Annotated in this window: 53 protein-coding genes (1 of these 53 running past the window's edge); 16 read left to right on the top strand and 37 right to left on the bottom strand. The window is 39.9% G+C overall.

The window, feature by feature from the left end; genetic code table 11:
• The 5 genes from LPA49_RS16335 to LPA49_RS16315 all read right to left on the bottom strand — a co-directional run.
• A protein-coding gene (locus tag LPA49_RS16335; RefSeq protein ID WP_230237270.1) for an alkyl/aryl-sulfatase crosses the window boundary here: on the bottom strand, window positions 1-161 show its start. It extends 1873 nt beyond the left edge of the window; only the first 161 of its 2034 coding nucleotides appear in the window; its start codon is at window positions 159-161; its stop codon lies beyond the left edge, outside the window.
• A 125-nt stretch (window positions 162-286) separates the two neighbouring features.
• Entirely contained in the window at window positions 287-1294 is a 1008-nt protein-coding gene (locus tag LPA49_RS16330; RefSeq protein WP_230237267.1) for an AraC family transcriptional regulator, read from the bottom strand.
• A gap of 146 nt (window positions 1295-1440) precedes the next feature.
• Window positions 1441-2970 carry an IS66 family transposase gene (locus LPA49_RS16325; protein ID WP_230237264.1) on the bottom strand — a complete coding sequence of 510 codons (1530 nt, stop codon included), beginning with the start codon at window positions 2968-2970 and terminating at the stop codon, window positions 1441-1443.
• Between the two features lie 64 nt (window positions 2971-3034).
• The gene (tnpB, locus tag LPA49_RS16320) at window positions 3035-3382 is read right to left on the bottom strand and encodes an IS66 family insertion sequence element accessory protein TnpB (RefSeq protein ID WP_230237261.1); all 348 of its coding nucleotides are present in this window, start codon (window positions 3380-3382) and stop codon (window positions 3035-3037) included.
• Window positions 3379-3696: a hypothetical protein gene (locus LPA49_RS16315; protein WP_230237259.1), complete on the bottom strand. Its 318-nt coding sequence runs from the start codon at window positions 3694-3696 to the stop codon at window positions 3379-3381. The genes tnpB and LPA49_RS16315 overlap by 4 nt, the downstream gene beginning before the upstream one ends.
• Window positions 3697-3860: 164 nt before the next feature.
• Here LPA49_RS16315 and LPA49_RS16310 point away from each other — a divergent pair, with 164 nt between their 5' ends.
• Window positions 3861-4163 (top strand): hypothetical protein, encoded by a 303-nt coding sequence (locus LPA49_RS16310; RefSeq protein WP_036973954.1) that lies wholly within the window; start codon window positions 3861-3863, stop codon window positions 4161-4163.
• A gap of 198 nt (window positions 4164-4361) precedes the next feature.
• Here the strand turns inward: LPA49_RS16310 and LPA49_RS16305 are convergent, their stop codons facing one another.
• Window positions 4362-5426: a YeiH family protein gene (locus LPA49_RS16305; RefSeq protein WP_138557673.1), complete on the bottom strand. Its 1065-nt coding sequence runs from the start codon at window positions 5424-5426 to the stop codon at window positions 4362-4364.
• A gap of 106 nt (window positions 5427-5532) precedes the next feature.
• On the opposite strand from LPA49_RS16305, the gene LPA49_RS16300 reads away from it, so the two are divergent.
• Window positions 5533-6414, top strand: coding sequence for a LysR substrate-binding domain-containing protein (locus tag LPA49_RS16300; protein WP_138557674.1), 882 nt, complete (start codon window positions 5533-5535; stop codon window positions 6412-6414).
• 600 nt (window positions 6415-7014) lie between these two features.
• On the opposite strand, the gene LPA49_RS16295 is transcribed toward LPA49_RS16300, so the two are convergent.
• From LPA49_RS16295 to radC, 4 genes are read right to left on the bottom strand one after another with little or no spacing between them, the layout of a single operon-like run.
• Complete coding sequence (locus LPA49_RS16295; protein ID WP_230237257.1) at window positions 7015-7254, bottom strand: hypothetical protein; 240 nt, start codon at window positions 7252-7254, stop codon at window positions 7015-7017.
• A 53-nt stretch (window positions 7255-7307) separates the two neighbouring features.
• A complete protein-coding gene (locus LPA49_RS16290; protein WP_036973950.1) occupies window positions 7308-7868 on the bottom strand; it encodes a tyrosine-type recombinase/integrase in 561 nt (186 codons plus the stop codon).
• 12 nt (window positions 7869-7880) lie between these two features.
• Complete coding sequence (locus tag LPA49_RS16285; RefSeq protein WP_138557676.1) at window positions 7881-8300, bottom strand: DUF2787 domain-containing protein; 420 nt, start codon at window positions 8298-8300, stop codon at window positions 7881-7883.
• A 12-nt stretch (window positions 8301-8312) separates the two neighbouring features.
• The gene (gene radC, locus LPA49_RS16280; RefSeq protein WP_138557677.1) at window positions 8313-8786 is read right to left on the bottom strand and encodes a DNA repair protein RadC; all 474 of its coding nucleotides are present in this window, start codon (window positions 8784-8786) and stop codon (window positions 8313-8315) included.
• 125 nt (window positions 8787-8911) lie between these two features.
• Between radC and LPA49_RS16275 the strand changes: the two genes are divergently transcribed.
• The 5 genes from LPA49_RS16275 (at window position 8912) to LPA49_RS16255 (ending at window position 16273) form a co-directional block, all read left to right on the top strand.
• Window positions 8912-9088 carry an AlpA family transcriptional regulator gene (locus LPA49_RS16275; RefSeq protein WP_138557678.1) on the top strand — a complete coding sequence of 59 codons (177 nt, stop codon included), beginning with the start codon at window positions 8912-8914 and terminating at the stop codon, window positions 9086-9088.
• Window positions 9089-9248: 160 nt separating this feature from the next.
• Window positions 9249-10853: a type I restriction-modification system subunit M gene (locus LPA49_RS16270; RefSeq protein ID WP_138557679.1), complete on the top strand. Its 1605-nt coding sequence runs from the start codon at window positions 9249-9251 to the stop codon at window positions 10851-10853.
• On the top strand, window positions 10850-12070 hold the full coding sequence (locus LPA49_RS16265; RefSeq protein WP_138557680.1) for a restriction endonuclease subunit S: 1221 nt from the start codon (window positions 10850-10852) through the stop codon (window positions 12068-12070). Before LPA49_RS16270 ends, LPA49_RS16265 begins: the two co-directional genes overlap by 4 nt.
• A complete protein-coding gene (locus LPA49_RS16260) occupies window positions 12070-13071 on the top strand; it encodes a Fic family protein (RefSeq protein ID WP_138557681.1) in 1002 nt (333 codons plus the stop codon). Before LPA49_RS16265 ends, LPA49_RS16260 begins: the two co-directional genes overlap by 1 nt.
• A 67-nt stretch (window positions 13072-13138) precedes the next feature.
• Entirely contained in the window at window positions 13139-16273 is a 3135-nt protein-coding gene (locus LPA49_RS16255) for an HsdR family type I site-specific deoxyribonuclease (RefSeq protein ID WP_230237254.1), read from the top strand.
• Window positions 16274-16535: 262 nt separating this feature from the next.
• Here the strand turns inward: LPA49_RS16255 and LPA49_RS16250 are convergent, their stop codons facing one another.
• The 3 genes from LPA49_RS16250 to LPA49_RS16240 all read right to left on the bottom strand — a co-directional run bounded on the left by LPA49_RS16250 (window position 16536) and on the right by LPA49_RS16240 (window position 18585).
• Window positions 16536-16883, bottom strand: coding sequence for a hypothetical protein (locus LPA49_RS16250; protein WP_230237252.1), 348 nt, complete (start codon window positions 16881-16883; stop codon window positions 16536-16538).
• A 12-nt stretch (window positions 16884-16895) separates the two neighbouring features.
• Window positions 16896-17558: a hypothetical protein gene (locus LPA49_RS16245; protein WP_230237249.1), complete on the bottom strand. Its 663-nt coding sequence runs from the start codon at window positions 17556-17558 to the stop codon at window positions 16896-16898.
• A 160-nt stretch (window positions 17559-17718) separates the two neighbouring features.
• On the bottom strand, window positions 17719-18585 hold the full coding sequence (locus LPA49_RS16240) for a DMT family transporter (RefSeq protein WP_230237247.1): 867 nt from the start codon (window positions 18583-18585) through the stop codon (window positions 17719-17721).
• A gap of 145 nt (window positions 18586-18730) precedes the next feature.
• Here LPA49_RS16240 and LPA49_RS16235 point away from each other — a divergent pair, with 145 nt between their 5' ends.
• Window positions 18731-19636, top strand: coding sequence for a LysR substrate-binding domain-containing protein (locus LPA49_RS16235; RefSeq protein ID WP_230237244.1), 906 nt, complete (start codon window positions 18731-18733; stop codon window positions 19634-19636).
• Window positions 19637-19748: 112 nt separating this feature from the next.
• Here the strand turns inward: LPA49_RS16235 and LPA49_RS16230 are convergent, their stop codons facing one another.
• The 6 genes from LPA49_RS16230 to LPA49_RS16205 are packed head-to-tail and all read right to left on the bottom strand — an operon-like array spanning window position 19749 to window position 24106.
• Window positions 19749-20183, bottom strand: coding sequence for a hypothetical protein (locus LPA49_RS16230; protein WP_055022199.1), 435 nt, complete (start codon window positions 20181-20183; stop codon window positions 19749-19751).
• Between the two features lie 3 nt (window positions 20184-20186).
• Window positions 20187-21575 carry a TraB/VirB10 family protein gene (locus LPA49_RS16225; RefSeq protein WP_230237241.1) on the bottom strand — a complete coding sequence of 463 codons (1389 nt, stop codon included), beginning with the start codon at window positions 21573-21575 and terminating at the stop codon, window positions 20187-20189.
• 11 nt (window positions 21576-21586) lie between these two features.
• A complete protein-coding gene (locus LPA49_RS16220) occupies window positions 21587-22720 on the bottom strand; it encodes a type-F conjugative transfer system secretin TraK (protein WP_230237238.1) in 1134 nt (377 codons plus the stop codon).
• Window positions 22721-23431 carry a type IV conjugative transfer system protein TraE gene (locus tag LPA49_RS16215; RefSeq protein ID WP_230237235.1) on the bottom strand — a complete coding sequence of 237 codons (711 nt, stop codon included), beginning with the start codon at window positions 23429-23431 and terminating at the stop codon, window positions 22721-22723. It lies immediately after the preceding gene.
• Window positions 23432-23440: 9 nt separating this feature from the next.
• Window positions 23441-23737 (bottom strand): type IV conjugative transfer system protein TraL, encoded by a 297-nt coding sequence (locus tag LPA49_RS16210; RefSeq protein WP_036973922.1) that lies wholly within the window; start codon window positions 23735-23737, stop codon window positions 23441-23443.
• A gap of 3 nt (window positions 23738-23740) precedes the next feature.
• Window positions 23741-24106 (bottom strand): hypothetical protein, encoded by a 366-nt coding sequence (locus LPA49_RS16205; protein ID WP_230237232.1) that lies wholly within the window; start codon window positions 24104-24106, stop codon window positions 23741-23743.
• A gap of 671 nt (window positions 24107-24777) precedes the next feature.
• Here LPA49_RS16205 and LPA49_RS16200 point away from each other — a divergent pair.
• The gene (locus LPA49_RS16200; RefSeq protein WP_230237229.1) at window positions 24778-26472 is read left to right on the top strand and encodes a serine hydrolase domain-containing protein; all 1695 of its coding nucleotides are present in this window, start codon (window positions 24778-24780) and stop codon (window positions 26470-26472) included.
• A 50-nt stretch (window positions 26473-26522) separates the two neighbouring features.
• On the opposite strand, the gene LPA49_RS16195 is transcribed toward LPA49_RS16200, so the two are convergent.
• The 8 genes from LPA49_RS16195 to LPA49_RS16160 form a co-directional block, all read right to left on the bottom strand.
• The gene (locus LPA49_RS16195) at window positions 26523-28673 is read right to left on the bottom strand and encodes a hypothetical protein (RefSeq protein WP_230237227.1); all 2151 of its coding nucleotides are present in this window, start codon (window positions 28671-28673) and stop codon (window positions 26523-26525) included.
• A 166-nt stretch (window positions 28674-28839) separates the two neighbouring features.
• Window positions 28840-30066, bottom strand: a complete 1227-nt coding sequence (locus LPA49_RS16190; protein WP_230237225.1) for an MFS transporter — start codon at window positions 30064-30066, stop codon at window positions 28840-28842.
• Between the two features lie 52 nt (window positions 30067-30118).
• The gene (locus LPA49_RS16185; RefSeq protein ID WP_230237222.1) at window positions 30119-31750 is read right to left on the bottom strand and encodes a sulfotransferase; all 1632 of its coding nucleotides are present in this window, start codon (window positions 31748-31750) and stop codon (window positions 30119-30121) included.
• 111 nt (window positions 31751-31861) lie between these two features.
• A complete protein-coding gene (locus tag LPA49_RS16180) occupies window positions 31862-34357 on the bottom strand; it encodes a TonB-dependent receptor (RefSeq protein WP_230237219.1) in 2496 nt (831 codons plus the stop codon).
• A gap of 119 nt (window positions 34358-34476) precedes the next feature.
• Window positions 34477-35340, bottom strand: a complete 864-nt coding sequence (locus tag LPA49_RS16175; RefSeq protein WP_230237218.1) for a carbon-nitrogen hydrolase family protein — start codon at window positions 35338-35340, stop codon at window positions 34477-34479.
• Window positions 35341-35439: 99 nt separating this feature from the next.
• Window positions 35440-37287, bottom strand: coding sequence for a PLP-dependent aminotransferase family protein (locus LPA49_RS16170; protein ID WP_230237215.1), 1848 nt, complete (start codon window positions 37285-37287; stop codon window positions 35440-35442).
• A 31-nt stretch (window positions 37288-37318) separates the two neighbouring features.
• The gene (gabT, locus tag LPA49_RS16165; RefSeq protein WP_230237213.1) at window positions 37319-38602 is read right to left on the bottom strand and encodes a 4-aminobutyrate--2-oxoglutarate transaminase; all 1284 of its coding nucleotides are present in this window, start codon (window positions 38600-38602) and stop codon (window positions 37319-37321) included.
• Window positions 38603-38639: 37 nt separating this feature from the next.
• On the bottom strand, window positions 38640-40091 hold the full coding sequence (locus LPA49_RS16160; RefSeq protein WP_230237301.1) for an NAD-dependent succinate-semialdehyde dehydrogenase: 1452 nt from the start codon (window positions 40089-40091) through the stop codon (window positions 38640-38642).
• Window positions 40092-40219: 128 nt separating this feature from the next.
• Between LPA49_RS16160 and LPA49_RS16155 the strand changes: the two genes are divergently transcribed.
• The 3 genes from LPA49_RS16155 to LPA49_RS16145 all read left to right on the top strand — a co-directional run bounded on the left by LPA49_RS16155 (window position 40220) and on the right by LPA49_RS16145 (window position 41623).
• Complete coding sequence (locus tag LPA49_RS16155) at window positions 40220-41143, top strand: LysR family transcriptional regulator (RefSeq protein ID WP_230237211.1); 924 nt, start codon at window positions 40220-40222, stop codon at window positions 41141-41143.
• A gap of 106 nt (window positions 41144-41249) precedes the next feature.
• The gene (locus LPA49_RS16150) at window positions 41250-41408 is read left to right on the top strand and encodes a hypothetical protein (RefSeq protein WP_230237208.1); all 159 of its coding nucleotides are present in this window, start codon (window positions 41250-41252) and stop codon (window positions 41406-41408) included.
• Window positions 41405-41623, top strand: a complete 219-nt coding sequence (locus LPA49_RS16145; protein ID WP_230237205.1) for a hypothetical protein — start codon at window positions 41405-41407, stop codon at window positions 41621-41623. Before LPA49_RS16150 ends, LPA49_RS16145 begins: the two co-directional genes overlap by 4 nt.
• Before the next feature lie 400 nt (window positions 41624-42023).
• On the opposite strand, the gene LPA49_RS16140 is transcribed toward LPA49_RS16145, so the two are convergent.
• The 8 genes from LPA49_RS16140 to LPA49_RS16105 all read right to left on the bottom strand — a co-directional run bounded on the left by LPA49_RS16140 (window position 42024) and on the right by LPA49_RS16105 (window position 52780).
• A complete protein-coding gene (locus tag LPA49_RS16140) occupies window positions 42024-42710 on the bottom strand; it encodes a DUF4400 domain-containing protein (protein ID WP_118845373.1) in 687 nt (228 codons plus the stop codon).
• A complete protein-coding gene (locus LPA49_RS16135) occupies window positions 42707-43294 on the bottom strand; it encodes a hypothetical protein (RefSeq protein ID WP_230237203.1) in 588 nt (195 codons plus the stop codon). Before LPA49_RS16135 ends, LPA49_RS16140 begins: the two co-directional genes overlap by 4 nt.
• Window positions 43291-45312, bottom strand: coding sequence for a type IV secretion system DNA-binding domain-containing protein (locus LPA49_RS16130; protein WP_230237200.1), 2022 nt, complete (start codon window positions 45310-45312; stop codon window positions 43291-43293). Before LPA49_RS16130 ends, LPA49_RS16135 begins: the two co-directional genes overlap by 4 nt.
• Window positions 45296-47539 (bottom strand): MobH family relaxase, encoded by a 2244-nt coding sequence (gene mobH / locus LPA49_RS16125; protein WP_230237198.1) that lies wholly within the window; start codon window positions 47537-47539, stop codon window positions 45296-45298. The genes LPA49_RS16130 and mobH overlap by 17 nt, the downstream gene beginning before the upstream one ends.
• Window positions 47540-47581: 42 nt before the next feature.
• Window positions 47582-48325 carry a hypothetical protein gene (locus tag LPA49_RS16120; protein WP_175080789.1) on the bottom strand — a complete coding sequence of 248 codons (744 nt, stop codon included), beginning with the start codon at window positions 48323-48325 and terminating at the stop codon, window positions 47582-47584.
• A complete protein-coding gene (gene mobI / locus LPA49_RS16115) occupies window positions 48315-48806 on the bottom strand; it encodes a conjugative transfer protein MobI(A/C) (protein WP_118845363.1) in 492 nt (163 codons plus the stop codon). Before mobI ends, LPA49_RS16120 begins: the two co-directional genes overlap by 11 nt.
• A gap of 2083 nt (window positions 48807-50889) precedes the next feature.
• The gene (locus tag LPA49_RS16110; protein WP_199524914.1) at window positions 50890-51663 is read right to left on the bottom strand and encodes a hypothetical protein; all 774 of its coding nucleotides are present in this window, start codon (window positions 51661-51663) and stop codon (window positions 50890-50892) included.
• A 103-nt stretch (window positions 51664-51766) separates the two neighbouring features.
• A complete protein-coding gene (locus tag LPA49_RS16105; protein ID WP_230237195.1) occupies window positions 51767-52780 on the bottom strand; it encodes a hypothetical protein in 1014 nt (337 codons plus the stop codon).
• 302 nt (window positions 52781-53082) lie between these two features.
• Here LPA49_RS16105 and LPA49_RS16100 point away from each other — a divergent pair, with 302 nt between their 5' ends.
• The 4 genes from LPA49_RS16100 to LPA49_RS16085 are packed head-to-tail and all read left to right on the top strand — an operon-like array spanning window position 53083 to window position 56423.
• Window positions 53083-53415 (top strand): hypothetical protein, encoded by a 333-nt coding sequence (locus tag LPA49_RS16100; protein WP_036973899.1) that lies wholly within the window; start codon window positions 53083-53085, stop codon window positions 53413-53415.
• Window positions 53416-53417: 2 nt separating this feature from the next.
• Complete coding sequence (locus LPA49_RS16095; protein WP_036973897.1) at window positions 53418-54071, top strand: hypothetical protein; 654 nt, start codon at window positions 53418-53420, stop codon at window positions 54069-54071.
• Between the two features lie 10 nt (window positions 54072-54081).
• Entirely contained in the window at window positions 54082-55065 is a 984-nt protein-coding gene (gene traF / locus LPA49_RS16090; RefSeq protein WP_230237192.1) for a conjugal transfer protein TraF, read from the top strand.
• Window positions 55065-56423, top strand: a complete 1359-nt coding sequence (locus tag LPA49_RS16085) for a conjugal transfer protein TraH (RefSeq protein WP_230237189.1) — start codon at window positions 55065-55067, stop codon at window positions 56421-56423. Before traF ends, LPA49_RS16085 begins: the two co-directional genes overlap by 1 nt.
• Window positions 56424-56844: 421 nt before the next feature.
• Here the strand turns inward: LPA49_RS16085 and LPA49_RS16080 are convergent, their stop codons facing one another.
• A complete protein-coding gene (locus tag LPA49_RS16080; protein WP_230237187.1) occupies window positions 56845-57366 on the bottom strand; it encodes an LAGLIDADG family homing endonuclease in 522 nt (173 codons plus the stop codon).
• Window positions 57359-57671, bottom strand: a 313-nt coding sequence (locus tag LPA49_RS16075) for a Tn3 family transposase (RefSeq protein ID WP_230237183.1), incomplete at its 5' end; no start/stop codon positions are given. The genes LPA49_RS16075 and LPA49_RS16080, both read right to left, overlap by 8 nt.

The raw sequence follows: 57671 nt of genomic DNA, 5'->3' as shown, positions 1-57671 counted from the left end.
TTTTCCAACATTGATTTATTGGCCTTTATGGTGGCCGAAGTGGGAGCCGTATGACCTTGACTGTTTGCACCTGCTTCATAGTCAATGGTCTGATTGCAGCCCAATAAGTTGAAGACGAGTAAGCAAATAGAAATAGGTGGATTCAATAATTTTTGTACCATACAAGCCTCATGTTTAATTAATAATGTACTTTAAGTTTCCAGTTTAGCTTTACACAGAACAGTTGCTTATCCTGATAGGACAAAGTTATGTCCTGACTGACCAATCACCTAATTGAATTGAACCCTTAAGGTTTGCGAAAAGTAGTGGGGCAATGTGTAAACCAGCGAGTAAAGGCTCTTGAAAAATTACTGGTATCGTTGAAGCCTGTTTTTAGAGCGATTTGAGTGATACTTAGGTCAGTATTAGTCAGATAGTGCTTAGCCATTTCCATACGGCTTTTCTGTAGAATTTCCCGGAAATTTGTGTCTTCTTCTTTAAGGTGTCTCCTCAAACTTCGTTCACTCAAATTAAGTTGCGCTGCCACTTCAGCAATATTGATTTCGCTATTCTCTAATTGAGCAAGAATAAGTTGTGTGACTCGATTACTGAAAGATTGTCTATTCAAAGAAAGAATATAGTCTTTAACCAGCGTTTCATTATAGGCGGCAATTTTTGTATCACCCATCATAGTCACTCGCTGCAAGGTATCTCTTTTTAGCCAGAGGCAATTTTGGCTTGCTGAAAAAACAATCTCTGCCTGAAAATAATCTTCCCAGGGTTTAGCATTCTTTGGTTTATTTTTAAAAAGTTCTACTTGGTGAACGATATGGTTTTCTGCACCTAATTGTTTTGCAAAATGTACTAATGTGGCGAAAAAACTATCAATGGCCATTGAGTGGATAGGAACAGACAAAATTGGGTCAATGCAAAAGCCGATTAAACTAGGTTTACGCTCAATCCTAATAGTTGCTGAGTTGCTAATTAGCTCGCTATATTTACCCATTTTTAAGAGTGCATTTTCCAGATTGTCGCTTGTCAGCATTAATAAACCCAGCGCCCGAAAATGCATTGGTTGTACAAAGCTAGATACTTTTAAGCCAAATGAAGGGTCGTTGGTTTTGGATTCGACCAGTTCCCAAAATCGGGTCATTTGTCGAATATCTATTCGGCCATCTGGATGATTAATAAAGTCTGAGCGGTTTAATTGAGATTCAATTAATAGTGGGTTGGGGTCAATGCCCTGAGACTCGAGCGCTTTACAAATTGCAAGTGGCCAAGCAGCCAAGGTAGTGTATTCAACTGGGCGATTCATGGTTTATTTTTTTTCGCTTTTAAGTTTGCTTTGTTGTTTTAACAGCTTAGCAGGGAAACGCTTTTTAACGTATTTGTTAGCTTGATGAAAGCGGGAAAAATAATTCTTGAAGAAAATAAGCGTAAGCGTCACGCGAAGCACACCTGTCATCTAACTTCTAAACTAACATTCCAAGGCAATAGAGCTGTCAGGGTGTCATCATCGTTACCCTCGCTCAATACGCTAAGAACCTGATGAAGATAATCGAATGGCACGAGGTTATTCGCTTTTGCTGTTTCAACAATACTGTAAAGCACACTGCTGGCATGGGCACCACTAGTGGTGTTTGAGAAGAGCCAATTTTTTCTGCCTATCACGAAGGGTTTGATTGCTCTTTCTGCACGATTGTTATCGATATTCAGATGGCCATCTTCTAAGTAGCGTGTCAGCTTGGGCCATTGATTTAAACTATATGCGAGTGCTTTGCCCAAGGCCGATTTAGGCGGCACCTGCAGAATCGACTTATCTAGCCAGTCTTTATATTCTTTCAACAAGGGTGTCGCATGTTCGATTCGATACGCCTGTTTTTCACTGGGCGATTTATCCTTTATGGTCGCTTCAATTCGATAAAGCTTTTTGATGTGACTCATCGCCCAAGTTGCTTTTCCAGCTTTAGGTTTGCCTTTGCTTTGCGCTATATCAGCCTCTTTGAATTTGCGCCGTGCATGCGCCCAACATCCTACTAACGTAGCTTGGGTTGATTCATAACCTTGATAACCATCTACCTGCAAATAGCCTGAATGACCTCGTAGGAAATTAATCGCACATTGGCTCGCTCGACTTTCATGGAAGTCATACAGCACGATATTGGGAATGTCTGTGTGATTACTGCCGGGTGAGTCGGTACCGGTGCAATATAACCACATATAGCATTTGGTTTTGTCGGATTCAATTACCTTGAGTGTCGTTTCATCGGCCTGAATTACCCCTTGCAGCAAGAGGGTTTCATGCAGTTTGTCATAAAGCGGTTTGAGTAAGTCTGCACACTTCAGCAACCAACTCGACATCGTTTGTCGGCTAAGCGGGATGCCATATTCTTTAAAAAGGTTCTCTTGACGATAAAGCGGTAAGCCATATTGATATTTACTGGTAATAATTTGGCTTAACAAGCTCGGCGTGGCAAAGCTTTTTGGGATAGGTGAAGCCGGAACAGGTGCTTGTTTAATCGTGACCTTCGTTGCATGTTGTTCGCAATGACGACAGCTGTATTTGGGTCGCACATGCTCAATGACTTTGATCTGGGCAGGAATGAATTCAAGCTGCTCGCTTTTATCTTCACCCATGCGATGTAATTCATGACCACAGTCATCACAGCTTTTGTCTTCGTCTGCCAGGTCGTGAATGATGACATCGCGTGGTAAGTCTTTTGGTAAAGGTTTACGAACAGGCTTCTTACGCTCGTAGGTAATCGACTCTTTTTCGGCTTCAGCAGGCTTTGCTTCAGACTCATCTGCTAATTGCTCAAGCTCATTAAATAATTCACCCTGACCCGGGTAGCCTTCGGTACTTTTACCAAATTGTTTATGCTGAGCTAAGCGAAACTTTTCTTCGAGATAAGCAATCGTTGCGCTTTGTTGTGCAATAATTTTCTTGAGTGCATCAAGGTCATTTGGAAGTGAATTTAGGTCTGTTTTCATGCATGTATTTTAACAAAATACATGCTAACTTGCTGTTTTTATTTACACTATTTTCCTGATTTTATTACATAATATTTTGATAACTAACCGCTTGGTGACCAATGACATCATAGCCTTCCAGCAACCAAGACAACTGCTGTTCATTCAATTCTAAACACGCTTCATCAATACGGCTTGGCCATTTGAATTTATCTTTTTCTAGCCGCTTATACCATAAGGCAAAGCCGGTTTTATCCCAATAGAGTATCTTCAGTTTATCCTTGGCTTTGTTGCAGAAAATGAACAAGGCACCGCTCATGACGGGCAAGTTTATTTCTGACTCAATGATCACAGAAAGACCGTTAATCGATTTTCTGAAATCGACAAACTGCCGGTGAAGATAAATGCGGGAAGGCTGAACAAACATCTTCATGATAAGCCCTTTATCACACTGACTAAAAAATCAGGTGATATCGAATCGGGAAAAGACAGTTCACCGGCTTGGGTGATTAGCGTGATTGTTTTCTTAGAACGTGTAACTTGAGTGACTTGTTCAGATACTTGCCGAACAACTTTGGCTTCGACAAAATTATTGCCTGTCGATCGTTGCTGCTTATTGAGATAGAAGGCAGAGCTGCTGATTTTATGTATAGAGCAGAATTCTGCAACCGTTAAGCCGCTCTCTTTTTGATAAGCGAATATGCTTGGCCAGTCGTGTTTGGCTTTCTTGGTGTTCTTTTTAGTCATGTGCTAGTTCCTTTTGAATTTTGGAGCTAGCGTAGTTAACTGTTAAGTCAGATATTAGGTGTGCTTGGCTAGACGTTTACGTTAAATTTAAACCTTTTTCCCAGAATCAGGCGCGATTTAATGCATATGATAGCTTTGGCAAAAATATATGAGCTGGAGTAACTATGGATTTATGTTCAATTTCTGCGGAAGACGGTGATAAAGCTGTTTTCTTCAATGGGGTTTTGATTGCATACTATAATGCAGCAACTGATGAGCCAAACGTGTTATCTTTTGTTGAAAGTGTTGCTGATAATTTGAGTAGCGCTTCTGGTGCCAATATTAAAAAGGCGAAAATAGACAAAGCTCCTGACTTTGTTCATTGGGAGCAGAGCAAACAAGTAGAGAATATACTTTGGCCCAATGAAACAGCTAAACCTCCTATTTCTGATTTTTTCTCTCCAATTGAGCTGAATTCTCAACCATAAACATTCATAATAGTTTATCGCTTGACCGCTAAATTTTGCCTTCGCAGGTGCGGTCAAGCGCTCCTCTTAAAAAATCATGTAGTAAATTTTTATTACTGTATTTGAGAGAGATTTCACGTCTACTCGCTAACGACTAGGAAGCAAGATCAGACTAATCATATTTTGCACTTTTAACGATTCGCCTGTAGTTGAACCCAACTATAAAAGTGCTTTTACTCCAGTGTTAATTCCGAAACCGCCTAACGTTAAAAATATAAACAAACAACTTCCCAAAAGTAGGGGTCTTATTCCAGCTTGACGAATTGCCCCAATGTGAGTTCGTAGTCCCAATGCCACCATGGCGATAGTGAGTAATATATTATCAAACCACACAATATTGTTTGTTGTACTCTGAGATAGGTTAATTAGTGAATTACATCCACTTACTAAAATGAAGTAAACCGCAAACCAAGGAATTGATAGGTCTGAAGATTTTTCTAAGTTATAGTTTTTCTTTGTATCCTTTCGTTTTTGCCAATATGATAAACCAAACAAAAATGGGGCAAGCATCATTACCCTTAACATTTTTTCAATTACTGCCGTGTCGGCTGCATTTGCACTAATAGCGGTACCCGCAGCAACTACCTGAGCTACTTCATGAATGGTTGAACCAACAAAAATACCGTATTCGTATTCACTCAACCCTATATATTCAAACATTAAGGGGTAAGTAAACATACTTAGGGTTCCAAATACAACGACTGTTGCGACCGCAATAGATACTTTATGTGCTTGTGCTTTAATAACTGGTTCTGTTGCCATTATTGCTGCAGCACCACAAATAGAGCTCCCAGCACCAATAAGAATAGTTGTTTGCTCATCAAGTTTAAATAAACGTTTACCTAACTGAATTGCTAGGATAAATGTACCTAGTAATATGGCTAAATCAATAACTAGCCCTAACCAACCAATTTCTGTTATTTGTGAGAATGTAATTCTAAAGCCAAATAAAATGATGCCAGCTTTAAGTAAGAAGCTTTTTGCGTAGTCTACTCCAATATCAGTATGAGTTGCGATACGGGAAAACAAACTGTTTCCTACTATGATGCCGAGGATAATTCCAATAGTGAGTGAACTAACTTGTGCATTTTGCAAAACGGAAAGTTTACTTAGGGCTATTGATATACTTGCTAATGTAATTACCAACATTAGGCCCAACCACCATCGACTATCTGTGAGTTTTTTTGTTTGGGATTTAAATAGACACCGCGTATAGAACAACATAAACGTCCTTCAATAAATTGCTTTATTTACTTGACTGCATTTTAGAAAGACCCAAAATATAACTCCAATACATTAATTTTATGATTTAATAACTTAAGGTTATCTTATGAACTTGAACGCATTGAGAGTCTTTTATACTGTAGCGAAATTGCAAAGCTTCTCGGGTGCGGCAGAAACTCTTTTCATTAGTCAGCCAGCGGTATCTAAAGCGTTAAAAGAGCTAGAGCATCAATTAAGTCTTAAACTTATCGAACGTGCCACAAAAGGGAGAAAACTCGCATTAACTGAGGGCGGAGTTGCTTTATATGAACATGCTCGTAATATTTTTGCTATTGAAAAGACGGCAATAGACGATATAAAGTCACGTACCGGACTAAAGCGTGGCACAATTGTCATTGGTACTAGCACTACAATTGCAAGTTATTGGTTACCACCTTACTTAGCCAGGTTCTGTAGTGCTTACCCAAATATAAAAGTTGAAGTGAAGGTCGAAAATACGGAAAAGATTGAACATGCGTTGCTTGAGTGCTCAATTGACTTGGCTCTTGTTGAAGGGACACCAACAGAAAAAAAGATAGTACCTACACACTGGCAAGATGATTTGATGAGTGTCGTTACCCCACCTCATTTTAAGCCTAGCCCTAATATAAATGAATGGCTTAACCAACAGTTTTGGTTACTCCGTGAGCCAGGCTCTGGAACACGTGAAATGTCAGTTAAAATGTTAGAAAAACAAGGTATAAAAGTTAGCAATAGTATGCAACTAGGGAGTAATGAAGCTATAGCTCGCTCAGTCGCACAAGGAATGGGAATAGCCATATTGCCAAATGTGGTCACAGAAGATTTAGTGCAACTAAAAAAGTTAAAGCGCTTGAGTCAAGTTAAAGGTGAAATGCTATCTAGGCCTCTATATCAGTTACAATGCCGAGGTAGATCTTCTTCACATTCTGCCGAGGCATTAAAAAGAATTTTATTTTCAGAAGTTTAGCTTCAAGTGCATCCGCAAGTTTAGTTTCTTCACTACTTTTAGTTCACTCAAACCATTTTCGTAGGTTAGGTATCTTCTAGAAAAATGATATCTTTTCCCTGACTTTTAGCTACATTACTAGTTTGTGCCGTTTTAACAAGGTGCGGTATCGCATTGTGCCTGCAAAATTAATATTGAGAGTTAAAGCTTCGTTTATTTGAATATTTAAAGTCAGATCAAGTGCGTCGTTTTCAAATATTGAGTAAGTCAGCTTGCTCATTCCTATAGCGAGATTATTACTATCTTGATACAAATAGCTCCAATTTCATTCAAGAATGACAATATCTTTTATCAACGAAGTTACTTTCTAAAACCGAATACCAAATAGTATGGTTTAGGGTTGCAATTTTTTCGTTATAGTCAGAGGTAATATTCTAATTAAGACCTGTGCTTCTCATAATTCGTTTTAACGAGGTTTTGAGACCTTCAACTAGCTAAATAAGATCAAGCCCTTATTATATAAGGGCTGGCAAGTTCACAAAATACCATTATGAGAACCTAAAAAAATAAACGGTGCTATTACGCTATAAAAGAGTGCTCAATATGAGCACTCGTATTTAACTAATCAAACAAACTAGCAATGCCAGCAACTACTCCACCAGCTACCGCCAGAGGGATTGTAACAGGCGCAGACGCAACACCTGCACCAATTACTATTGCGCCAGATGTAAGTGCTCCAACGGCTGCACCGGAGCCTATAGCCACTGCTGTTCTGCTTACGCTAGAGTCACTACTGCCAGTTATCTGTTTTGATAACTCATTACCAACTAAGCCGCACGAAACGGCTTTATTTAAAGACATAATGTTTTCCTTTTAGTTAAGTAACACGAGCACCAGAATGGTGCTGTTAGGGTTTATAGCTCTAGTTCTTCAAAGTCTTTGTCTATTTCCTCCTGTGTTATGCCTATGTAACGAAGTGTGGTTGCTTCGGAGCTATGGCGGAGCATTTTCATTACTCGGGCGATGTCATGGGTTTTCTGATACAAGTGATAACCGCGTGTTTTACGCATTGAGTGAGTCCCCAAATGAATATTTAGTTCTTCACCTACTAACGCAAATGCTTTTGTGACAGCTCTGCGTGATAGCGGTCTAGGCTTTGAATTAATCGCTTGTTGATTGCGGTATGATTGAAATAAGTAGATGTGGTGTGGATGAGTTAGTTTAATTTCGTTGATCAAGGTAAGCGCCTTATCATTTAGCTTTATTTCAGCTAATTTCGAGGTCTTTGACTCATAAATAATCAACCTATTGTTACTTATGTCAGTAAACTTCACTGCAAGTAAGTCAGATATTCTAAGCGCGAGATTTAAGCCAATATTCCATATCTGGCTCATTTGTCTTGAGCAACGCTTTTCTAGTAAATAGCTAACGAGCCTTACTGTATCAAGATCTTTAACTGCTTGTACTTCAGCCATAAAAACCTCCCTTTACTCAGTAGTAACAGTTACCTGATAACAACCTGTGTTGTAGTACTCAACAAAGTTTGAAATGAATAGGTCTAATAGCTCTTTACCTTCCTTAGCGTTCAACCAACCAGCTAAAAAGTGATAAACCTGCTTAATGCTGAAGCACACATCAATTTCTTTTATCAGTTCAGGGGTATGACGGCCCTGATACGAGAAGTCAGTAATATAAATAAGCTGCCAGCTGGTGGCCTTCTTTTCTAACCTAACCTCTACAGGGTGAAAGCCTCCAGCTTCAGGGCTGTAACCTGGATCTCTAAAGTTAAGTGTAACCGCCTTAGCTGTTCCTACAGAATCACCTCTATTAGCAACTGCGCTTACAATCACACCAATAAAAGAGTCAGGCACTTTTAAGCCTGCTACTTGCTCTATTTTTAACGCCATATTTAACTCCTTTTAAATTAAATCATGTTCAGCAAATGAATACGTGCTCTCGCCAATGATGATGTGATCAAGCACTGATACATCAATTAGGTTAAGTGCCTGTTGAAGCTTGGTAGTAATAAGCTTGTCTGCTTGAGATGGGGTAGTAACGCCGGAAGGGTGGTTATGCGCTAGGATAACGGATGCAGCATTAAGCTCCAGCACCTCTTTAACGACTTCTCTAGGGTAAACACTAGCTGCGTTAATAGTGCCTCTAAATAGCTCTTTAAACTCCAGTATGCGGTTCTGGCTATCTAAAAAAAGTACGGCAAAAACTTCATGCTCATGTATTGCTAGTTTATGTTTCAAGTACTCTTCGCAATCATTAGGGCTATTTAGTACACCATCTCTAAACTGCTTCTGAGCGATGATGTAGGCAGCAGCTTCTAGTATCTGTTTATCATTTACCGGATGCTTAAATTCATATAACGACTGTTGACCTTGCATTATTAATTCCTCTTAAGTGGTTTATGCAAGTTAGTGATGTATATGTGTAAGTTTTTCATTTGAGAGACATAAAAAAATACTGGTCCCGGAAAGGTTATGTACTAATAACCAACCGGAGAAATTCCATGCGTTTAATTAAACTGAAAGAAGTGATGGCAAAAACATCACTGGGTCACTCGAGTATCTATAAATTTATTTCTGAAGGTACTTTCCCTAAGCAAGTCTCGTTAGGTGCTAAGTCAGTAGCTTGGGTTGAATCAGAAGTTGATGATTGGATAATGGAGAGGATAGGTGAACGATAAGAGAGTTAAGTCGTTTATATCTCTAAGTAGCAGATTGATTATAGAAAATTTATGGTAGTATAACTTTCATTGAAGGTAAGTGAATTAGAGTCAATGCTGACTCTAATTCACTTACTAAAATGTGCAGATAAAAGATAATATGCCTTAAGGGAATTTATTGATGACAAGTTTACAACAACGTGCCGAACTTCAACGCCAAATATGGGCGATTGCCAACGATGTCCGAGGCTCAGTGGATGGGTGGGATTTTAAGCAATATGTACTAGGTACGCTGTTCTACCGCTTTATCAGTGAAAACTTTGTCAACTACATCACGGGCGGTGACGAGAGCGTTAATTATGCGGCCATGCCTGACGATGATGAAAACATCAAGTTTGCTAAAGAAGATGCCATTAAAACCAAGGGCTATTTTCTTTACCCTAGCCAGTTATTTAGTAATGTGGCGGCTAATGCGCACAAGAATGAAAATTTAAATACGGATTTGGCGGCTATTTTTGCTGCAATCGAAAACTCAGCCAATGGCTATGATTCAGAAAAAGACATCAAAGGCTTGTTTGCGGATTTTGATACGACCAGTAATCGTCTGGGTAATACGGTAGAGGCAAAAAACAAACGCCTAGCCGCTGTGTTGAAAGGTGTGGCAGGTTTAACCTTCGGTAATTTTGAAGAAAACCAAATTGATTTATTCGGTGATGCCTACGAGTTCCTGATTTCAAACTATGCCGCCAATGCGGGTAAATCCGGTGGCGAATTTTTTACCCCTCAGCACGTTTCAAAATTGATCGCGCAGCTCGCCATGCACGGCCAAACCAGTGTGAATAAAATTTATGACCCTGCGGCGGGTTCGGGCTCGTTGCTGTTACAAGCTAAAAAGCACTTTGATGCGCATATCATTGAAGATGGTTTTTTTGGCCAAGAGCTTAACCACACCACCTACAACTTGGCGCGTATGAATATGTTTTTGCACAACATTAACTACGACAAGTTTAATATTCAGTTGGGTGATACCTTAACCGAACCACACTTTTTGGAGGAGAGAAACAATAGAGGTTTCGACGCGATTGTCTCTAACCCGCCTTATTCAGTGAAATGGATTGGTAGCGACGACCCAACCCTAATCAACGACGACCGCTTTGCGCCCGCTGGCGTACTAGCGCCTAAATCAAAAGCCGACTTTGCCTTTGTGCTGCATGCGCTAAGTTATCTTTCACCAAGAGGGCGTGCAGCTATTGTTTGCTTCCCCGGTATTTTTTACCGTGGCGGCGCTGAGCAAAAAATTCGTAAGTTTTTGGTTGATAATAACTATGTTGAAACCGTGATTTCACTGGCACCAAACCTGTTCTTTGGCACCACCATTGCCGTGAATATTTTAGTGCTGTCTAAACACAAAACCGACACTACCACCCAGTTTATTGATGCCAGCGGTTTGTTTAAAAAAGAAACCAATAACAACGTGCTAACGGACAACGACGACGAAAAAAACCTGGGTCATATACAGCAAATCATGAAAGTGTTTGCTAGCAAAGAAAACGTGGATCACTTTGCTAAATCGGTTGATTTGGATGTTATCGCAGACAACAGCTACAACCTGTCGGTAAGCAGTTATGTGGAAGCCGAAGATACTCGCGAGGTCATCGACATTGCCGAGCTTAATGCAGAGCTTAAAACCACCGTTGCTAAAATCGACCAACTTCGCAGTGATATTGACGCCATTGTTTTAGAAATAGAAGGGGCGGAAATTGAAGGTGAGGAGCTTGAAGCATGAGTCATTTGAGCTATTTAGAGAAACTCTTGGATGGGGTTGAGGTGGAGTGGAAGGTGCTCGGTGAAGTCTCCAATGTCTTGCGAGGAAAACGATTAACCAAAAGCCAACTTTCTGAAGAAGCCAAATTTCCTGTTTTTCACGGTGGATTAGAACCACTAGGTTACTATACCGAGTCCAATCGTCCTGCCAACTCCGTGATGATCATCAATGTCGGAGCTTCAGCTGGAACAGTTGGCTATAGCTCGGTTGATTTTTGGTCGTCTGATGGTTGCTTTTGTTTAGAACACAACGAGGCACTAAATAATAGATTTTTGTATTTCGCCTTAATTGGCCACCAAAGCTTGTTGCGCTCTAAGGTTCGGGTTGCAGGTATTCCGACTCTTGATGCTATCGTTATTAACAAGCTGGAAATCCCCATCCCATGCCCAGATAACCCAGAAAAATCGCTGGCAATACAAGCCGAAATTGTTCGTATTCTGGACGCATTTACCGCCATGACCACCGAGCTGACCACCGAGCTGACCACCGAGCTTAACCTACGGAAAAAACAATACAACTACTACCGCGACCAGTTGCTAAGTTTTGAAGAGGGTGACGTTGAGTGGAGGGCTTTGAGTGAAATGGCCGAGTATTCAAAGGCTCGTATTAGTTACACAGAACTAAATGACAGCAATTACGTTGGTGTTGAAAGCTTACTTCAGAATCGAGCTGGTAAAATAGACTCCACTCGAACCCCAGATAGTGGAAATCTTACACAATACAATCCTGATGATATCTTAATAGGGAATATACGTCCCTATTTGAAGAAGATATGGCATGCAGATCGAGTTGGCGGCACGAATGGTGATGTTCTTGTGGTTCACCCTACTGATACAGCTATAAATCCACGATATTTGTATCAAGTTTTAGCTGATGACAAGTTTTTTGAATACAACATGCAACATGCAAAAGGCGCAAAAATGCCACGAGGAAATAAGCCAAAAATCATGGAGTATTTGGTTCCTATTCCATTTGCTAGCAATAGAGAGAAATCTCTTTCGGAACAAGAACGCATCGTTACTATTCTCGACAAATTCGACACATTAACAACTTCGCTGCAAGAAGGTCTGCCCCGCGAAATCGAGCTTCGCCAAAAGCAATACGAGTATTATCGCAACCTGTTGTTGAGCTTCCCTGCTTGTCCGGCAGGCGGGCCGAAACCTGAAGAGGCAGCTTAATGGCCTATCAACCACCTTTTACCATCACCACCGATATTCTTAACTTGGTGGCGAAAATCAGCCAGCAGGTGGGTGAATTAAATGCCAGTCAATTGAATGCCTCGCCGCAATTGCGCAAGCAAAACCGCATTAAAACCATTACCGGCACGCTGGCTATTGAAGGCAATACCTTAACCGAAGAACAGATTACTGCCATTGTTGAAGGTAAGCCTGTGCTGGGAAGCGTGCGCGAGCTGGCCGAGGTAAAAGGTGCCATTGCGGCTTATGACGCACTGCCCACCTTTATAGCTAGCGAGATTTCCGATTTACTCACGGCCCACGGTTTAATGCTGTCAGATATTCTTGTAAATGCGGGTGAGTTTCGCAGTAAAGGCGTGGGTATCCATAAAGGGGGTGTGGTGCACCACGTTGCGCCGCCTGCCCATCAAGTATCCGGTTTAATGGCGGATTTAATCCAATGGCTCAAGCAAACAAACGATCACCCATTGATCGCAAGCTGTGTATTTCATTACGAATTCGAGTTTATTCACCCCTTTGCCGATGGTAACGGTCGTATGGGCCGGTTATGGCAAACGCTGATTTTGTCCAAGTGGCATCCGTTATTTTTATCTTTACCGCTTGAAAGTGTGATTAAAGATCATCAACAAGATTATTATCACGCACTGGAACAAGCAGATAACCAAGCGGATAGCACGCCGTTTATTCATTTTATGTTGTCGGTTATTCAGCAAACACTCGCACAAAACGCCTCTGTAAACGCCCCTCTAAGGGAGGGTGAAAACGCCCCTGTAAATACCCCTGTCAATTTAACGGGACTTAAAACACCGGAGGCTATTTTAGCATTGCTCAGTAATACGCCCGAGCTGACCCGGCAACAACTCGCCGATACCTTGAATAAAGACGTGAGAACCATTGGCCGTGCCATTAGCAAGCTGCAAAAAGAAGGTAAATTAACCCGAGTAGGCTCAGATAAAACCGGCCACTGGCAAGTTACTTCATAATGCGATGCTGTGGCTATTTCCATTTTGGAAAACGCCACTGCTAACCAAAAGAAAAGGATGTAAACGAATGACGACGTATAAAACGGTGGCAGAATCGAATAACTTTATTGTGTTAGATAAATACACTAAAGCCTGGCAAGTTAATGAAAGTTTTCAAAGCGAAGCCGATTTAGAACGTGAGCTGATCCAGGACCTAAGCAACCAGGGCTATGAGTATGTGCCTGCGCTAACGACGCCAGACGCCATGATGGCGAATGTGCGTAAGCAGCTACAAGCCCTTAATAAGGTTGAGTTTACCGATGCCGAGTGGGCTCGTTTTTGCGAGCAATACTTAAACACCCCAAGCGATAATATACTTGATAAAACTCGCAAGGTGCACAGTGACTATATCTTCGATTTTGTCTTTGATGATGGCCATATAGAAAACATTTACCTGTTCGACAAGAAGACCATTGCTCGTAACAAAGTGCAGGTGATTAAGCAGTTTGAGCAAACGGGCCAGTCTGCCGGACAGGCAGGCAGCCATACTAACCGTTATGATGTGACGATTTTGGTCAATGGTTTGCCTTTGGTGCAAATTGAACTGAAAAAGCGTGGTGTGGCAATCCGTGAGGCGTTTAATCAAATTCATAGGTACAGCAAAGAAAGCTTTAATAGCGATCACTCGTTGTACAAGTTCTTGCAGTTGTTTGTGATCTCTAATGGTACCGACACGCGCTATTTTGCCAATACCACCAAGCGCGACAAAAACAGCTTCGACTTCACGATGAACTGGGCCAAATCTGACAATACGCTGATCAAGGATTTAAAAGACTTTACCGCCACCTTCTTCCAGAAAGAGACCTTGCTTGAAGTGATCTTGCGTTACTCGGTGTTTGACGTCAGCAATACCTTACTTGTAATGCGCCCCTACCAGATTGCGGCCACTGAGCGCATTTTATGGAAGATAAAGAGCGCGTTTAACGCTAAGAACTGGAGCAACACCGAGAGCGGTGGATACATTTGGCACACCACAGGCTCAGGAAAAACACTCACTAGCTTTAAAGCGGCACGTTTGGCCACCGATTTAGACTGTATAGATAAAGTCTTCTTTGTGGTGGACCGAAAAGACCTCGACTATCAGACCATGAAAGAGTATCAGCGGTTTTCGCCTGATAGTGTGAACGGTTCAGACAGTACCGCAGGCCTTAAGAGTAACCTGGATAAAGACGATAACAAGATTGTCGTTACCACTATCCAAAAGCTCAACAACTTAATCAAAAGCGAAAGCGATTTAGCTATATACAACAAGCAAGTTGTCTTTATTTTTGATGAGTGTCATCGAAGCCAGTTTGGTGAGGCGCAGAAAAATCTGAAGAAGAAATTCAAAAAGTACTACCAGTTTGGTTTTACCGGTACGCCAATTTTCCCTGAAAACGCCTTGGGTGCTGAAACCACGGGCAGCGTGTTTGGCCAGCAGTTGCACACTTATGTGATCACCGATGCCATTCGTGATGAAAAAGTACTCAAGTTCAAAGTGGACTATAACGATGTTCGTCCGCAATTTAAGAGCATTGAGACTGAGCAGGATGATAAGAAGCTTAGTGCGGCGGAGAACAAGAAAGCATTCTTACATCCAATGCGTATTCGTGAAATATCGCAGTATATTCTGAACCATTTTAACCAGAAAACGCATCGAGCCTATTCTGGTGCCAAAGGGTTTAACGCCATGTTTGCGGTAAGTAGTGTTGATGCAGCGAAAGCCTACTATGAAACCTTCAAAACATTGCAGGCCGAGGCCGAAAATGGACCTACAAGTAAACCTCTGCGCATTGCGACCATCTTCTCATTTGCTGCCAATGAAGAGCAGGACGCCATTGGTGATATTTTAGATGAAAGCTTCGAAGTCAGCGCCATGAACAGCAGTGCGAAAGAGTTTTTGAGCGCCGCAATTAACGATTACAACGCCATGTTTAAATCTAACTATGGCGTGGACAGTAATGGTTTTCAGAACTACTACCGTGACCTTGCCCAGCGCGTGAAGAATCAAGAAATAGATCTGCTTATCGTGGTGGGTATGTTTTTAACGGGCTTTGATGCACCTACGCTCAATACTTTGTTTGTTGACAAGAATTTGCGCTATCACGGCTTGATGCAGGCGTTTTCTCGCACTAACCGCATTTATGATGCAACGAAGACCTTTGGCAATATTGTTACCTTCCGGGATTTGGAGCAGGCAACCATTGATGCCATCACCTTGTTTGGTGACAAAAACACCAAAAACGTGGTGTTGGAGAAGAGCTACAAAGAATACATGGAAGGCTTTAACGATATTGCTACTGGCCAAGCTCGTCGAGGTTTTGTTGATATCGTAAAAGAGCTGCAAGAACGCTTTCCAAACCCTGAAAATATTGAAAAAGAACAAGATAAAAAGGAATTTGCCAAGCTGTTTGGTGAATACTTAAAAGCAGAAAATATTTTACAAAACTACGATGAGTTTGCTGGATTAAAAGCGTTGCAAAGCTTAGATACCAGTGATGAACAAGCTGTTGAAGAGTTCAAGTCAAAGTACTATCTGGACGATGCTGACATCGAGGCAATGCAAACCATCGATATGCCAAGTGAGCGTGCTATTCAAGATTATCGCTCTACCTACAACGATACCCGTGACTGGTTGCGACGCGATAAAGAAGGTCAGGACAAAGATAAATCAACGGTAGACTGGGACGACGTGGTCTTTGAAATTGATTTGCTTAAATCTCAGGAAATAAACCTCGATTATATTCTTGAACTTATTTTTGATCACAATAAGAAGAACAAGAGCAAAGAAGGCTTGATTGAAGAAGTTCGTCGTATGATCCGCGGTAGCCTTGGCAATAGAGCGAAAGAAAGCTTGGTGGTTGATTTTATTAACCAGACAAACCTAGATGAGATCAATGACAAAGCCAGCATTATCGACGCTTTCTTCAAATTCGCCCAGGCGGAGCAGAAGCGCGAAGCCGATGCCATTATTGCCTCTGAAAAGCTCAATATCGATGCTGCCAAACGCTATATTGCGTCATCACTCAAACGTGAGTACGCCTCTGAAAATGGCACTGCACTGAATGAGGCGCTGCCCAAACTTAGCCCATTAAACCCACAGTACCGAACCCAGAAGCAAACGGTGTTTCAGAAAATTGCCGCTTTTGTTGAGAAATTTAAAGGGGTTGGGGGGCAGATATAAAAATGACGATCTATTTTAGTGCCGCTCGCTTGCTCGATGATATAGATTTTACAGAATCTATTCTTTTGGTGAGTAGCACTTTAGTGATACTAAGTAAGAAATTACCGCTTTTAAGTTCAACTGAACTGGTTTAATTGAGCCGGACAGGACTGGTTGAACTTAAAAGCACAAACAGCTTAAGAATATTTTAAAGGGAAGCGTATAGCTTCCCTTTTATGCCGTGCTTTGGCTATGCTTTGAATATCAGATTAACTTACTTAGGTTATTCTTCGAAGAACTGATTATTTTGCGGATCTTTGTAAAAATACTTAAATTTTAAGTTTACATGTTTTTTAATTTCATTGAACCATGTTAACTCGTCAGTGAGTGGATAATTACCACCAACAACCCATATTTCACTACAATCTTCCGTGTTTGGATATAAAGCATATCGAAGTAACTGTCCTATCGCGGCTTCAATATCCTCTTTGGCATTTGATTTAAATTTTAGCTCAGCAATTAAAGTTGTGTTTGTTTCTTTACTTTTTAAAACTACATCACGAATGTGAGCTCGCCCTAGATCTTCGCTTTGACTTGAAATCGCATAGTGGCAATATTCAGAGTTATGCAACCACTGGATAAATTACCTCTCTAACTCCGCTTCTCTAAATTGTATCTCTATAGACTCAACTTGCTTCCTAATAGCTGTTTTTAGAGTTATGTCACTTTCTCTCGATGCTAAATCACTTAAGTGTTTTTCTTCGTAAATTACCCAAAGTACTATATTTATTAGTAACTCATCGTAGTCATCGCCTAAGTTAGCATGGATAAATTCTTTTAATTTAATATTAGCGTCGAACCAGTTAGTGTATTTATATTTAAACCCCCATTTTTGGGTGAAATATGAGCATATGTACTCAAATGCATCTTTGGTAACGGTAGTGGAAAAATGTTGGGGAGCAGCGACCGCAAAAACACGATTGAGTAGAGCTTTATGCAAATATTTTACCTTGCCATCGTCTTTCAGCTTTTGTAAGTCTTCTACACATTCTTGGTAAGTGACTAAAGATTGGCTACTAATTATTTTTTTAGTAATATTTTTTAAAGTACTCTTAGATAATTCAAACTCCTCTTTAGATAGTGCACCCTGTTTTAAGCTTGAGATATAATTGTCTCGGCTATACCAAAGATCCCATAATAGCTGTTCGCTTATATCAGTCTCGTTTTTAGCGTTTGCTACAGTGCTAACAATTTTTTGATAGCCTATGTACCAATCATTACGATCAATTTGGCATGACGAAATCATTGCACTGAAAAAGCTATCAAGGTGCGGCGTTTCTGTATTAGTGTAATCAGTAGGGATATGCGGTAAGCGGGAGAGAGTTATTATTTATCCCACTTGGGAGTGCAGTTAAGCGCTCGTTCCCAAACGCGGTCACGTTGGAAAGTTAGATTAACTTTATCATTTATATTATTTTACTTATTTGCTTTATCTTTGCTTCTACCTTGGCTAACCAAATCAGCGGAATAATAATTAAAGAAGATCCTATAGCCAAGCTCAGGTCCGGTATTTCATCGAACCACAGCACCCCTACAACTACAGCACCTAATAAGCCAGTGTATTCGGCACTGGAAATTTTACTGGCTTCGATTGCTCTATATACCAATACACATATACCAGCATAAATTAGGATAAAAGTGTTGGAGCCTGTTGCCGTTAACATTGGAGTCCAGTCCCAAGGTTTGCCTTCCCATAACGCCAACCCAAGTGCGGCTGGGATACCTACTAGGTTGGTGAGCATTAAAGTTTGGAACACATTATGATGCTGAGGTAATTTACGAACCAATAAATTATTTACAGCCATAGTCAATGCGACGACAAGGGCGGCAATCGCTGCCCAATTAATTTGTGTTGGTTTAACCACGATAAGTACGCCGATAAAGCCCAAAACAGCAGCAGCAATTGAGTGGCTAGTCAGCTTTTCCTGAAACAATATCATGGCTAACGGCAGCATAAGCAAAGGCGCTGTATAGAAAATAGCATTTACGGTAGCTAACGGCAGAGCGCCCAGAGCGAATACCATAAATATTGTCCCTAATAACCAAATGTGGCCGCGTATAAAGTGCCATTTGAGGCCAGCGAAGAGGCTTTGTTTATTACTGAGTAGACAAAATGGAAGTAAAATCAGCACTGCGGTCAATTGACGAAATAATACAAATTGGTATATGGCAGTATCTGCTGGCAGAGTTTTTATCAAAGCGTCAGAAAAAACACCAATTATATTTCCGATGATAAGTAATGTCATCGCGAGTCCGACAGTTATTTTGGGCATTTCATTACTCCTGCTACATTCTAGAAAATGTCAATGGAACTGAATTAATAGAGTTACGTTTGTAAAACGGTTATATGATTAGCGTATTCCATACCTTATATGATGTATAATGTTTTAAATTTTTTTAGTATGAGCTAAATTTATAATGAAGTTGCCTCCTTTACGTGCCCTGCAATGCTTTGAAGCTGTTGCGCGACTTAATAGCTTTTCCAAAGCTGCTGAGCACCTCAATGTGACTCAAAGTGCGGTTAGTCACCAAGTTCGATTACTCGAAGACTATTTGGGTGAAACTTTGTTTAACCGACAGGGGCGTTCTTTTTCCTTGACTAAGGTCGGGGAACGTTACTTTGAAGAAGTGACTAACTCATTAGGAAATCTATCAAATGCCAGTCAAATGATACGTCACGGGGAATCAGGCAATCTTCGTTTGGCTTTATATAGCTCTGTGGCGGTGAGCTGGTTGATACCGAAGTTAGAAGATTTTAGAAATCAGTACCCAGAAATAGAAATAACTTTAAATATGGTCGGGGATCAACCGGATTATAATGACCAATTTGCGGATTGTTTTATTACAGTGAATCCACCGGAACGTAACTTTGTCAATCAATTCATGTTTACTGAAAAACTTTATCCAGTGTGTGGAAAAAAGCTTTGGCAGCAGTTAAGAAATAAGCCTCTACCTGAATCATTATGGCAACATCCGTTATTATCAGTACAATACTCAGATACCAATGAAAGTCTTGGTGACGACTGGTTACGTTGGTGTATGAGTGGTAAATTTGAATTACCTAAAGACGTCAAAATTAATCAATTTAGTCATGTCTTACTTGCCGCTGAAGCGGCTCGATATAATTTGGGAATTACCCTCATTAGTAATTACATGATAGATGATCAGGATCGCCAGCATAGTCTTGTACGCATACCTATGCACGAGCTTATTACCGGAGATAACTTCTATTTTGTCTATAAGGAAACACGAGCTAGGCAACCTGATATTATGAAATTAGGTCGTTGGCTTAAACAGCAGTGTTATGAACTGGAATTAGCTTAGCTATTTAAATCAGAGTTGAAGGTGAATACTAGCTACTTAGAGGTAGCTGTCAGCGTCCGTTTAGATCAAAAAAAACCGCCTACAAAATGATGAGGCGGTTTTTAGTTGGGATCTAATTTGTGTAATTCTTGGCGCTTTTAATTGTTTTATTGAATTCACTAAGGAGTGAGCCATAATCTATTTCAGTTTTAATATTGTACTTTTCACTAAGGTTATTTAGCTCGCTCATAGTAAGCGTAGCAGATGATGAGAAATTAGGCTTTGCAACTACATAACTTTCATCAATAAGCATTACACCTTTGAGCTGATGGAGTTTAATATAACGCTCGATATAAGATGCCAGCTCTGCAGGTGTAGCCCCCTCTGATGTAATGCGCTTTGAAATCTCTTCTGGATTAAACGTTTGAACTTTCGCATAACCTGCAAGTAAATCAGTTATCTCAATCATCGATTTTTCGCTTACTGCTTTTGTGTAAGATACACCGGCGGAAAATGCTAAGGCTGACATAACTAGGCTTATTAGAATCATTTTTATATAGTCATTCATTGTTTAATCACCTAATTTGAGTTTAGTGCCAGATAGCACAGCGAATGTAATTGAACGTCCCGGTGATATCTCAATTACAGGGTGAATCTGTTCTGCTAAAGCGATGTAGTATTCAGCTAGTCTATCCATAGCATCAGCTGAGCCTTGGAACGCACCAGCGGAAGCAACGGAGCCTAAGTCTACTGATTCCCATACCGCTCTATCACCACCTGACGTATTGATAGATGTAGTTCGTTGAGGTGCAACAGCTTCAGAAATGCCACTCATAAATCCAGCTGCCATAGAGCCTGCTAAGAGGTTACCATTTTTGCTTACAAGTCTGCCGGCTATACCAAGTTTGCCATCAAAGTCAGAAACTGCATTCGCTTGAATTGCGCTTTCAACACTCTTACCGTCATTACGTACACATGTAATTGATTGTGCGCGGATATGCGCTCTTTCGCTTGATAAATCCCCGATTGCTTGGCCAATAACGTGACACTCGCGAATATCTAAAGTGAAATGGTTAGGCAAGATAGCTTCTTTTTTAACTCGGATAACAACCGGCATAGGAGAAGACTTGGCTGCAAGCTGTGTTGGAGCATCCAAACCAGTAAGTAAAACACCAGAGAAAAATGAGCCTGCAGGCAAGTAAACAACACCCTCGTCAGAATCAATTAGTCCACCTTCATTTGGATCGCTTTTCTTTTGGGCCTCTTTTTCAGGTTTTAGACTTTGTTGTGTGATCAACAAATCTTTTTGCTGCTTTTCTTCAACAACACCCGAACTCTTAATGCTTCGAACGCTGCGTTGGGTGATAGTTCTAATAACACGGCCTTCGATTTGTGGTTTTGCAGTAACAAGCTGAGTAGGGGTTCTGTCAAAGACCCTCTCATCGTACTGTTGTGGTGCATCAGCTATAGCTTGTTGCCCTTGCTCTGCACCAGAGTATGAAGTGTTGTAATTTGAGCGTGAGCCACCATTTGATTGTCTATTATGTTGGGTATTTGCATATGCTCTATCGCGCACTTCCAGTTGGCGCTCGTAATCTTTCAATTTTAGCGTCAGGTCATCGATGCTTTGCTGCTGTTGCTGAACCATCTCAAGTACACGCTCTTTTTCTGTATATACTTCACGCTCTTTTCTGCGAATTGAGTCTACAGACTTGTCATAGATTTCGTCGAATTCGTTTTTATCGATGTTAGCAATGCTTTCTGAATCAAATAGCCCGCGTACTTTACCCTTTCCATCAAGGCGATCTTCAGCTTGTCTAGCTGCAATTCTGTCCTGCAGACTGGTTTTATTATCACTAGAAGACATCGACTTATAACCAAAGAACGCAATAGGAATAATCACCAGTATTGCTGCAAACTTTCTAACTTTGGGATTTTCCCATTGTTTTTTAATGCTCATTTCCACCAGCCTTAGTTGATTACACGAGGACGTTTAGAGTTAGTGTTAACAATGCTTTCGCGCAATTTGGCTCGCAGGATATAAACTTCTGTTGCTTCGCCAGGTTGAAGTAGTGATTTGTTGTAAATGGCAACGGCCATAACATCACGTGACTCGCACATTTGTTCACGAATTGTATAGGGGCGTGTAGTTGTATTTTGGATTCTGACTACATCAACAACTTCTCTTGGACCGACAATTCGCTGTAGTACTTGCTGACTAATGGTTAAGCCGCAAGGTTGGTGCATCGCTTTTGATACATCATGAGAAAGTGAAAACCCTTGTGGTATTTCACCTTTACCAACAGGTTTTAGAATTTGCTTAATACGCGCTACTCGATCTGTTTCAACATTTGCAACGTGGCCTTCAGTTAAAGACGCTTCAGCTAATGTTTCTTGCTCTTTTATTTCCGCTCTGTGATTTGCGCCCTTGTACTGCATCGTTTTTGAAAGATTCACATCGACATTTACAACAACCGGCATCGCTTCCATTGGTACCAATGTAAGATTAATCATTGACTCTGGAACACCTTCTTCAAACAACATTAAAGCAACAGGCTTAAGTGAGTTTAAAGTGATGTATAAACGGCCATCTTCTAATTCAATGACTGATTCTTCGTCGTGGGTTCTAGCGGCAACCATCTTAAAGTTAGTTATGATTGGGTTCGTCAAGCCGACAGCTACAGGTATAGCGATATTAGCACCCGGTTCAAGGTTGCTAAGGTTTTGGGTTGGCTTGTATTTTGATTTAACGATATCTAGGAATGAGTACCCATTTCCTGAGCGAATTGACTGTGCAGTTTGTGGCTGCTGGTACTGGTCAAAATCAGCTTCATTCATCATTCCGTTTGGTTTTACGTTATCGGCAATTTGATTGATTTCATCTTGAGGGGAGACTGTTTTCATTACAGGCTCGCTTCGACTATCTAATTTAATACCGTTTTTTGCCGCTTCGAATATAGCTTGCTTTGTAACCGGAATTGGTTGTTCATTTACTACCTCTGTTGGTAGCTTGAATGTATCGCTTGGATTTTCAGTTGCATCATTAGCGAAGGTGAATGTACTAGACGCACAACCAATGGCTAAAAGTATTGATTTCATTTTCATCTAGTTGCTCTCCTGTTGTTCTTTCACTTTCAGATCTTTTGCAGCTTCTAGCACCCCTATCTCTAGTTCACTGTCATAATAAGGTTGCGACTCTAAAGCTCCCGGTTCAGCATCGCCACGCGCTTCCATCGCTTGTTTTCGCTTTCTTGGGGTGCCCGGATATTGATCTAAGTGGGTGATTTTAGGTCTTCCATTTCTAGCAGTGATCTTAAATTCGTAGCTCCACTTCGTATCTGCTTTAGGTTCTCCACCAATAAAAGTGATCTTTTGGCCCCAAATGGTGATTAAATCAGTTTCAGGCTCATGAATTAGGTCGTCGGCAATAAAAACTTGTCGTATATCACGCATTTTTATCATTTCAGCTTGCTTATCTAGCATTGGCTCGATTTCAACTTGTAGTTGTGGAGATAACATTTTCATCATTATCTTTTTTACAAAATCGATGTTTTGCGAGTTAATGTTGCCTATTAGAGTAGATACGCTGTAGGCCCATGCTTGTTGGTAATTCTGGTTAGCTTTATCGCCTTGAATTGTAAGCTCACCAAAGTAATTCTGTTCTGGGATAACAACGACTTCACTGTCTTTGAAAAACAGTGTTAAAGCGCTTAGAGCAACTGTAATGGATAAAAATAGGTTAGCTACTCGGCTTATGTTGTTAGATGCAACCATCGATTTGAAGCTTCGAACTGAAGCGGATTTATCATCAAGCATTTTCTTGCCTTAGCGGTGGTATGTACGTTTAACTGGATCTGCAATTGATTTGCTTTGATTGGTTAAGATGAACCCATAAGACCAAAGCTTGTGTTTAACATAGGCTTTAGGGAATCGGCCTTTAACCTTTTGAGAGATATAAATGTATGCCATGGCTAGGCATACAAGGATAAAGGTCTGTTTTGTCACCATGCCAATCGCTACTGCGGCCATCAACGGTATTACTTGTTCTTTAGTAAATACAAACAAGATTAATAGCGGTTGGTTGATGTGGGTCTTGCAGCGGTAGCGATTGGGCGTTTCCATGGTTTAAAGCACTCCAACTGAAGCAGTTAGGAAGTACTCAACAGCATCTTGTGCATTTGCAAATAGCAGTGCGATAAGGAATGCACCCACACAAGTAGCATAGTTCTGCTTCATAATGCCTTGGAAAGCAGCAAAGCCAAATGTGAAAATTGAAATGATGATGCCAGGTGCGCCGGTTAACCAGCCAACTACTTCATTGTAAACTCCGTATAGGAAGTCACCAGAAGTTGGGGCCGCAGCCATTACGCCTTGTGAAATTAATAGAGCAAAAGAGATTACCATCAGTGCGATGGTCGCTTTTTTAGCTGTAGACATTTTTTTAGTGATTGTTGGTGCTTCAACAACGTGTGATTGGTTGGTTAGTTCCATTTTTAAACCTCTTAAGAGTTAATGTTCAACGTTAAAGTCGAATTAATCTTAAACTCTTAAAAACAGCATAAAGCCGGATTTTTATTTAAATTTGAATAAAAATTGGGGAATTAGATATTTGGTGATAATTAATTCAATGGCGCTCTGTGTATTCACTTTTGTGCGCTTACCAGTTAAAGCTTTTCAGGCTCATTAACTAGACAATTACAGGTTATTTGAGAGTATTAAATTATAAGAATGATATTAGGGATAAATTAATGGTAGGTGTAGATATCAATTGTGTATTTGCAGAAGTAAGGCAGGATGAGTTGAATAAAGATGATGCTTATATATTACCGCATGGCAGGTACGACGCTAAATATTGGGCAGAGATAGGTGAATGTCTATCCCTGACTCACCTTTTATCAATGGGGACATTTCGAACGGAAATTCCGCAATTAAGGCTTGTTTTACAGAGTTGTTTTCGATGTAGTTGTTTGTAGAGTAAAATTATACGGTATTACCTACCTAGTCTGAGCAGTAGTGATTAACCTAATCATGCCATTGGTAAATATCCCATACCAAACGAAATGGTGTAAATTGGCCTAATCAAGCAAGTTCATCTGGTGCTACAAGCATAAATGCGAAGAGATTAACGTTGTAGTTAAGAGCCAACTAATAATGAGATATGGATGAGTAAGTTAATTTTTTGCGGTGTTTTTTTAAGTGCTGTTTTACTAGGGTGTACCAGCGCGGTAACACCTAATCGAGGTGCGTTGAGCTATGATTATCTAATGGCAAATAATAACTCCACATTCGCGACTGCCGCTTTTTTGCCTGTTAATGGTAAGGCGAGTACTAATATGTTTTCAGGGCGTCTAATTATTACGGGGACACCTGTTTTTAAGCAAATTTATGGGCAGCAAACGAGCTTGCCTAAGGGTTACCGTCACTGGCCATTATTTAACTATAAATTTGTTCAACATAGTGGGCGCTTGATACCTGTTGAACGTGGGCATGGCTTTAATGGTAATGGGGCGTGGTCTATCACTGCGGGTGTTGGCAAAGTGTGGGATGAAAAAACAGATAACGGGTATAGCCGTGCTGCATTTCCTTATACTTTAAAAGAGCGCAATGCTAATTGTGAAGCAAATGGTGTGGCGTCATTTTTATTTAAATCGGATGGGTCAATTTCAAATGTGCAGGTGCAAAACATAACCCAAACGTGTCCTTTTTATGGATTTGAGTTTTACGGTACTTTATCTGCAAAATACCAGCCTTATGAAGTGCGTAATCAAGCCCATGTGATAGCGAGGCGCAACAAAGAAGAGGCCGCATTTATTGCCACTAAACCGTTAGCGCAATTAGCTGTAGATTATCCGAAGGTTGATTTAGCTAATTACGGCTATGCGATTAAAGGTGAGGACTTATTAGGTTTTAGTATATTAGTTAATAATACGAGCTACAGCTCAGGGTGTTACACCCGTTACGGTGAGCATCCGTATTGCCAAGATCGAACCGTTGGCGTGTATTCGTTTACTAAATCCGTGCATGCATTTACCGTGGTTGCGGCGCTTGAAAAGCGCTTTCCGGGGTTTAAAAATTGGGCTATTAAAGATTTAGTACCAGAATGTCATGATAAACGCTGGCAAGGAGTCACGGTTGAGCATGCACTTGATATGGCAACGGGTAATTATCAATCCGCAGAGTTTGAAGTGGATGAGCACAGTAGTGAAATGGAGCAACATTACTTTGCTAAAGCGACGCGAGCTGAGCGAGCTGAGTTTATCTGTAATGGTTGGCCAAGTAAAACCAAACCAGGACAATATAGTGTTTATCACACGACGGATAGTGAGCTGGTAGGCTACGCAGCAGCACGGTTCGTGCAAATGCAGCTAGGTCAAAATAAAGAAGCATTTAACGATATTTTAGTACCTATATACCAAGCTATTGGCTTAAGTGAATACGTAAATGGGGTGCAGCGAAATAGCGATACACGTGATGCATGGGCTGGGTATGGCTTATCAATGACTTTAAATGACGTGGTGCGCTTTAGCCAATACTTGCGTGATGAAGCATTATTAGATGGTTTACTAGATAAAACAATGGTGCAAGAAGTGTTAACGGGTCAGCCAAAAGGATTGTCGGCAAATACTCCTAACTTTAATTATGACAATGGTTTTTGGCGTTATCACAGCGGTAAAACAACGGCAATGAAAGCCTGTGGTGAGAAAACACAAGTGCCCGTGATGTCTGGCTTTGGTGGGCATACCGTGATTATATTACCTGAGGTCATTATTACGCAATTAACCGATGGTGGTGGGCTTGGCTTTTCGCGTACGATTAGCGATGTATTTAATAATATTAGTGATAAGTGTCCAAATTAACCTTACTTAAAAAGCGGCCATTGGCCGCTTAGTCATACTTAACATATTCGTTAATTACACATATTACGAATTTTATGAAGTTCTAAAGCAGTGTTCACTTGTCCGTAATCACCACTATCACTAAAAGCATAATAAATCATATCGTTAGGTAATAAACTAACCACAATCCCACCATATCCAGACATATAGGGAATTGATAGTGCATTAGAACAGCCAAAGGCTTGTTGCGCGTTCCATATCCAAAAACCATTATCGTAACTATCGAATTGACTCCCTGCATTTAAACCATGTGCTTGTGTTTGTACAGTTTGCGCAAGCATTGTAGGGTCAAGAACTTGAACGCCATTAATAATCCCTTGCTCTCTATTTAAAAATTGAGCAATTTTAACCACATCATCGTGATGATAGGTTAAGCCATAGCCTGTAAGTGGTTGACCGTTCCATGGGTTGCTAGTAGATTCTGTGGTGCGTGATGTTGTGCTCATGAGCGGACTTACGCCAAGCGGTTGCCAGACGTCAGTGTAAAGCATATCCCACAGGTCGGTTGTTTCTAACGCATTGAGTTGTACGCCAAGTAGGTAAGTGTCTGAGGTATGATATACCCACTTCGTGCCTGCTGGTGCTTTTTTAGTGTAGCTACATGCATGATTTAGTTTTTCACTGTTAGTGTATTTTAAGAAGAAGTTATTGGCAGTGGTGCTATCGCCCTCATCAACCTCAAAACCATCAGAGTTATAACGGCCTGTTGCCATATCAAGTAGGTTTTCAAAGCTTACCTGCGACCAGCTTGAGTCATAACATTGATTAACTGTTAGCGATTTTGTTCCGGGATATTTTTGTTCCATGCGCATCAAGCCAACTGCACCCACAACGGATTTAGCGGTAGAATAAGAAGGTAGTGCCATCACTTCGCAAAATGGGTAGTCGCCCATACGGGTTTTGCAACTACTCACATAGTTTGTCCCATCAACCACAACCCCAAATACTGTTTGATCACTGCTTTCTTGATCAGAGCCTAATTGCGCTGTATTGATATTGGCGCTTGGGTAGTCATAAGCCAGGTCGCTAATGTTTTTAGTTGGCATACGGCGGTTAAATTCATCAGTATAACTATTGATAACGGTAGCTGAGTTAGCAATAGTGCTAGGTGTATAACTTGCGCCAAGCATGCCCCAGCTATTAAATTTAAAGTAGGCGCAGGTTTCCCCTGTGATTTGATAAGCAACATTAGAGGTGCTGCCGTCATCTTTAAATAAAAAGCTCAGCACACCATTATGAGTACAATTTGCCCCCGCCTCTTGTAATGCAAAAGGCAGCGCTACGCGTGAAAAGCCATTATCATTATTTTCGTTCCACACTCTACCAGGCTCTAAAATATAATGCCAAGCAGGATGTGTGGTGGCAATTAACCCACGCTCCAGCGGAATAATATGGCTACCCGTTTGCACAAATTCAAACTCAAATTCAGGAAGGTGCTCTGGGTTTGTATAACTGCTGGCAATATTAGTTCCTTGCTCTTGCAGTGTACCGCGAGTTGATTCGTCAAGAAGTGTTAAGGTGCCCGAAAAGGTATTGCTTGGGTGGGCGGCATTATTTGGCAAAGCGTAAGCGCTATTGTTCGTTAAGCTGGCGTTATTATTATTCAATTGTGTTGATGTTAATTGTGTCCGATTGACATTACCATCCCCCGTTAATGGCTGAAATCCGCCCCCTGCAGCAGTCGGCTCACCAGTTAGGCTTATATTATCAAAGTAGCAATAATCAGCATTATTATTGCCCTGTGTCGCAAGTGAAATAGTAACTTGTGCTGCTTGAGTAGGCAGTGTGGCACTACCAGTATAAAGTGTCACACCGTCATCTTGACCATTTTCCAAAGTAGAAAATACGGTCCAGCTGCTGCCATTGTCGGTTGAATATTTAGCGACGCAGCGCTCATTATACTCAAGCAAGTAGCCAGCTATATCAACGCTTACAGCGAGATTTTCATAACCTTGGGTTGAAATTGTTTGCATCGCTTGTTTTTGCTTTACCAAACGCAGCGAGTAATTAGTGGCATATTGATTGGCGATTGCTGGTGCGCCACTGCCAGTTATTGTCCAACCATCAAAATTACCATCTTGAAAGTCATCACTAAATAATGCTTGAGCACAAGCGCTTACGCAAAATAAGTTTGCTAGCATGAGTATTGATTTGTTCTTCATTTTTTATCCTCTATCGTATAAGCGCGTTATTTGCGCAGAACTATATTTATAGAAGAGACTTGAAATAGCAGTAGAGCCAAAAGATGAGTTTTAATAGAGCCAGATAAAGTGATATGAAATAAAAGCCCGCCTTTTAGTTGGACAGGCTTTGCTCAGAGTTGTTAGGTTATTTATGCTTATCTAAGGTGCGCGCAGGTAAAAAAGCGACTGCTGCACAGGCAATTAAACCAATTACCGCAAAATCAATAATCTGCTGGTAGTTTTCATCTTGCAGTATTAGCGCTGCAACCATAGGGCCGGATGCTAAGCCCATTTTAGAGGCAAAACCACCCATTGCGGCTGCTTGACCCAGTTTATCGAGCTCAGCACATATACCAAATAAATACGGCAATACAAAAGCCCAAGTAATGCCAATAATAATATTAGTGATTAGATACACCATATCATTGTTACTAAAGTGCAGTAGCCAGCTACATAAAGCGGTGATCAGGGTGGCGATTAATATAGGTATAGTACGACCAAATTTAGTACCAATAACAATAACGAGTAATGCCCCAAGAAGCGCAATCCAGCTAGCCATGCCGAGTGCGTTACTCATAAACTCTATTTTAAGGCCGTCGGTTGTACCAAGCTCAATCATGTAAGCAAATAAGCCCATATTAGCGGCTTGAAATAAAAAAATAGCAAAAAGGTTTAAGCCTAATAATAAGCGAGAAGGTTTAATGGCTGACGCTACTTCAGTTTTATTTAGGTTCTCATTAAGTGGTTTTGATACATGGTAATGTGGTAAAAACGGCAGCATAAATAACGATACAGCGGTGAATGCCATAAGCGCAAAAAATAGCCCTGCAGTACCAAATTCAGGAGTCAGAGCAGGTAGGTACATAATGCCTAAGCCACCTAACCCCCATTGAATCAACAGTAAATAACCAAATGTTTTATCAGCTTCAAAGGTACGAGAAATAATACAAAAGCCAATACCGACCAATAAACCACCAGCAAGCCCATGTAACGCGCGTGTGGCGATCATGGTGGTTGGTTCAGCTATATAAATACAGGCAAAATCAATAACTAATAAAGTAACTAATAAAGCGTATGCAAAGCGTTGCCATTGAATGCGTTTTATTAAAAATACTGCGGCTAATGCACCAATAGCTGCGCCATACAAATTAGCCGAACTAACAAAACCAGCTTGTTGGCTGGTGAAGCCACCACCGCCTTTTAAGCCATTAACGACAGCGGGCATTATATTGATATAAAAAATTCCTGCGGTGGTTAGAAAAGCTAAGATGATCCGCGCCCATGTGCTATCTGGGTGTACCTTTATCGCACTAAATAAGCCACTTGTATATTTAAGGTTTATGTCTTGGTTATTATAAATGTGTTCTGCCATGGTAACCTCCTGCGTGCAGCTATTGCCTAATTGTTAAGTAATGTGCTTTTGATTAGTCACAACATACACCTGCTTGCTCTAGAATCTTTTGTATAGGTGATAGCTCATTAGCAAAGTGTTGCCATTTACCTTTTGAACTTTGATATATTTTTTGTCTTACTTGTGTGGCACTGGCGGTGGTAGACGGTGCGTTATTCTTTTCAAACTCGCAGCATTGTGCTTGCCAGTCGAGGTCGCAATAATCAATTAACTGTTTAGCTTGGTTGGGTAAATCGGTCACTAAATCTTCATAACTAACTTGGTGTATAACCTTAGGCAGCAGGGTCTGCCAATGCTGCATAAGTTGGTGATGTTCAACATAATAATGAGCCAGTTCCTCCAGGTTGTAAGAAAACGGGTAGCCATGAGTAAACAACTGTTTATACATGGAATAGCAGGTATCGAGCGGATGACGGGTAACGTGAATTATTTTGGCGTTCGGTAAAGCTTGGTGAATAAGCCCTATATATAAAGAGTTGAGCGGTAATTTATCAATAAAACGTTGCTGATGTGTAATAGAAGGGCGAGCCTGATTAATATAATTTTCACCAAGAGACTTAAAATCAATGTACTGACTGAGCTCTACCAGTTCGGTTTTAGATTTCGGCTGTGTTTGGCTGTTCTTTTTTACTTCGTTAATCATTTGCAGAGCAAAGTCATTAAGTTCGCCAGCGCTCACTACTTGGTCATGTTGACTAATAATGCGCTCGACTAATGTAGAGCCTGTACGAGGTAAGCCTAAAATAAAAATGGCTTGGTTGTTCTCGCAACGTGGCGCCCCTTTATGCGCTTTGAAAAAGCCGTGGTTATAGGTAGTGGCTATTTGTTTTAAAGTGTCGATATCAGCATTTGGCGCGTAGCGCATATTAGCCCTACGAATTTCAGCTCCTAGGTATAAGCTTTTAAAACTATTAGCGTAATCGGCTATATCTTCTTGTTCTTTTGCGCGAGCGTAATAAAACTGTGTTTTGGCTAGCGGTGATATTTGCTCGTTTTTTAAACGCAATGTCAGTTCGTTAATGTGATGGTTATTCAGTTGTTGTTTCTTTAGGCTGGAACGTAAAAAGTATGCCTCACTATCGTTTGGGTTTAAAGTTATCGCTTTATTTAATAGGCATTCAGCTTGATTAATATTCCCTAAGTAGCGCTCTACGGATGCCAAATTAAAATACAGCTGGCTTGCAGCTTTTGGCTGGTTGTTTTCATTTATTCGTTTGATAGCGCGTTGGTAATAAAACTGTGCTTGGTTGTAATCAGCAAGTTGGGTAAATAAGTGAGCGCAATCAATAATGTTTTTAAAGTGATTATATGCTTGGCTTTTTAGTTTTTCACTTAACGTGATTGCAGCTGTTTTATCTATATTGAGTAAAATATTAATCTTGTGTATTAGCCATTGTGGCTGTTGCGGCTCAAGGGCAAGCGTTTTATCAGCGGTGTTTATTGCACTCGTAAATTCTTGTAATTGCAACGATAAAAAACTACTAGCATACCAACCATCTGCGGACTTTGGGTATTGTTCATTAATTGCTTGGCAGGCTTGTTTTGCTTTGACCACATTTTTTTGATTTATAAAGTGCCAAGCAATATCGAGTAGCTTGTTAATCTCTCCTGCGAATGCATAGTTTTGTGATTGCTTAAATTGCATATTGGCTAACAAAGTTGTGTAATTTTATTAAAAAGTAACGTTTTTTTGTCATTATTAATACCTCTATTTCTTGGTAAGTAAGGTGCATCCGCTTGATGCACCTTATTTTATTTAGAAGCGATACAGCGCATTTATGCCAATAGTTCGTGGGCGGCTGATATAGTCTTTTGATGAATTACCTAAAAAGTTTTGTGACGGCTCAGTCCCCATATATCCCTCTGGTATCGTGCCAGTTACGCCATCTTCGTTAAATAAATTACTCACATATAACGTAACGTCCCAGTCTTCATGGTTTAAACGGCTGCTTAAATTCCAGATTGAGAAGCCATCAATATCAGCTTGTAATTTTTCACTTTCGCCTAAGTAATTTAAAGAATCAGACTGATAGTAAGCACTTAGTAAAGTGATCCAATACATCCCGTTATCTAACGTATGAGTGTAATCAATTGAGGCACTTAAAGTGTTCTCCGGCGTGCTTGGTAATTTATCACCATCTTTGGCTTGCAGGCTCAGCGGGTTTTCAGCGGCAATACTCGAAGGTACATATAAATCAGCGGTGAGCTCAGCTCGCACGTAGGCATAGCCTAAGGTGTAGCGAAGCTCATCAGTTAAATAGCCTTGAAGTTCAAACTCTACACCGGCTGTTTGCGCTGACTCGCCATTAGCAACGGAGAAAAACCCCCATGTTGTAGCCGTGTTTAGTTGTGGATCGTCCCAATCAATTAAAAAGGCCGAAGCGGTATAACTATGTGCACCCTCTCCTAAATATCCTTTCACACCGAATTCATAGTTGGTAGCCATATCTGCTTTATATTGCTGCCATTCAGAGCGTTCAGCCAAATCACCCGAAAGCGGTACAGCATTAGCGCCACCACGACGGTAACCTTCTGAATAGGTAGTGTAAATCATGGTTTCTTCGGTTAAGTTGTACGATATGTTACCTTTGAACAATACGTCATTTTCGCTGGTTTCAAAGTAAGGCTCTTCGGTTAGGTTGGGCCAAATTGGCAGTGCTAATACGGTGTCATTAGTAAATTCGTTATCAAAGTAGCGCATACCCACTGTTGCACGAAGCTTGTCACTAAAGTGGTAAGTTAGTTCACCAAATAAGGCTTTATCTTTAAAGTTTTGATTTCGTACATAATGAAAGTCGTTATCAGTGTAAGCCATGCCAAAACCTTGCATCGTCGGCCACCAATTAAAGGCACTAAATGCCCATTCTTGATAACCAGGCATATAGCTGTCTTGTGTTGATAATGTATCTTGATCCATATAATACGCACCAACGACCCAATCAATATTCGCTCTGCGTTCATTAGAGACTAGGCGCAGTTCTTGTATGAAGGCTTCCTCTTTATAGCTGCGATCTGCTACAGCAAGTGGGCGAGGAGTGCCGTAATATAAATCTGAAAACCAACTATTTTTTGCATAAAAGCCAGTATTATCACTCAGTGAGCTTCCTTCATGCGAATATTCAGAAGAGCTAGATGTCAGTGTGGCAAAGCCTAGATCCCACTCTACTTCTAATGCAGTTAATGACACATCGCGATCTGATGGCTCGAGGATCACTGCACCATTTTCATAATCATTATAATGTTGCTCTGTGCCATCAACCCAATTGGTGCCACGAGTTACTTGACGACGACCACCTATTTCATCGTTTTGAAATTGGTGCGAAAGTAAAAAGCTCAGTTCATCAGTTGCTTGCCAAAATGTAGATATACGCCCATAAGTGATATCAACAGTATCGGCATCCTCAACACTTCTGAAGGTATTAGTGCCTGTTGCTACATCACCATCAATTGCGGGTGGGTTATAGCCTGCTGTGGGTACAAATCCATTGTTAGGATCAAAATTAGCAGGTTCGAATGCACCAACAGGCGCACGGCTATTATCATCTAAATTATAAACATTGGTGTAATCTACAATGCCATCATTATCTATTTTGCCGAGGTTTGCACGTACTGCAAAGTTATCTGTAATGGGCAGGTTAACCATCACATCAGTGTTTAAGTTGAAGCCCTCAGAACCTTCAGTTTGACTTAAATTTGCAGATGCAGAACCATAAAAGAAGTCAGTATCTGGGCGATTCATAAGATACTTTACCGTACCAGCCAGCGAGCCTGAGCCATATAAAGTACCTTGAGGGCCACGCAGTACTTCAACCATTTCAATATCTTTTAAAATAAAGTTGGCGTACATAGGGGTATCGTTAATATATGAAGCGACAGTCGGTACTGCTGAAAGGGCGACATCGCCATTTGCACCGCCGTCTACGTTAACACCGCGGATAATAATACCGTTAACGGCACCTGAGTTTCTGTAACCGCGATCAACAACGGTAATACCTGCCACGTTGCGCATTAATTCTGAAGAATCAACAATGCCTGCATCTTCTAATTCAGCGCCCGATACGGCAGAAATATTGTAGGGGACATCTTGAATGCTTTGTGAGCGGCGATTAGCAGTCACTTCAATGCGTTCTAGTTTGCCTTCTTCAGCCTCTATTTGATGCTGTTGCTCTGCGGCAAGTGTATTTGCGGATATAAATAGGGCCGCGCTTACAGCGCTTGATATTAGTGATTTGTTGAACGTTGTCGTATTCATATTATCCCCAGACCTGTTGTTTTATTTTTGTACTGTTTTAGAGTAGATCATTTTGTTTTTAAGCCTAGTACCAGATTGTTGGTTTGTATGGTGCCAGTTTATTGAGGTTGTTAACCAGATTACTTGGAGCGACTACTATTATGGTGGGCTATTTTTAGCTCGCCTAATTGTTTTAAGTCACTTTGACTGCGCTGTTGTTGGCTTGTAAATGGGTAGTCGATAGGATTATCTCGAAAGCTTTTTAAGGGTTGACCAAGACCATGTAAACCTCGCTCACGGTTGCGTCTAACCAAAGCAAAGTCAATTTCAATTGGAAATACCTCGTCTTGATTACTGGCCTTATAAATAACGCTGCCATCGGGTCCAGCCATAATAGATTGACCATTGCCATATTCACCGGTTCCGTTTACGGCGAGTAAATAGCATTGATTCATCGCGGCTGTAGATTGTGCCATTATCAGTTCAATATTACGGTCTATGGTGCCAGTCAGTGTTGGGTAAATAAGTACCTCTGCGCCCTTACAAACCAGGCTACGAGCAACTTCAGGAAACCAAAGATCATAGCAAATAGCGACGCCAATCCGCCCTTGAGGTACATCAAATACAACAAACTCATTACCAGCAGTAACGCCTTGTTCGTAAGGGCAAAAAGGGTAGATTTTTCTATATCGCTCAATAACCTCGCCTTGGTTATTAATTACAGAGGTGGTGTTGTAAATATGCTCATTAACTTGCTCATAATCAGAGCCTGGAATAAGCCAGATACCGAGCTCTTTAGCAAGTGCGCAGTAAAAAACCTCAGCTTCGCTAGGGAAGGTACTTGCGTATTTTTTTTCTGGTCCGTAGGTGCACAACTCACTGAGCACTATCATGTCTAACCAAGGAAAGCGCTTTTTAGCTTTAGTTATTTCAGCTCCTATAACGGCTAAGTTATTTCCGTTGGGTAATGATAGTTGCATGCCTGCAATAGAAAAATGGCTCATTTAGTTGCTCTTTAAATGTAACGTTAATGTTACTTTAGCTTTATCTGGTAGATGGGGTGTAGTGCCAGTTTGTGTTGGGTGATGGTGCCAGTTAGCTGGTTAACTATTTTTGCCGTGGGATGGCTTTTCTAAGCATTTTAGCTGGCGCACTAAGCAATAATTTAAATCAAACCATTTCATTTGTTGGCCATCCATTATGATATAAAACCCTTTTACCTCGCCATAGCCCCATAAATTCCATTGCCGGTAGTAAATATCATTTTCAATCCACCAACGGCCACTATCAATCTCACTGTCTTTACCGCCAGTTCTACCGCGCATGGTACCATTATTCAATAGTTCTATAATGCACTCTACACCGTATACCATTTGGCACTCAAGTACAGCGCCAGTGAGCATATTAGTAAGTGCATCACCGGTTAATAAACTGCCTTTGGCATTGGAGAGTTTTTCTTCAAACTCGGCTGTTAATTGATGAATTAAGTCTGCGAGTTTTTTCACACCGGCACGAATTTTATCACTGGGTAAGCTGGTAATACCCATTCGAAAGCAATTAGCAGGATGCTCTGAACTGGCAAAGTAGCGTTTAATTGGCTCTATTAAAATACCTTGCTCGGCGGCTTTTTCACGTAAGTATTCACCATCTAAGCGACTTGGACCGGTGATCCAATACGCCGTGCCTCCTTGAATAGGGCCAGTATCAATACAGTTAGGTAGGTATATGTTGAGTGCTTCTCGAAGCTCTAACCAGCGCTCAAAAAATACTTTATGCAGTTGCATCATAAATGAATCGTAATAGCCAAGTGATAAAAAATACGCGACAGCACGTTGATTCATAATAGGGGGGTGGCGCATTATCATTTTGCGAATTTTTTTAAGCGCTTGTATTACTTGTTTATCGGCGACAATAAAAGCTATTTGTACTCCTGCTGCCAATACTTTAGATAAACACGACACATACACTACGCGATTATTTTTATCCAAACTGCGCAGCGCAGGGTGAGGCTGGCCTAAAAAGTTACTTTCAAACTCAAAGTCATCTTCAATTATTAAACTATTATGCTGTTTTGCTTGTTGTAGCAACTGGTCACGTCGAGCCATTGACATGGTAATGCTGGTTGGTGTTTGATGGCTGGGAGTGGTGTAAATAATATCGCAATCATCAAGTTTGTTATTTATTACTAAGCCTTGATCATCTAGCGGCTGATAAACTAAATTTGCCCCTTGTTGTAACAATAGTTCACGCATCTCTGGATAACCTGGCTCTTCTACAGCAACATTAACAGAGCTATCAACAAATAATTGGGTAATTAAATGCAGTGCCTGTTGTGTGCCTACAGTGATTAAAATTTCATCTTGGCTGGCTTGAATACCGCGCCTTGGTAAAATTTTACTGCGAATTTCATCAAGTAACATTGGATCGTCTTGCAAGCCTTGTAGTCCAGACCACTGATAAATTTCGCCGCTAGCATTGGCGCGATTATTGGCTTCACGCCATTCTTTTATAGGGTATAAAGATGCGTCGAACTTGCCATCAATAAACGGATAAGCATAACGCCGCCAGTTATAGGGGCAAGCCACTTCGTAGGTTTTTGCTATTGCCCCTTTAAAACGGTATTGAATATTATTCGTTGTTTTATCAGGTGTAATAAGTGAGTGGTTACTGCTTGAAGGTAAGTTTTTTACTCGGCCGGTATTTATATGCTCACTAACAAAAATACCACTGCGTTGTTTGGTAATTATATAGCCTTCATCCATCAACGCTTGGTATACCAAAACGATAGTATTGCGCGAAACATTAAGTTGTTTGGCAAGCTTTCGCGAAGAGGGAAGTTTAGTATTAGGGGGAAATGAGCCAACTAAAATGCCTTCCACTAATTTATTACGAATTTGACTTTGCAAACTTTCAGTTGAGTCAGGATCGATATGAATTAAATTAGTCGCCATGCGTTTCCCCCACTACTTTTATTATCGACTATTAAGCAGTAATCAGTGACTTAAATAAAGCACTAAATTTATCAAGTCCTTCATTTGCAATTTCGTCACTCATGGTCAGTGCTGGTAAAAAGCGAATAACATTACCGTAAAAACCACAGGCTAATAAAATTAAACCATGTTCAGCGGCGCCAGCAATAATAGCCCCAGTGAGATCGGTATTGGGTTGTTCGCTATCACCGTTATTTACGAGTTCCATGGCAATCATTGCACCTTGGTTACGTACATCTAAAATATGCGTTGGGTACTGGCTTTTAAGTGCTGATAAACGCTCATTAAACAACTGCCCGAGTATATTTGCGCGCTCTATAAGTTTATCTTCTTCAATTACTTCAAGTACGGCAAGAGCCGCAGCACACGCAACCGGAGAGCCACCATAAGTGCCACCGAGGCCACCTGGTAATGGTGCATCCATAATCTCACCTTTGCCAACCACAGCAGCTATCGGAAAGCCACCCGCAATGCCTTTGGCCATGGTCATTAAGTCGGCTTCAACACCTGCATGTTCAAAGCTGAACATTTTACCTGTACGACCAAAGCCCGTTTGTATTTCATCGGCAATCAATACAATACCATGCTCATCACACAGCTTGCGCAGTGCAACCAATAACGCTTTGGGCGCTTGATAAAATCCGCCTTCACCTTGAACTGGCTCAATAATAATTGCCGCAGTCTCGCTAGGCGCAATATCAACTTTAAATAAGTTTTCAAGAGCTTTTAATGAAGCTTTAACCGAAACTTCATGGCAGTCATTAGGAAATGGCACATGAAAAATATCGCTTGGAAATGGCCCAAATAAGTTTTTATACGGGGTAATTTTCCCCGTCAGTGCCATGGTTAAGTTAGTACGGCCATGAAAGCCACCATTAAAGGCAATTACACCACGACGACCCGTGTGTGCGCGGGCTATTTTTACACAGTTTTCAACCGCTTCTGCACCGGTTGAAACAAATATGGCTTTTTTTTCTGAATCCCCAGGTGCAAGTTTGGTAAGCTTTTCAGCGAGTGTTACGGCAACTTCATAAGGGTTTACCATCACGCAAGTATGGCTAAACTTATCCACTTGTTGTTTTACTGCTGCCACTACCTTTGGGTGGCTGTGACCGGTATTACAGACGGCGATCCCTGTACCAAAGTCAATATAGCGTTTGCCCTCAACATCCCATACTTCGGCGTTTTTAGCGTGCTCTACATAGACAGGGTAAACATTGCCTTGGCCGCGAGCAATTACTTGGCTTTTTCTTGCTTGTAAGTCTTTATTATTCATTAGATTATCTCTTATATAAATTGGTTTAAAAGAGCAGTTAAATGCCACCCATACATAAATATTTGATTTCTAGGTAATCATCGAGGCCGTATTTTGATCCTTCGCGGCCATTGCCTGACTGTTTAACACCACCGAAAGGGGCGGCAGCATTTGAAATAAGTCCTTCGTTTACACCTATCATGCCGTATTCAAGTCCTTCGCTTACGCGCCAAATACGGCCAATATCACGGCTATAAAAATAAGCGGCTAAGCCATATTCGGTGTCATTAGCAAGCTGGATAGCTTGGTGCTCATCTGCAAAGCTAATAATTGGCGATACAGGACCAAAAATTTCATTGCTGGCAATGGGCATATCATTATTTACGTGTGTTAGGATTGTTGGTTGATAAAAGTTATCTCCGGCGCTATCAAATTTACCGCCATATACCAGTTTTGCACCGGCTTTGATTGATTCATCAACCAATTTATCGACTTGTTTTGCTGCTTTTTTCGAGATCATTGGGCCAATACTTATCCCTTCTATAGTGCCATCACCTACGTTGAGTTTGGTGACTGCTTGGGTATATTTTTCAGTAAATTCAGTCACCACATTTTGCTGTACTAATATACGATTGGTGCATACACAAGTTTGCCCCGCATTACGGTATTTTGATGCAATAGCGCCTGTAACCGCCGCATCAATATCAGCATCATCAAAAACAATAAAGGGGGCGTTGCCACCTAGCTCCATCGAAACTTTTTTCACTGTAGAGGCGCATTGACCGATTAAAATTTTGCCTACAGCAGTGGAGCCCGTAAAAGTAAATTTAGCTACATCGGGGTGCTCGCTTAGAACTTTGCCCATGCCTTTGGCATCATCACCGACAACCACATTAAATACCCCAGCAGGAATACCAGCCCGCTCAGCCAGTTCTGCCATGGCAAGCGCCGAAAGTGGTGTTTCTGATGCAGGACGAGCAACAAAAGTGCAACCAGCAGCGAGAGCAGCGCCAGCCTTTCGGGCAATCATTGCGTTAGGAAAGTTCCAAGGGGTAATTGAAGCAACAACACCAACGGGTTGTTTAATAACTACGATGCGTTTGTCGTTCGCGGGTGCGGGTATGGTATCACCGTACACACGTTTAGCTTCTTCGCTAAACCATTCAATGAATGCTGCGCCGTAGGCAATTTCGCCTTTTGCTTCGTTTAGCGGTTTACCCTGCTCTAACGTTAAAATACGGGCTAAATCGTCTTGATGCTGCATCAGTAAATCAAACCAATTACGCATTAACTTAGCGCGTTCATTGGCAGATTTTTCAGACCACATTTTAAACGCATTTTTTGCTGCTTTAATGGCCATGTTTGTTTCGGTGATGCCGCTATTACTAACTCGAGCGATACATTCTCCCGTCGCTGGATTAGTTACTTCTAGCTGTGTTTCACTGCTATGCCAACTACCGTTAATATACGAAAACTGCTTAAATAATTGCTGATCGCTTAGCTTGTCCATCATGTTGCCTCAGGGTTAGTATGTCTTTTTAATTATTGAAACGTATTTATTAGCTAGATTAAATACTAAACATTCAACGTTATGTTTGGTATGTTTCAAACATTATGATGTTGTTTTGATGCGATACGATGGTAAAAAACTCGATTATTCCAAAACCAATCACTGAATATGATTTGCGGTTATTACGTATTTTTAGAGTGGTGGTTGAAAACGGCGGTTTTGCCGCGGCTGAAAATGAGTTAGGTGTTACGCGCTCAACGATTAGCTTACATATGAGTAACCTTGAAGCGCGAATGAAGCTAAAGCTTTGTTTGCGTGGCCGAGGTGGGTTCTCGCTCACTCAAGAAGGGCAAGCTGTTTATCATGCCGCACTTGGGTTGTTTGAGTCACTTGATGATTTTTCTTTATTGGTGGGTTCTCTTGGACATGAGCTTAGCGGCGAGCTTGTCATTTTATGTGCCGACCAAAGCAGCCCAGCCCAGCAAAATAAGCTAGCTGAAGTAATACGTTACATTCATAAAAAAGCGCCTAACCTACACTTGGTACTAGATGCTGTTAGTATTCATGAAATTGAAAAAGCACTGCTAAGAGATAAGGCACACCTTGGTATATACCCAAGTTACCAGCAAGTTGAAGGGTTGAGATATGAAGCGCTCAGCAGCGAAGCTATTTATTTGTGCTGTAGTGACCGCCATCCTTTTTTTAATCTGTTAGATAGTGAAATTAACAGTGAATTACTTTCCCAAAGTCCTGCGGTTCATCCTGGGATTGATATCGACACCAATGGTCGAGAGCAATTAAAAAAACTTAACTTAGCTGCTAAGTCATATCAATTTGACTCTCGTAAGACCATGATTATGTCTGGATGTTATTTAGGGTATATGCCACAAAGCTATATTCAGCAAGAGCTCAATGAAGCCAAGATGCGCATTATTAAGCCTAGCTCACTCATATATCAATTTGACTTGTCTTTGGTGTATAAAAAAAATCCGAAAGAGCAGAAAAAGGTAGAACTTGTGCAAGCCGCAATTAAAAGTGCTTTTCAATATTAGTCGATTAAATAGATGAAGCTAGAAGATGTATGGACTCCTCCCCCAAATAGGGTGAGTACGGTATAAAGAGATTGGACAATTACTTTTACCAATAAGGAATCCATACATGTCAAAATTTCACCTAATTAGCATCGACTTGGTAAGAAATGTTTTTCAAATTGGTAAGCTTTTTCATCAAAAACTACAAAGTAATGAAGCAGTGAGTAGAAAAGAGCTGCTGTCGATACTCACCACCTCTCCTTGTTGTAAAGTTGTTATGGAATGATGTGGCGGTGCTCATACGCTGAGTACTGTCGGCTGATAATGATGGGAGAGACCTATAATTGGAAACACCCTGATACTGGTAATATGATGACATTAACCCAAACGGTTGAGTGGCTACAAAGTGAAGCTGACGCAATCATGCAGGATAGAACTGAACTTCGTGTAGTTGTGAAAGGTATAGATTACTCAAGTGCAGCAAATGAGCCGCGTTCTTGAGTTGGCAATATAATTTCAGGGATTAGTTGGTCAATTATGGCCAGCTTATTGAAATCTAATTAAATAGTACTTTAATCACTTAGTAAGCATTCTAGATCTTTTCTTGGAATTAAGCCTGCCCATTGCTGTTTATTGGAATTTATTTTGTATTTTTGGATGGCGTCAAGTTTAATGTCCTTACCAAGAATTTGCACAGAGTCACCAATATAACAGACTTCAACATAAGCAAGAGGCTCTTGTTTAGGGTTCTTTGTCCCCCAAATGACAGATGATATTGAATCGCACTGTACTTTGTACGGTAAAATACACGTATTCAAAAGTGGCCAGTATCTTCGGCTACTTGATAATTAATTTATTTATCAGCAATTACTTCAGAATTACTATTTTATCTGGGAATACTCTATATATGCTTTTGCAGTGTTGCTATGTATCTAGATGTTAGGAATGATGCAAATAATAAAGCAATAAAAGGTATGTATGCCCCAGCTGTAGGGTAAAAGTTGGGTAGGGCGAAATAGACAATGACACCTACTAAAATACCTTTGATTAGCTTCTTAATAACTAACATACGAGTCTTTGTTTTGTTACCGAATGTATAAGCCCTAATTCTCCAGCTATAAACACCAATAACTAGTTGTGCAAGTGCGAATGGCACTAAAATATAAAGCCAAATCATTAAAAGGTTTGCTCTGTGTAAGATTTGGTATGTAAGCGTTTGTATGTTGTTTGTTACTCTTTTCACTAAAGGCAAAAGCTTTGCTGTTAGCCTGGCTAAAGGGTTTTTATCGTCTGTATCTCGATTTACCTTGTCCAAGAAATACTGCTTAAATCCTGACCTCACAATGATTGTGTTGTAGTGCCTATACGATGCATCTGTAAGGTTTAGCCAATTTTTTTCACCGATGGCCTTGTAGCTCGCTTTAACTTCATTTTCTAGCATTCTGTTAAAGCTGGTGGGGTTTAAAGCAAGAACCTGTGCTGCCAACGCAAATAGAATAAAGATGAATAACTTTGAGTATTCTTTTTTTCTATTTTGCTCTCCAGACTTATCCTTATACAGGTCTTCGCTGTCATTCTCATAAATCATGACGAAAACGCCTCCTTAAATGTAAGGGTTTTACTTTCATCGAAATTAGGAATGCCGAAATAGAACAGGTGTGAACGCTTCACAATCTTGCTCATTAGAAAGTGCTGTACCATCAATAATGATTCTTGATTTAACTCTTTTTCAATCAAGTTTGGTTTAGCGCGTATTGCTGAGTTCTTGTGCGTGATGAGAAACTGGCTGATTGTCTCTAAGAGTGGGTCCCATACTGCAATACACGAGCCTGAGCCCCCTGTGTAAACCATAACATCGAGTACGGCTGTAAGTTCACTTGTAACCGTGAAGAGAAAGGCTTTAAAAAACTCTGCTCGGCTCAGATGTGAATTATGTACAAGAGAGTGCTGACCAGCTTTGTTAATGATGTGATTAAATAGATCTACATCTTGTTGTGGATGCTTCAATTCATCCCCAATAAAATCTAACAAATATCGAAGTGTTTCTTCCACAGCAGGTGCTTTCTTGTAGATGACCGAGTATATGTGCTTGTTATCTTCTGAAAGTGAATTATTCACATTGCTTTTTTTGTAGCATCTACTTTGAATTTTATATACTTTTTCTCTGCTCATCGTTGTATTACCGGTACTTTAGCTTTGATTGTTCTGCCGTCAGCAAGTCGTGCTACATATTGTAAAATAGGCAGCGAACCAAGTAGGCTTTCGTTAAATGCTTTGTCGTTTTGTTGTGTAAGCCTCTCAGCGTATGAAGAACCAAAGTCAGTCATGTCATTTGTGTTCCCTGAACTTTGACCTAAAGTGATTTGTTGGCTGGTTATTGGTACTTCACCAAATTGGCTGGAAGCATATTCTTGAGTTGATGTGTCGTTTGCTCTCATAGAGAAGAAGTTGTTGCACAGACCTAATACACGGTTTGCAGTAGCTGGGTCTGTTTTAGCTTCAATATCAGCTTTAGTTTGGGTTGCAATAAACATTTGCATAAATGCTGCACGACCTTGGGCTAATAAATTCAAAAGAGCATCATTCCCAGCAATCGCTGCATGTACTTCATCCACAAACACCGCTACTCGACGGCCTCTCCCTTCTGAGAAGTTGTATCGTGAACCTGCTACAGCAGCAATGTCAGCTAAAACAAGTTTACTTAAATAACCAGCTGTCTTTGTGTCGCTGAGAGAATCAAGTGCCATGTAAAGTAGTCCTCCATTTTCAACGATGTCTGAAGTGTCTACATAACGACTGTCTTTCTCTCTTATTTTCCCTGATTTCTTTGATACACCTTCAATGTGATTTGATGTGTAATCTATACTTTCACTTTCAGCTGTATCGTATCTAGTATCCTCATCACGCGCATCTAAGCTTTCTGCTATCGCCTCTTCTGGTGATATAAGCTCATCCATAGGTGTAGATGTAAGGACGCTAAAAATAGGAAGTAAATTAGCTGTCATCTTTTGCATATGCTCGGCGTTGTGCGTAAGCAACTGAATTATGCCATCCACTTCTGGTGATTGATGTTGTTGAGATACAACTTGTTGATAGTAATTTAGCATTTGCTCTAAACGAGTTTTCCCGAAAGAGCTCATTTTGGCGCTAAGTTGAGTCTCCCAATCTTCCCCTAAGCATTTAGCGTAGTGTCTTTCAAGGCACTTTTGAGTTAAGGCGGTTTTGCCTGTTGTCACATAACGAGCAATCGATTTGATTTGTGGTTGTATGCCCGCATAAAGCATCGCGTTAACTGTTGAGTTTATGACGTTCCAGTTGAATCGAATGAAGCTATCTTCTTTACCCGACTCAACCATAATGGATGCGATACGTTCAGCTATCTCAGTCGGTCTATTCCAGTTTTTAATCGGATCTATTGTGCAAGATGTAGATGGTTTAGAAGGGTGAAAGTAGTGGAAGTGCTCGCCCTTACCAAAATGTTCCATTTCCGCTTGTAATGCTTTGCGCCACGATGAATCGTTTTTTGGGTCTAATACAATGACGGTATAGCCTTTGTGGATCATCGCGAGGCTAAGCAAAATGAACATTGTTGTTTTACCGGTACCAACATTGCCCATAATCATAGAGTGGCCAAAGAACGTTTCAGCATCTACGTATTGCCTTTCGGCATCCCCGACACCATCAATCCATGGCTTACCGCCAAGCTTTAACGTTTCTTTACGCCATTTATTAACGAATGGTTTAAGAAATAGTGGAAGCTTCACTTCTTGTTTGTCAGAGTATAATCCTTGTATTTGATATGAACGATTTGCATGCTCCACGCCCCATTCAAATCCATTTCCAATGAATATCTTGTTATTTCCCTTTTTTTTGTTGTTTGGATTTAGGATATTCTCTTTAGCCATGTGCTCTTGACGTATTGCTTTTATATCCTCGAATTCAATCTTGTTGAAGAAGATTTTGCACTGGCGTTTGACTAGTGGAATTGCCTTTAGAGTGTAGTGTCCACATTGAGCGGTGAGTATTGTAGTGATTCCAAAACCCACCATACCGATATGGCCTTCACTCTCAATAACGCTTGAAGTAAAGGTTACAACACCAGCGGCTAAAGAGGCGTAAGCCTTATTTAACTCATATACAGGGCGGTATAAATTTTCGTGGAATAATGGGTTACTACGTTCCTGCGTCATGTTTCACCTTAATATGTATGTCATTCTTATCTTGTACGATTGAACTCGACAAGATATTTGTTTCGCTGGCTTTGCTGTTTGTGACGGCATTAACAAGAGTTTTCTTATCTCTTATAGGTGCAATTAAAAAGCCGTCTATTAACTCAACTTTTTCGTGAATTATGTTTCCAAATAATAATTCAGCAGTCTTAGGGGTTAAGCCAATAGCAAGCAGAGATTCAATATCTAACTTTGCTTTCTGAGATGTATTATCAGCCGCGGTTACATCTGAACTATCCTGATTTTCATTTGATTTCGGCTTTTTTTCAGCTTTTTGGTTTTGACTTGGTTCAAGCGACTTCGCTTTAACGTATTTACGCTTATTGATGATGAAGTAACGAATTAATGCTGGTGGCTTTCTTTCGATAAGCCCTGTTTTTTCAAGTTCGTTTTCTAGATTGTCGTCAAGGTTGTCTTTCCATTTATCATCAACAAGGTAGTAGTTTTGACCATCGATTAAAATCGGTTCTAAGGTCTTTATGAACTCAATGGCTTTGGTCGTTGAAGTCACCTTAATACCACTCTTAGGTTTTGGGGCTGCTTTTTTAAGTGTTGTTTCGTTATTTTGCTTTTCCGGTACCTTTTCGCTTTGTTGGTTAGTTGGAGCAAATAGTTCACCATTAGTGTTCTTTGGTTTTTCCTTTTTAGGTTTATCTTTGTTTGGGCTATCCTTTTGAGCTGCTTTTGCTTTTTCAGATGGATTGTTAGGCTTAATGGGCTCTTCCGAAGTAGCTTCTCCTTTGGCTTTACTGGTATTAGGCTTGCCGTTTTTTTGCGGGCTTTTTGTTGCCGAATACTCAACTTTCATTTCTAGAGAATCACTATTAGCTTTTAAGTGAGCCGCAGCCTCATGAGCAATAACATTTTCTTCGCTTATGTATCGGTAACCCTCACTTGAGTAGATGACTGCGTTTAGCCCCATGTCGAGTTTTAATAGGCCGTAACGGTTTGGTGGAATAACTTCACCTTTAAGTAAAAATAAAGGCCACTCCAGACGAATAACGCCAATACCGCCCTTAAGATTTTTACTGATGAGTAAATCAATACCCTCAGACAGGTTGGTAACAGTTTCAAAAAAGAGCGCGTAATCAGTTTTTTCTTGTTTACGAAGAATGCCCCTATCCATCATTTTTTCACGCAAAAGACTTGGGTTGTTAGGAACGGTTGGATCTGATTGATGCATTTCCTTAGCTAACTCATTGAAGCATTCAGGCCACCGAAGGTATATCTCGTTATCAATAGCAATAGCTTTACCTTCTGTTAGCCATACTTTGGCCTTATCTTGCATTAGCTTGAGGATTTTCTCGTGTAATGCTGACTTCCTTGCGCCAAGGTCATTGTCCCAAGTTGTTTGAATGTCTTTGGCAGTTGAAACATAGTCAGCTGAGCGAACCGCTCTTTGTAAGTAGCCATCTATACCTTGATAGTTTGCAAGGGTGGTGCTTATGTCTTCAAGTAAGTTGCCAGGGCATGTGCCTATGTACCTCTTTGCATCAGGAGTGAGGATTTGTTGAAATATGGGTTGTGGAGAAACTTCATGCCCCTTATGGATTCTGTCTTTTCTCCATCTAATGCCAACTTTTGTTATTTTGTATTTTTCTTTCCAACTAACAAGGTCTTCTATAATTGGAATCCAGATATTATTTGGATTGCTTTTATCGTAAATATCCATATCAGTTTGCATCTTCCCGGCATCGTGCACTAAGCCGCAAAGCCATGCGGCGTACTGATATCTTTTTGTTCTTTGTCTCTCGATGTCTAGGGGGAATTCTTGAGGGAGGAATTGAGACTTTGCTTGCCTTAATGCCAAATCAGCTACTTGTAAACTATGTTCAATTAAGCCGAACTCTTTAGCATGGTGATAACCTTCAGAAGCAGGAAGGTTGCCACAATATCTAGCGTAGTTTTTAATCGTATCTATAAATAGACCCTGAAAGGTTAGGTTCTCTTTTTCCCAATCATGGCAATTTCCAAAACAGTAGCGAGTTTGAGCAATTAAATATTTATTATCATCAATGATCTGATTAACTAACTCTGGGCTATTCGAACTATCAAGATCTACATTGCACTTCTTTGCGTCATCTCTCATCAAGCGAGCGGCATTTTCACTTTGAACGATTAGATACTTTTTCTGAACTTTAAAAAAAAGCTTAATTAAAATAGTAAAAGGAATAAGTAAAAGCTTCATATTTCTCTCTGGAAAAATTAGGCGGTTTCCCGCCTAGTCATTTTAAGCTGCGTTAACTTTTGAGTTGCTTGGCTGTTCGGTTTCGTTCTTAGAGTCTGCAGAAGGGCTATCCAATGAAGTGGATTTCGAGTCAGTCTTTTTTTCTGTGTTTTTAATTGAAGCTTTGGCTTTAATTTCTTCATTTTGTTTTAAAATAAGGCTGTCATCTACATATAATTCTAGGCCACCTCGAATTAACGAAATTAGTTGGGTGGATTTAAATCGACCACCACTTCTGTCTTTACCAGGTGAAGTAGCGTTGCTAATTTTTGCTACTAATTTTCGTAATAGACCAATCGCTCTATTGCTGTTTTCATGACGACCTAAATCTGTAACAAAACCGGTTAACCAAAGATTTTCTAATTCTGCGATTTCATTATCTAAAGTTTGAATTAAATTTAGTAACTTCCAAGTGACTGGATAGCAAACTGGTACGCTTGATTCATAAGAGCTTGGTGTCATAACTTCTGGTGATTCTTCTAAGCCGGCATTTTCCATAAATGCTTCTTTTTGTTTTTGTATACTTTCGATTTCTTGGTTAAACCAATCAGCAAGCTCTGACTCCCAAGCGCTTACTTTCGAATAGAGCTCATTTTCTGTAGTGGTTAACATTAATAATGAACCAATGCGTTCATAAATATTTAATGTCCGGTCACCTTCGTTTTTCCAAAAGTTATGGATGGTGTGTGATTTGAACTGGATATTAGTAACAAATGTTTTATGGATTAGTTGGTCATTATTGATCATGATTTTCTTCCTCAGCTGGAGCGGTAAATAGTGTTTTAGAAAGTTTGCAGATCTGCTTTTTCAAACTAACTCTGGATGAATGCAAAACTTCAAGTGACTCCCTTAATGGAGCAAGTTGCATTTCAGTTTCCCAATTAATTTTTGCGTGGCCATCCTCGCAATTTTTACTCAGTTGTTTTTCGGTATATCCTTTTTTTGTTGGTGGAATTTCTTTCCCCCAATGCCTATTAATTTTCTTGATAGGTGAGTACTCATGAGAAACCCAAGTGATGTAAAATTTTTCAGAGTTTTTTCGCTGCCTAACTTTTACTTGTAATGTCGATTTTTTAAAATCGCCCGACTCACCATGAATTTGATCTAAAAGAACTCTCCTTTTTTTGTGTTGATCACAAATATCTTGTGCACTTTCTACAATTGGTTTTTCAGCATCCTCGATAGCCTCTAAAACTAATTTCAGCACTTCTATTTCTGTAGACAGCATCTTTAACCCCGAACTTTAATTGAGACTTAATTATGCTTTGCAAAAAGATAGCTAAAGCCGAATTTTCAAACGTATATTCAAAAAAATTAGCCAAAGCACGTTTTTAAGTGTGGCGAACAGAAAGTTGAAGTGAATTAAACCTCAAGGGTGTAACTGGGAAATAAATCTAGAGCAATAAAAAGGCTTGCTCTATTTAGACGCAAATAAAAGTTTTCTGCGTTGCGAAACTGCCAAGGAACACTGTAAAGGGAGATTGTTTTTTGCATCATAGATACGCAAAAACTTGTCATTGAATGACATTGGTTAAATTAACTATTTTCTGCATCATAACTACGCAGAAAACCCGTTTTTATGAATTGGAGAGCTATTGTGGCAGGTTTAACATGTAGTCAAACCGACTGTAAATGTTGAATGGTTGCATCATAATTTATGCAACAGAATAACTGTGAACGTTAAGTCACCTTGTTTTAAACGGTTCTAAAGAAGATAGTTCAGGAAAGAAATATCATTTACGGTTACTGCAATAAATTGAAATTTTGCATCATATATGTAGCAAACTAACTTATATTACTTGAAATCTAAAAGTTGAGAGCTTTGATGCTTACATCATCAATCTACTCTACGTCTCTTTTGTGTGTTGATTTATTTACTTAGAAAAACCCAGCCTTAGCTAACTGAGGGGTTACTCAAAATTTTATGAGCATGTGGCTATAGGCAGCTTTGGTGTCATGATGAGCAATTTTAGATTTTATAGAATGTGAAGGGTCATACCTAAAAACTAGAACTTGAATAACCCTCTTTTAAAGTTAAGTGCTCACAATCCGTATAGTGGATAGTGTTAGCCATTAAAAGATAACAATCACTTTCCGCAAAGCGGTTAAATTGTTCGCTATATGTTTAACTCATCCTTCATATGCATTTTATGAGTTGTAAGTTCTCTGAAGCTTCAGATAAGCTCATTTAAAGTCCGCCATATGAACCATAGTAAACTTAAGCTTATTCCTCTTAAAGGATGTTGTTGCTGTTTGGTAATTCCGCATTATGGAAAAACAGTTTCCAGTATTCTTCCGTATAATGAACTGAGGCTTTGTCTGGTGGTATTTTCAGAACAATAGCTCAATAAGTAATATTGTTAGTTTTGACCAAAATATATCACTAGATGACAAATCCGCATCATGGAGTCTGTAAGGTATGGGCGTCTTCCATAATGCGGAAAACAATGTTGATACATTTCCATCCACTTGGATTAGTAATTTAGTAGGGGAGGTGAGCAAGTGGTCTATGAATTGAACGGAGCTTACTCCGCAAAGCGGACGTGCATTCTAACCAGAGTACTGCTTTTGCTTTCAAGCTCAAAAAGAAATTAAGGCAACACATCTAACAAGTCTAAAGAATAAAACAAATGTGATTGCACTCCACACTACGGACAGTTGATTAGCATTAGCATTCCGTTTGGCGGATTAAATTTGATGTATTCAGCTTCCGTATTTTGGAAGGATTCAACTGATTACAAATTATGATATTCCATCGACAACAATGAATTTGGAAATATATCATCTTTAATCACCAGCTTAATGAAGTCCATTAAATGGATTTCGTCACACGAATTTACACTTCGTATAACGGACACACGATGCAACCGTATGCGTCCGAAGAATGAACAACATATAGTCCGTATAAAGGAGCTTCTTAGCTTTGAAGTGAATGTCTTGTTTGCTTTTCGGTGAAGTTTCTTTGCCCGACTTCTGAATTAAGCTTATAGCTAAAAGTTCAAATGTATTTACCAGCAGGTGGATTAGATGACTTGTTAAAGCATTCCGGTATTAGGATTCAATTGATTTGGTTACAGGCCAAATACCGGAATGAGTGATTGAATATGTAAAATGAAATGGGGCATCTAATTTAAACGTCTTAGTTGGTGGTTTTTAGGTGTTTTTGAAAATTTGAAACAGAATATCTGAATTATCATAAGTTACTTGGTATCCGTAATATGGTATCTGCTCCCTCCTAGCCAACTCCGTTTTGTGAACTTGACCTATTTAGGCACCTATCCGCAACCCGAACCATTCTAGGTGGGGGCGGCTTACTTGAATTGTGAGGCATTTGTTTTTAAATTACATATTAAGTCCTCTGGAGTGATTACATTTACTGGGTAATTGCTTTCTAACTTCTTAAGGTTTTCATGATAAAAGATAGATGTTTGACCAGCACTACTGGCTCTGTCATTAGTACAGAAGTAATCAATACCATAACCATAACTTGCTGCCAGAGCATCACCATCAACCCACTCACCAACACTTTTTGCATATTTCTTATCAGATAAATTGTTATCGGCCTTAGTTCTCTGTATGAGGCCACCTTCAACCTTCGGTAATTGATTCATTAGATGGCTTCTTCCAGCTCCCAGGCTTTCAATAAACCTAAGGCACTCGAATGATCGTTCTAATCTATCGCCTAAATCATGTCTTACATCTGGTGCAAGATACTTTTTGTCAAACTCAAGCGCAGGTGCGCCAACTCTTGGTAGCTTAGTAAATCTAAATCCAAGTTCTAATGCTTTAGGTATCATACTTGCTAAATACTCAGTTAACTCTGGAGCTTTTGAGCCTTTAGAAGATGAAATTTCCTCCCCGTCTAATGTTATGGAATATGCACCTTTAAAATTTGCTATATAAGGTTTTCTTTCTGACTTTTTCATTGTCTCGATCGTTGCTATGCCCTCAAAGAAAAATGGAGTAATAATTTTCGACTGTATCAAATGGAACAACTGAGAATATACCTCGGCAGAGTTGGCCCTTTTATTTTCATCAACTATTGATTCCCATACATTTGAATCAAATGTAACCCAAACTTCCATAACCACTCCTTCATTATTAGTTCGCTGTCTTCGGATATTTCCGCCCTTACCTTGGGGTTTTTCAACATAAATACAATTTAAGAAAGTAAAATGAAATTATAACCTAATCAAAGTCAAAGCATGGGCCTTTGATTTGATAATACTCGATCGGCAAATTAAACTTGTTTTGCAGTTCATTCAGATAGGAATGTTCAACGCTTGTGCATTTTACAGGACCAGCAACAATTAACTTTTCAACGAAACCTGCTTTATAAAAGTACGCATACTCTAGAAGTTGCCCAATTGCTTGCCGTATGCATGATTTAGCACTAAATGCAGTTTTGATTTCATACAACCTGTACTTTTCACCCAATTGGAGAGTCAGATCAACTCTTCCGCATCCTATAACGTTTTCAGTGCCTACGTTATCCCTGCCATAGACTTGCACTAATTCATCATACAAAGCCTGTTGAAGATCATTGTGTAATAGTCGTACATCTATTTGCTGATCCTTCTTATAGGAGGCTTTGGTAAATGACAGTTTTGCTCTGCAACCTGGTTTGAAAACAAAAGAGGGAGTAGAAGGGTTGTCAGTATTTGATGCTATCTCTATGTGAAGATACAAAGGTAGTAAGCGATCTAACACATCACAAACTCGCTGATAATCAATTCTTTCACGATTTTGTTTTTCACCTAGGAAAATAAAAGCATTAGTTTTGCACCATTCTGACTTGATTATGGTTGGCTGAAAGTCTTCACTTCTAGAGCCGTCATGCTCAACATCATAGTGCCACATGCTTAAATCGTAAAACTCAGTTCCGAATTCATTGATGTATTCATTGAATAAATTAATTTTCTCTATTAGAGCATTAAGGTTTGGATGATCTCTACTAGGGCGAAGGGAGAATGCTACTCCGTATCGAAATGAATTATTTTCAAAGCCGATGTTAAATTGAAGCTCGGCTCGACCTCCGAAATGAGCTCCCCAATCTTTTTTTACTCCCCTTTGGTCAAATACGTACTTTGAGGGAACTCGTGATAAAGAATGAATATTTTTCCTCAATTCTTGAAGGTTACCCAGCTCATATGCTGTGAGCATTTCATTAATTTTATTTGCAATGTGAAACAGAGATGTCATTTAAAAACCTAAAAGTTAAACCTGAATTGAGTATTACATTTGGATTGTGAATGGCCAACTTTGATTTTTGATAACAGTACTCGACTTAATTATCTAGTTATAAAGTGCTAGTGATGGAGGTTGTGTTTATTTTTTTTGCATCATAATGTGTCGGTTTATAAATAAATAAATAATAATAAAATCAACTGTTTAAATTTTCTATAAATTTTAATTGTGAAATATACACTTTGTATAGTTGCCAATTTAGTGACCTTCTGTTTAAAATATAGCTTCATTGTTAATAATTTTTTATTGGTTGTGTTATGGAAAATCGAAGTCAATTTTTGGATGAAGCAATATCTATTCAAGTTAGTGCGTTGCTTCTAGTGAAACAAGCTGCAGTTGTAGATATTCAATTGGCTGCGCACCTTTTCTGTATTCAATCTGAAGCTGATGTGGTTGCTATACGTGATGCTAGTACAATGACATTGCAACGACTAGCTAGAGAAAAAACAGTTATTAACGCGGCATCGCTTGGTTTGAATGGAATTAAACAAATGCTAGATGCTATTAAAAGTGCTGAGAATAATGATTCAAAACTTGGCAAGCTTAAAAACTTAGCTGCAAGTACCTCAATCGCTGTGGTGGGGAATTAATTATGAATGCAATTAGTTCAGAACTCATAGGTTTAGTGGATGGAAGAAGTGTTTCATATAATATAACAAGAGACATTTCACTGATTGTTACGCTGATGTCTCTTAATGCAAGACCAGCTCTTGTTGCAGAGCTCTTTCCTTATATCAAAATTGGACGCTATAAAGAAATAAAAAGGGAAGTAGACACTATTTCTTCTAAGCCTTTTGAGTTCAAGAAAATTGCAAATTCAGTTGGTTATGGATGGGTTGATTCAAACCGCGAAGGCTTTTTGATAGCGAATCTGCTATTTAATGAAGCTAAAGCTCTGTACCCTAATTTTGATTTTGATAATGATAATGTTTTTGCAGATATGCTTGTTAATGTTTGTATAAGCTTTAATAAGCGCTTCCAAGATTTGGTCGACCCAATTGACATTAATCAAGTAAATTCATTGTTTTGTGGAATTTCTAAGCAGGACTTATACCCCAATAGATGCTCATGTGGCCGCTTTTATTTAAGAACAACCCAAAGCTTCACTTCTTCTTGTCCTTGGTGCCGTTGTGGTGTTAATCCAAAGTCAGTGAAAACAATCAAACTTAAAAAAGTAAATATCCATCATTTCGTTCAAGAGCAATCAGTTCGAGTACAACACACGCAAGTAGCTAATATTTCGTAGGTTGAAAGGAATGAGATTCTATTTAAGTTTAACAATTGTAGCATTGGGACTTACGAATGCTGGCTTTGTGTCTGCTAAAAGCTCACCGGTTTCTGGAACAGAAAAGCCTAGTAGAGGATGGCACTTTTACGAAGATCCTGAGCTTGTAGATGAGGAAAAGCAAGAAGTTCCAAAGGCGCAACCTCCTTCTGCACAGCCAAATGATAAGAAACAACCAGAAATGGTTGAAATTAATTCAGCGTGGTTGAAAGAAAACCTTCCTAAATTACTCAATACAGCTATTGATGACCCTAGTACAGAGAACATCTCAAACTATTATTACGCACAACGTTTAGCTATCGACAAAGCGAATGCATTTAGCGATCAAACAAAAGAATTTTTTATGTTTGAAGAACAACTTTCTGAAAGTAACCGCCGACCAAATTCAAGTAATGCGTTATTTGCTCATAAAGTAAAAACAAATAAAGATAAAGCCAAAGTGTTCAATTCTTTATTTGATAAAGCAGGGCTGTGGATGTTCTATCGTTCTGACTGCCCGTATTGTCACCAACAATTTCCTGCGATGGAGTCCTTAGCTAAGATAATGGGGGTTGATGTGTTAGCAATCTCAATGGATGGCATTCTTTTAGATAAAGAGTTCCCGGGAGTTAAGCATGTGATCGACCCTAATATGACTTTGTCTCGAAAGTTTCAAGTGAACATTACCCCTACAACAATGCTTGTCTCAAATGATGGTCAGCACTTTCAAACAATTAAATATGGCATGGCATCAGGTAGTGAACTTGTTCAAAGAGCACTATATGCAGCAAAACGGATGAACCTCATTAGTGAGGAGCAATTCGTTAAAACACAAGAAGTAAAAGACATTCTTGTGTCAAAGGAGCCTTTAGTAGTTGAAAAGCAAAAGTTAGAAGACAACCCTTCAATTCTATCTGACCTACTCAGAAAACGGCTTAATGAGATTAACCTTTCAACGACATCAAAGGCTCAGTAATGTTTAAAATTAATAAATTAACAGTGCTAATTGCACTTAGCGCTTTGTCTCCATCAATTCATGCTTCAACTGTGATGGAAGATGTCTTTACTGAAGCTGTAACATTTCAAACGACAACTGCTACTTCATTCAGTACACCAACAAGAAACGGTATTAGTTTTGGTGGGGCTTCTTACAGAGTAAAAGGGGTAAGAGCTAATGTCGTTAATTTTCAACCTCCGAAAATATCTGGAGGCTGTGGTGGCATCGATTTTTTTGCTGGAAGCTTTAGCTTAATAAACTCCGACCAATTAGTGCAAATGGGAAGGGCGATTGCACAAGGTGTACCATCATACGCCTTTAATTTGGCTTTAACTTCAGTTTGTCCCTCATGTAGTAAGTTAATGTCAGACCTTCAAACAAAACTTGATGAATTTAATCAAATGACGGCTAATGGCTGCGAAAAGGCTGTTGGATATTTGGGAGATCTGAAATTAGATGACGGCACAAATGCAGTCGATACTTTCAAGAGCTCAGTGCAGTTTGGTGCTTTAGAAGGGCTCGCAAATGATGCTTCAGGTTGGTTAACAGATAGAGGTGAGGCAAACGCTACGAAAGGCGATACAGATAATACAGCTGTTAAAGCAGAAAAAAATGGTGTCGAAGTAGAAGTTAATACAGCTCATCATATTCTAGTGAATGCAAATGTCAGTGCATATACCCATTCCTCAATCTCAGGTTTGGGTGGCGCAAACTTAAAAGACCTGATCATGTCGTTAACCGGTACAACAATTTCTAGAAAGTCTGGAAGCACAAGCTCGACCGATACTGGGATTGATGTAATAACTAAACCTGCAACTGTCTCATTAAGAGATATTTTCGAAGAGTCTGATACAGGTTCAATTAGAGTAATGAAGTGTGAAAGCACAGATCCAAATTGCTTAAACCCTATTGAACAAACTATCTCAAGCAGAGGCTTGAAGTACATTTTTGATGATATAGCAGAAAAGCTCGTTGCCAAAATTGATAAAAGACTGAATGTAGCTCAGACGGCAGATGAAATTGCACTACAAGCTATTGCAGATTTAAATGCTACTGAGTTAGTAAGCGCTTTAAAAAGCCCTCGGTTGGCCGCAAAGACATTATCATTAACAGCGCAGGAAGCTGTAGCTCAGCAAATAATAACGGTACTTCAGGAAGTACTTCATAACATCAAGTCAAATTCATCTGTAGGTGTATCACTAAAAGGGGCTGTTGCTAAACCATATATCGAATCACTGGATAAGCTCAATGATGATCTTGATAAAATGCGATACAAAATAGGTGAAGATTTGAAGTTGGTTGCTACGCCATATGCGGTTACTCAGGCAATGAAGTAATTTAAAATTAGCTGGTGGGTTTAATACTCATGTATGATTAAGTTGTTGTGTCAAAGCGCCTTAACAAATATATGATTTGTTAAGGCCTTTTTATTGAAGATTGCAAAGAGAGTACTCATTTAAAGTACGCTTAGAAAAATAGGCGAGTTAAATTAATACAATGTAGGCGAAATATGGCGGAATCTAGGGAACTTAGAAGCTTTTGGTATATGGTGATAGCTGTTATAGGTATAATTTATCTTTTGCATACCTACGTCACAAATAGGGTTGTTGCTCTTCTCAGTGATGGTACCCCAAATACAACATTAGTTTTACGAGGCTGTACATCAGTTGAATGTCATATCAAAGGTACATTAAGAACAGACCCAATATCTTTGGAAAGCTACATTTTGAAAAGTGATGGAACAAAGCTTTATTTTAATCACGATGAAATTTCAAGTTTGTCATGGCCAGTTATAGATGCCAATTCTGAATAAGCTTTAGTAATCTTACTATTCTGGTTAGAGACAGGATATAAGCGCTCTAACAAGGTAATACTAGCCGAGTTTGAATATTTTAATGATACTGAATTTTGATTGGTGCTAAATGAACCAGTAATTCCCAGCTGGCTTTTTATTTCATTATGAGCCCATTCGATGAACTGCTTTGAACCACTACATAAGCCAATACAAAAGCATTTATTATTTCTTTGGTAATATTTTCTAACCCATCCATCACCTTCAATATAGCCTGCAATAAATGCCAGTACATTAGTTGTTTGAGAGAATTTAGGTGGGCTTAGAGTTAAACTTTTCCTTCGTACAATGCCAAATTGTTTTAGTGATTTAGCAATTACCTTAGAGGGGTTCTGGGGATTTCCCCCTCTAAAAAGACATAATCCTCTGTAGACTACACCAATAAATGGCTGCGGAGGTGGTTTACTTTCAGTTTGGAGCCTAATCATCCACTATCGGCCTCGTTATTTCGCCAATATCGGGCAATTTCCCAGTATTAGTGAAGTTATACGTTCCGCTTAAGTTGATATTTTGCCACGCAACGGGCGAAACAGCACGAGTGATACCCGCTTTCTCTTCATCTCCTCTCGCTTCAAAGTGTCCCAGCAGATGACTCAGTATCGCGGAGTTGAAGTAGATGATCGCGTTGGCAAGCAATCTTGCACATTCATTCCAGATAGCGATTTCACTCTCGTTTTTGCCTCGGAACTGATCGCCATTCACCGACGCAATAGCCCGTCTCAGGAAGTGCCAC

The organism is Pseudoalteromonas sp. MB41 (assembly GCF_020966275.1).
Classification (GTDB): Bacteria; Pseudomonadota; Gammaproteobacteria; order Enterobacterales; family Alteromonadaceae; genus Pseudoalteromonas; species Pseudoalteromonas lipolytica.
This window is presented reverse-complemented; position numbering and strand designations above follow the sequence as displayed.

What these genes read in the sequence shown, in the direction of transcription:
- LPA49_RS16330 (WP_230237267.1), bottom strand. Translation starts at nt 1,294, where the DNA reads ATGAATCGCCCAGTTGAATACACTACCTTGGCTGCTTGGCCACTTGCA.
- LPA49_RS16325 (WP_230237264.1), bottom strand. Translation starts at nt 2,970, where the DNA reads ATGAAAACAGACCTAAATTCACTTCCAAATGACCTTGATGCACTCAAG.
- tnpB (WP_230237261.1), bottom strand. Translation starts at nt 3,382, where the DNA reads ATGAAGATGTTTGTTCAGCCTTCCCGCATTTATCTTCACCGGCAGTTT.
- LPA49_RS16315 (WP_230237259.1), bottom strand. Translation starts at nt 3,696, where the DNA reads ATGACTAAAAAGAACACCAAGAAAGCCAAACACGACTGGCCAAGCATA.
- LPA49_RS16310 (WP_036973954.1), top strand. Translation starts at nt 3,861, where the DNA reads ATGGATTTATGTTCAATTTCTGCGGAAGACGGTGATAAAGCTGTTTTC.
- LPA49_RS16305 (WP_138557673.1), bottom strand. Translation starts at nt 5,426, where the DNA reads ATGTTGTTCTATACGCGGTGTCTATTTAAATCCCAAACAAAAAAACTC.
- LPA49_RS16300 (WP_138557674.1), top strand. Translation starts at nt 5,533, where the DNA reads ATGAACTTGAACGCATTGAGAGTCTTTTATACTGTAGCGAAATTGCAA.
- LPA49_RS16295 (WP_230237257.1), bottom strand. Translation starts at nt 7,254, where the DNA reads ATGTCTTTAAATAAAGCCGTTTCGTGCGGCTTAGTTGGTAATGAGTTA.
- LPA49_RS16290 (WP_036973950.1), bottom strand. Translation starts at nt 7,868, where the DNA reads ATGGCTGAAGTACAAGCAGTTAAAGATCTTGATACAGTAAGGCTCGTT.
- LPA49_RS16285 (WP_138557676.1), bottom strand. Translation starts at nt 8,300, where the DNA reads ATGGCGTTAAAAATAGAGCAAGTAGCAGGCTTAAAAGTGCCTGACTCT.
- radC (WP_138557677.1), bottom strand. Translation starts at nt 8,786, where the DNA reads ATGCAAGGTCAACAGTCGTTATATGAATTTAAGCATCCGGTAAATGAT.
- LPA49_RS16275 (WP_138557678.1), top strand. Translation starts at nt 8,912, where the DNA reads ATGCGTTTAATTAAACTGAAAGAAGTGATGGCAAAAACATCACTGGGT.
- LPA49_RS16270 (WP_138557679.1), top strand. Translation starts at nt 9,249, where the DNA reads ATGACAAGTTTACAACAACGTGCCGAACTTCAACGCCAAATATGGGCG.
- LPA49_RS16265 (WP_138557680.1), top strand. Translation starts at nt 10,850, where the DNA reads ATGAGTCATTTGAGCTATTTAGAGAAACTCTTGGATGGGGTTGAGGTG.
- LPA49_RS16260 (WP_138557681.1), top strand. Translation starts at nt 12,070, where the DNA reads ATGGCCTATCAACCACCTTTTACCATCACCACCGATATTCTTAACTTG.
- LPA49_RS16255 (WP_230237254.1), top strand. Translation starts at nt 13,139, where the DNA reads ATGACGACGTATAAAACGGTGGCAGAATCGAATAACTTTATTGTGTTA.
- LPA49_RS16245 (WP_230237249.1), bottom strand. Translation starts at nt 17,558, where the DNA reads ATGATTTCGTCATGCCAAATTGATCGTAATGATTGGTACATAGGCTAT.
- LPA49_RS16240 (WP_230237247.1), bottom strand. Translation starts at nt 18,585, where the DNA reads ATGCCCAAAATAACTGTCGGACTCGCGATGACATTACTTATCATCGGA.
- LPA49_RS16235 (WP_230237244.1), top strand. Translation starts at nt 18,731, where the DNA reads ATGAAGTTGCCTCCTTTACGTGCCCTGCAATGCTTTGAAGCTGTTGCG.
- LPA49_RS16230 (WP_055022199.1), bottom strand. Translation starts at nt 20,183, where the DNA reads ATGAATGACTATATAAAAATGATTCTAATAAGCCTAGTTATGTCAGCC.
- LPA49_RS16225 (WP_230237241.1), bottom strand. Translation starts at nt 21,575, where the DNA reads ATGAGCATTAAAAAACAATGGGAAAATCCCAAAGTTAGAAAGTTTGCA.
- LPA49_RS16220 (WP_230237238.1), bottom strand. Translation starts at nt 22,720, where the DNA reads ATGAAAATGAAATCAATACTTTTAGCCATTGGTTGTGCGTCTAGTACA.
- LPA49_RS16215 (WP_230237235.1), bottom strand. Translation starts at nt 23,431, where the DNA reads ATGCTTGATGATAAATCCGCTTCAGTTCGAAGCTTCAAATCGATGGTT.
- LPA49_RS16210 (WP_036973922.1), bottom strand. Translation starts at nt 23,737, where the DNA reads ATGGAAACGCCCAATCGCTACCGCTGCAAGACCCACATCAACCAACCG.
- LPA49_RS16205 (WP_230237232.1), bottom strand. Translation starts at nt 24,106, where the DNA reads ATGGAACTAACCAACCAATCACACGTTGTTGAAGCACCAACAATCACT.
- LPA49_RS16200 (WP_230237229.1), top strand. Translation starts at nt 24,778, where the DNA reads ATGAGTAAGTTAATTTTTTGCGGTGTTTTTTTAAGTGCTGTTTTACTA.
- LPA49_RS16195 (WP_230237227.1), bottom strand. Translation starts at nt 28,673, where the DNA reads ATGAAGAACAAATCAATACTCATGCTAGCAAACTTATTTTGCGTAAGC.
- LPA49_RS16190 (WP_230237225.1), bottom strand. Translation starts at nt 30,066, where the DNA reads ATGGCAGAACACATTTATAATAACCAAGACATAAACCTTAAATATACA.
- LPA49_RS16185 (WP_230237222.1), bottom strand. Translation starts at nt 31,750, where the DNA reads ATGCAATTTAAGCAATCACAAAACTATGCATTCGCAGGAGAGATTAAC.
- LPA49_RS16180 (WP_230237219.1), bottom strand. Translation starts at nt 34,357, where the DNA reads ATGAATACGACAACGTTCAACAAATCACTAATATCAAGCGCTGTAAGC.
- LPA49_RS16175 (WP_230237218.1), bottom strand. Translation starts at nt 35,340, where the DNA reads ATGAGCCATTTTTCTATTGCAGGCATGCAACTATCATTACCCAACGGA.
- LPA49_RS16170 (WP_230237215.1), bottom strand. Translation starts at nt 37,287, where the DNA reads ATGGCGACTAATTTAATTCATATCGATCCTGACTCAACTGAAAGTTTG.
- gabT (WP_230237213.1), bottom strand. Translation starts at nt 38,602, where the DNA reads ATGAATAATAAAGACTTACAAGCAAGAAAAAGCCAAGTAATTGCTCGC.
- LPA49_RS16160 (WP_230237301.1), bottom strand. Translation starts at nt 40,091, where the DNA reads ATGGACAAGCTAAGCGATCAGCAATTATTTAAGCAGTTTTCGTATATT.
- LPA49_RS16155 (WP_230237211.1), top strand. Translation starts at nt 40,220, where the DNA reads ATGGTAAAAAACTCGATTATTCCAAAACCAATCACTGAATATGATTTG.
- LPA49_RS16150 (WP_230237208.1), top strand. Translation starts at nt 41,250, where the DNA reads ATGTCAAAATTTCACCTAATTAGCATCGACTTGGTAAGAAATGTTTTT.
- LPA49_RS16145 (WP_230237205.1), top strand. Translation starts at nt 41,405, where the DNA reads ATGATGTGGCGGTGCTCATACGCTGAGTACTGTCGGCTGATAATGATG.
- LPA49_RS16140 (WP_118845373.1), bottom strand. Translation starts at nt 42,710, where the DNA reads ATGATTTATGAGAATGACAGCGAAGACCTGTATAAGGATAAGTCTGGA.
- LPA49_RS16135 (WP_230237203.1), bottom strand. Translation starts at nt 43,294, where the DNA reads ATGAGCAGAGAAAAAGTATATAAAATTCAAAGTAGATGCTACAAAAAA.
- LPA49_RS16130 (WP_230237200.1), bottom strand. Translation starts at nt 45,312, where the DNA reads ATGACGCAGGAACGTAGTAACCCATTATTCCACGAAAATTTATACCGC.
- mobH (WP_230237198.1), bottom strand. Translation starts at nt 47,539, where the DNA reads ATGAAGCTTTTACTTATTCCTTTTACTATTTTAATTAAGCTTTTTTTT.
- LPA49_RS16120 (WP_175080789.1), bottom strand. Translation starts at nt 48,325, where the DNA reads ATGATCAATAATGACCAACTAATCCATAAAACATTTGTTACTAATATC.
- mobI (WP_118845363.1), bottom strand. Translation starts at nt 48,806, where the DNA reads ATGCTGTCTACAGAAATAGAAGTGCTGAAATTAGTTTTAGAGGCTATC.
- LPA49_RS16110 (WP_199524914.1), bottom strand. Translation starts at nt 51,663, where the DNA reads ATGGAAGTTTGGGTTACATTTGATTCAAATGTATGGGAATCAATAGTT.
- LPA49_RS16105 (WP_230237195.1), bottom strand. Translation starts at nt 52,780, where the DNA reads ATGACATCTCTGTTTCACATTGCAAATAAAATTAATGAAATGCTCACA.
- LPA49_RS16100 (WP_036973899.1), top strand. Translation starts at nt 53,083, where the DNA reads ATGGAAAATCGAAGTCAATTTTTGGATGAAGCAATATCTATTCAAGTT.
- LPA49_RS16095 (WP_036973897.1), top strand. Translation starts at nt 53,418, where the DNA reads ATGAATGCAATTAGTTCAGAACTCATAGGTTTAGTGGATGGAAGAAGT.
- traF (WP_230237192.1), top strand. Translation starts at nt 54,082, where the DNA reads ATGAGATTCTATTTAAGTTTAACAATTGTAGCATTGGGACTTACGAAT.
- LPA49_RS16085 (WP_230237189.1), top strand. Translation starts at nt 55,065, where the DNA reads ATGTTTAAAATTAATAAATTAACAGTGCTAATTGCACTTAGCGCTTTG.
- LPA49_RS16080 (WP_230237187.1), bottom strand. Translation starts at nt 57,366, where the DNA reads ATGATTAGGCTCCAAACTGAAAGTAAACCACCTCCGCAGCCATTTATT.